Annotated in this window: 38 protein-coding genes (1 of these 38 cut by a window edge); 10 read left to right on the top strand and 28 right to left on the bottom strand. The window is 55.4% G+C overall.

Annotated features, from left to right (window positions below):
• The 13 genes from ACI5FR_RS10855 to ACI5FR_RS10795 form a co-directional block, all read right to left on the bottom strand.
• Positions 1-1,445, bottom strand: partial view of an alpha-N-arabinofuranosidase gene (locus tag ACI5FR_RS10855; RefSeq protein WP_405454271.1) — the 5' portion only. Its footprint begins 40 nt before the window's first position; only the first 1,445 of its 1,485 coding nucleotides appear in the window; it begins with the start codon at positions 1,443-1,445; its stop codon lies off the left edge, out of view.
• Complete coding sequence (locus tag ACI5FR_RS10850; RefSeq protein WP_405454269.1) at positions 1,442-2,743, bottom strand: FG-GAP-like repeat-containing protein; 1,302 nt, start codon at positions 2,741-2,743, stop codon at positions 1,442-1,444. Before ACI5FR_RS10850 ends, ACI5FR_RS10855 begins: the two co-directional genes overlap by 4 nt.
• Positions 2,744-2,789: 46 nt before the next feature.
• Positions 2,790-3,491, bottom strand: a complete 702-nt coding sequence (locus ACI5FR_RS10845; RefSeq protein ID WP_405454267.1) for a DUF1961 family protein — start codon at positions 3,489-3,491, stop codon at positions 2,790-2,792.
• Entirely contained in the window at positions 3,488-6,079 is a 2,592-nt protein-coding gene (locus tag ACI5FR_RS10840; protein WP_405454265.1) for an exo-rhamnogalacturonan lyase family protein, read from the bottom strand. The genes ACI5FR_RS10845 and ACI5FR_RS10840 overlap by 4 nt, the downstream gene beginning before the upstream one ends.
• 155 nt (positions 6,080-6,234) lie before the next feature.
• Positions 6,235-8,574 (bottom strand): helix-turn-helix domain-containing protein, encoded by a 2,340-nt coding sequence (locus ACI5FR_RS10835; protein WP_405454263.1) that lies wholly within the window; start codon positions 8,572-8,574, stop codon positions 6,235-6,237.
• 169 nt (positions 8,575-8,743) lie between these two features.
• The gene (locus tag ACI5FR_RS10830) at positions 8,744-10,330 is read right to left on the bottom strand and encodes an extracellular solute-binding protein (RefSeq protein ID WP_405454261.1); all 1,587 of its coding nucleotides are present in this window, start codon (positions 10,328-10,330) and stop codon (positions 8,744-8,746) included.
• 43 nt (positions 10,331-10,373) lie between these two features.
• A complete protein-coding gene (locus ACI5FR_RS10825) occupies positions 10,374-11,258 on the bottom strand; it encodes a carbohydrate ABC transporter permease (RefSeq protein ID WP_405454259.1) in 885 nt (294 codons plus the stop codon).
• 19 nt (positions 11,259-11,277) lie between these two features.
• Positions 11,278-12,228 carry an ABC transporter permease gene (locus ACI5FR_RS10820; protein WP_405454320.1) on the bottom strand — a complete coding sequence of 317 codons (951 nt, stop codon included), beginning with the start codon at positions 12,226-12,228 and terminating at the stop codon, positions 11,278-11,280.
• A 252-nt stretch (positions 12,229-12,480) separates the two neighbouring features.
• Positions 12,481-13,368 (bottom strand): carbohydrate ABC transporter permease, encoded by an 888-nt coding sequence (locus ACI5FR_RS10815; RefSeq protein WP_405454318.1) that lies wholly within the window; start codon positions 13,366-13,368, stop codon positions 12,481-12,483.
• A 31-nt stretch (positions 13,369-13,399) separates the two neighbouring features.
• On the bottom strand, positions 13,400-14,296 hold the full coding sequence (locus ACI5FR_RS10810) for a carbohydrate ABC transporter permease (protein WP_405454257.1): 897 nt from the start codon (positions 14,294-14,296) through the stop codon (positions 13,400-13,402).
• A 791-nt stretch (positions 14,297-15,087) separates the two neighbouring features.
• Complete coding sequence (locus ACI5FR_RS10805; protein ID WP_405454255.1) at positions 15,088-16,413, bottom strand: ABC transporter substrate-binding protein; 1,326 nt, start codon at positions 16,411-16,413, stop codon at positions 15,088-15,090.
• Between the two features lie 109 nt (positions 16,414-16,522).
• The gene (locus ACI5FR_RS10800; protein WP_405454253.1) at positions 16,523-18,088 is read right to left on the bottom strand and encodes a response regulator transcription factor; all 1,566 of its coding nucleotides are present in this window, start codon (positions 18,086-18,088) and stop codon (positions 16,523-16,525) included.
• A 3-nt stretch (positions 18,089-18,091) separates the two neighbouring features.
• The gene (locus ACI5FR_RS10795) at positions 18,092-19,843 is read right to left on the bottom strand and encodes a sensor histidine kinase (protein WP_405454251.1); all 1,752 of its coding nucleotides are present in this window, start codon (positions 19,841-19,843) and stop codon (positions 18,092-18,094) included.
• A gap of 228 nt (positions 19,844-20,071) precedes the next feature.
• Between ACI5FR_RS10795 and ACI5FR_RS10790 the strand changes: the two genes are divergently transcribed.
• The 5 genes from ACI5FR_RS10790 (at position 20,072) to ACI5FR_RS10770 (ending at position 26,880) form a co-directional block, all read left to right on the top strand.
• On the top strand, positions 20,072-22,429 hold the full coding sequence (locus ACI5FR_RS10790; protein ID WP_405454249.1) for a helix-turn-helix domain-containing protein: 2,358 nt from the start codon (positions 20,072-20,074) through the stop codon (positions 22,427-22,429).
• Between the two features lie 223 nt (positions 22,430-22,652).
• Positions 22,653-23,537: an ABC transporter permease gene (locus ACI5FR_RS10785; RefSeq protein WP_405454316.1), complete on the top strand. Its 885-nt coding sequence runs from the start codon at positions 22,653-22,655 to the stop codon at positions 23,535-23,537.
• Between the two features lie 15 nt (positions 23,538-23,552).
• Positions 23,553-24,440 (top strand): carbohydrate ABC transporter permease, encoded by an 888-nt coding sequence (locus tag ACI5FR_RS10780; RefSeq protein WP_405454247.1) that lies wholly within the window; start codon positions 23,553-23,555, stop codon positions 24,438-24,440.
• 30 nt (positions 24,441-24,470) lie between these two features.
• Positions 24,471-26,093 carry a type 2 periplasmic-binding domain-containing protein gene (locus ACI5FR_RS10775; protein ID WP_405454245.1) on the top strand — a complete coding sequence of 541 codons (1,623 nt, stop codon included), beginning with the start codon at positions 24,471-24,473 and terminating at the stop codon, positions 26,091-26,093.
• Positions 26,094-26,169: 76 nt separating this feature from the next.
• Positions 26,170-26,880 (top strand): glycerophosphodiester phosphodiesterase family protein, encoded by a 711-nt coding sequence (locus ACI5FR_RS10770; RefSeq protein ID WP_405454243.1) that lies wholly within the window; start codon positions 26,170-26,172, stop codon positions 26,878-26,880.
• On the opposite strand, the gene ACI5FR_RS10765 is transcribed toward ACI5FR_RS10770, so the two are convergent.
• The 3 genes from ACI5FR_RS10765 to ACI5FR_RS10755 all read right to left on the bottom strand — a co-directional run bounded on the left by ACI5FR_RS10765 (position 26,852) and on the right by ACI5FR_RS10755 (position 30,216).
• Entirely contained in the window at positions 26,852-27,709 is an 858-nt protein-coding gene (locus ACI5FR_RS10765) for an amidohydrolase family protein (RefSeq protein ID WP_405454241.1), read from the bottom strand. The two genes, ACI5FR_RS10770 and ACI5FR_RS10765, sit on opposite strands and share 29 nt — an antisense overlap.
• A 355-nt stretch (positions 27,710-28,064) precedes the next feature.
• The gene (locus ACI5FR_RS10760; protein WP_405454239.1) at positions 28,065-29,000 is read right to left on the bottom strand and encodes an RpnC/YadD family protein; all 936 of its coding nucleotides are present in this window, start codon (positions 28,998-29,000) and stop codon (positions 28,065-28,067) included.
• Between the two features lie 106 nt (positions 29,001-29,106).
• Complete coding sequence (locus tag ACI5FR_RS10755; protein WP_405454237.1) at positions 29,107-30,216, bottom strand: ATP-binding protein; 1,110 nt, start codon at positions 30,214-30,216, stop codon at positions 29,107-29,109.
• 245 nt (positions 30,217-30,461) lie between these two features.
• Between ACI5FR_RS10755 and ACI5FR_RS10750 the strand changes: the two genes are divergently transcribed.
• On the top strand, positions 30,462-33,716 hold the full coding sequence (locus ACI5FR_RS10750) for a glycoside hydrolase family 44 protein (RefSeq protein WP_405454235.1): 3,255 nt from the start codon (positions 30,462-30,464) through the stop codon (positions 33,714-33,716).
• A gap of 50 nt (positions 33,717-33,766) precedes the next feature.
• On the opposite strand, the gene ACI5FR_RS10745 is transcribed toward ACI5FR_RS10750, so the two are convergent.
• From ACI5FR_RS10745 to ACI5FR_RS10730, 4 genes are all read right to left on the bottom strand, one after another.
• Positions 33,767-34,645, bottom strand: a complete 879-nt coding sequence (locus ACI5FR_RS10745) for a phosphotransferase family protein (RefSeq protein ID WP_405454233.1) — start codon at positions 34,643-34,645, stop codon at positions 33,767-33,769.
• A gap of 199 nt (positions 34,646-34,844) precedes the next feature.
• Positions 34,845-36,638, bottom strand: coding sequence for a carbon starvation protein CstA (gene cstA, locus ACI5FR_RS10740; RefSeq protein WP_405454231.1), 1,794 nt, complete (start codon positions 36,636-36,638; stop codon positions 34,845-34,847).
• A 149-nt stretch (positions 36,639-36,787) separates the two neighbouring features.
• Complete coding sequence (locus tag ACI5FR_RS10735) at positions 36,788-37,534, bottom strand: LytR/AlgR family response regulator transcription factor (RefSeq protein ID WP_405454229.1); 747 nt, start codon at positions 37,532-37,534, stop codon at positions 36,788-36,790.
• Entirely contained in the window at positions 37,509-39,296 is a 1,788-nt protein-coding gene (locus ACI5FR_RS10730; protein ID WP_405454227.1) for a LytS/YhcK type 5TM receptor domain-containing protein, read from the bottom strand. Before ACI5FR_RS10730 ends, ACI5FR_RS10735 begins: the two co-directional genes overlap by 26 nt.
• A 137-nt stretch (positions 39,297-39,433) precedes the next feature.
• Between ACI5FR_RS10730 and ACI5FR_RS10725 the strand changes: the two genes are divergently transcribed.
• Both ACI5FR_RS10725 and ACI5FR_RS10720 read left to right on the top strand, forming a co-directional pair.
• Positions 39,434-40,807, top strand: a complete 1,374-nt coding sequence (locus ACI5FR_RS10725) for an extracellular solute-binding protein (protein WP_405454225.1) — start codon at positions 39,434-39,436, stop codon at positions 40,805-40,807.
• Positions 40,808-41,099: 292 nt separating this feature from the next.
• A complete protein-coding gene (locus ACI5FR_RS10720) occupies positions 41,100-45,209 on the top strand; it encodes an Ig-like domain-containing protein (RefSeq protein ID WP_405454223.1) in 4,110 nt (1,369 codons plus the stop codon).
• 68 nt (positions 45,210-45,277) lie between these two features.
• Here ACI5FR_RS10720 and ACI5FR_RS10715 read toward each other — a convergent pair whose 3' ends face one another.
• From ACI5FR_RS10715 to ACI5FR_RS10705, 3 genes are all read right to left on the bottom strand, one after another.
• On the bottom strand, positions 45,278-46,039 hold the full coding sequence (locus tag ACI5FR_RS10715; RefSeq protein WP_405454221.1) for a GTP cyclohydrolase II: 762 nt from the start codon (positions 46,037-46,039) through the stop codon (positions 45,278-45,280).
• Between the two features lie 21 nt (positions 46,040-46,060).
• A complete protein-coding gene (locus tag ACI5FR_RS10710) occupies positions 46,061-46,501 on the bottom strand; it encodes a hypothetical protein (protein ID WP_405454219.1) in 441 nt (146 codons plus the stop codon).
• A 137-nt stretch (positions 46,502-46,638) separates the two neighbouring features.
• The gene (locus ACI5FR_RS10705; protein ID WP_405454217.1) at positions 46,639-47,493 is read right to left on the bottom strand and encodes an alpha/beta fold hydrolase; all 855 of its coding nucleotides are present in this window, start codon (positions 47,491-47,493) and stop codon (positions 46,639-46,641) included.
• A gap of 156 nt (positions 47,494-47,649) precedes the next feature.
• Here ACI5FR_RS10705 and ligD point away from each other — a divergent pair, with 156 nt between their 5' ends.
• Positions 47,650-48,561 (top strand): non-homologous end-joining DNA ligase, encoded by a 912-nt coding sequence (ligD, locus tag ACI5FR_RS10700; protein ID WP_405454215.1) that lies wholly within the window; start codon positions 47,650-47,652, stop codon positions 48,559-48,561.
• 71 nt (positions 48,562-48,632) lie between these two features.
• Here ligD and ACI5FR_RS10695 read toward each other — a convergent pair whose 3' ends face one another.
• The 5 genes from ACI5FR_RS10695 to ACI5FR_RS10675 all read right to left on the bottom strand — a co-directional run bounded on the left by ACI5FR_RS10695 (position 48,633) and on the right by ACI5FR_RS10675 (position 55,116).
• Positions 48,633-50,465: a right-handed parallel beta-helix repeat-containing protein gene (locus tag ACI5FR_RS10695; RefSeq protein ID WP_405454213.1), complete on the bottom strand. Its 1,833-nt coding sequence runs from the start codon at positions 50,463-50,465 to the stop codon at positions 48,633-48,635.
• Complete coding sequence (locus ACI5FR_RS10690; RefSeq protein ID WP_405454211.1) at positions 50,465-51,466, bottom strand: ComEC/Rec2 family competence protein; 1,002 nt, start codon at positions 51,464-51,466, stop codon at positions 50,465-50,467. Before ACI5FR_RS10690 ends, ACI5FR_RS10695 begins: the two co-directional genes overlap by 1 nt.
• 72 nt (positions 51,467-51,538) lie before the next feature.
• Positions 51,539-53,167, bottom strand: coding sequence for an extracellular solute-binding protein (locus tag ACI5FR_RS10685; RefSeq protein ID WP_405454208.1), 1,629 nt, complete (start codon positions 53,165-53,167; stop codon positions 51,539-51,541).
• Between the two features lie 107 nt (positions 53,168-53,274).
• Entirely contained in the window at positions 53,275-54,120 is an 846-nt protein-coding gene (locus tag ACI5FR_RS10680; protein ID WP_405454314.1) for a carbohydrate ABC transporter permease, read from the bottom strand.
• A 51-nt stretch (positions 54,121-54,171) separates the two neighbouring features.
• Positions 54,172-55,116 carry an ABC transporter permease gene (locus tag ACI5FR_RS10675; protein WP_405454313.1) on the bottom strand — a complete coding sequence of 315 codons (945 nt, stop codon included), beginning with the start codon at positions 55,114-55,116 and terminating at the stop codon, positions 54,172-54,174.
• 229 nt (positions 55,117-55,345) lie between these two features.
• On the opposite strand from ACI5FR_RS10675, the gene ACI5FR_RS10670 reads away from it, so the two are divergent.
• On the top strand, positions 55,346-57,598 hold the full coding sequence (locus ACI5FR_RS10670; RefSeq protein WP_405454205.1) for a helix-turn-helix domain-containing protein: 2,253 nt from the start codon (positions 55,346-55,348) through the stop codon (positions 57,596-57,598).
• Positions 57,599-57,671 lie beyond the last annotated feature (73 nt).

Here is a 57,671-nt window from a genome sequence, read left to right as displayed (position 1 = left end):
TGGACGGAGAGCGATCCGTCCTGCAGGTTGTAGGATTCGAACGGCTCCGGCTTCACCGTCTCCGGCTCCTTGAACGTATTATGCGCGTTCAACTCGCGGTTGGTCAGAATGCGTCCGCTTATGCCGGCCGAAGCAAGACCGGGCACAGTCGCTTCGATTGTCGCGCCTTCGGCGTGATGCAGATTGCAGAGAGACAAGTTCAGGATCCCGTCCGCCCCTCTCGAGCACGATACCGACAGCTGAGGGATCGTGCGGCCCTCGTACGTATAGTCCGGGCTGACGTAGTCGACAGGGATCGATTCCGCATCCTGGTGGACTTGGAACATGTCGAACACATGATAAGTCGGCGTCAGCAGCATCCGTTCGCCTTCCGTCAATACCATCGCCTGCAGCACGTTGACGGTCTGGGCGATATTCGCCATACGCACGCGCCGACAGTGCTTGTGGAACAAATGCAGGTTGACGCCGGCTACGAGCGCATCCCGCAATGTGTTCTGCTGGTACAGAAAACCGGGATTCGTACCGGGCTCAACGTCATACCAGGTACCCCACTCGTCCACGATCAGTCCGACTCGTCGGTCCGGATCGTACCGGTCCATGATGGCGCTGTGCTTCTCTAGCAATTCCTCCATGAACAACGTTCGCTCGAGCGTGTTGAACCAGCCGGAAACGTCGAATTCGGTGGAAGAGCCTTTCTCATGCCACTCCCCGGTTGGAAGCGTGTAGTAGTGCAGACTGAGGCCGTCCATAAACCGCGCGGCTTCACGCATGAGCACCTCGGTCCAATTATTGTCTGCGGCATTCGCACCGCAGGCGATCTTGTAGATGCGGTTGCCGCCGTAATTGCGGACATACGTGGCGTACCGGCGGTACTCGTCGGCATAATAGTCCGGACGCATGTTCCCACCGCAGCCCCAGTTCTCGTTGCCGACGCCGAAATAACGGAGCTTCCACGGCTCCGGCCGGCCGTTCTCCCGGCGCAGGTCCGCCATCGGCGATTCGCCGTCGAACGTCATATATTCCACCCATTGCTGCATCTCATAGACGGTGCCGCTGCCGACGTTGCCGTTGACATACGGCTCCGCCCCGATGAGCTCGCACAACCGGAAAAACTCGTGCGTGCCGAAGTGATTGTTCTCCACGGTGCCGCCCCAATGCGTGTTGATCATGCGGGGCCTAAGCTCGGCGGGACCGATGCCGTCCTGCCAATGGTACTCGTCGGCGAAGCAGCCGCCGGGCCAGCGGAGCACCGGGATGCGCAGCCTTCGAAGCGCTTCGGCAACATCGTCGCGGATCCCGTCGGTATTCGGAATCGGAGAGTCCGTCCCGACCCAGATGCCTTCATAGATGCAGCGCCCCAGATGTTCTGCAAAATGTCCGTAGATCGCCCGATCGATCTTGCCAGCCGGCGTTTCCGGCCGTATGTTCATCCTTACTACTGTCATCTAGCGCTCATCTCCTTCGTATTCTGTCCGATGGGAACTTCTCCGCCCGGGTACAACGTAGAGCTGGATAGCCGCTTGGGCTGCGGAATCTGTCGACCTGACTTTTCTGACAGCTCGAGCGGACGGCTGGAGTAGATCGAGGCCGTCTCGTCATTGTAGATAATGACTTGCACCATCCCGCAGCCAAGCAGATCGCCATATACGGCATAGCCCTCCGCATTGAACTGCACAACCGGGTTCATATGGCCGTCGTACAAGGTCGGCGGCACTCCGCCGCCGCGCCGGTAAGCCAGGATGTGATCGAGCCCGCCCTCGTCCCAGCCTCGCAGCGGCTCGATAATCGTCAGCCACCCGGCCGTCGAGCGGTCTTCTTTCCACAGCTCGTTCCCCTCACGGTCCAGCAGGAACAGGGCGTCCTTGCCCTTACGCCCCTTCCCGTCGTCCTCCCTCACTAGGCGATCGAGGCCCGCAATTTGCAGCCCCGGCAGATCGTCGCGGAACCGGCCCAGCGCTACGTGCTGGGATTCGACGGACCCGGTGTAGCGCCACAGCTCGTTGCCGTGGCGGTCGTACATGACCGTAACGCTTCCGCCGATGACGAGTTCCGGCTCGCCGTCTCCGTTCACGTCACCGACCCAGATGCAGTCGGCGTGGTCCTCCAGCTCCCGGCAGCTCCAGAGCGGCCGCCCGTCGTGATCCAGCAAGTCGTACCCGGCCATTACCTCGTCGCGCCCGTCGCCGTCGAGATCGTACACCCAAGGGAAATGCCCCGGGTTGCCCTCGTGCTTCCACAGCAAGTTGAAGTCGCGGTCCATAGCCCAGAGCGTATGATACCGGTCCTTCAAAATTACGTCCCCTGCATACGTCCCACCAGTCAGATTGGCGACGATGATACAATCATGGGCGTGCGGGCCGGGCAGCTCGCGGGCCGACTTCACATGCCCCGTCTGTCCGTCCAGAATGACGAACCGGCCATCCATGACACACAGCACCTCCAGCCGGCCGTCACCATCGATGTCGGCGATCTGGGCCGGATAATCCGAGCCTTGGCTGCCGGCGTTCGTAGTCGGCTCCCCCGTCTGCCACAAGAGGTTGCCATCCAGGTCGAATGCGGTCACGCATTGGACCTGGTGGGGGATATAGCGCACATCCTTGCGGGCATCCGGCTGCACGAGCACCAGCTCCATGCGCCCGTCCCCGTTCACGTCGCCCAGCAGCATCCGGCAGCGGGGCCCTGCCGCCCCGATATTCAGTCTTCCGGCCAAGTAAGGCTCTTGCCCCAACACAGACTTGTTCATAGCTATACTTCCTCCTCGCTCTAGGCCTATTGGACTCGCAGCCGCATTATTCTTGCGGCGCATACACGTGCAGCTCCGCATATTCGGCGATCAGCGGCGCCATCTGGCGAAAGCCGATTCTTCCGCCGCCGAGGGACGGTCCATAGGTTATGCCGTCATCTTGCCAGTCAATCAGCACCAAATCGTTGACAGAGAACTGCAGCCGACCGTCCCGTTTGACCAACAGCATCCGATAGGGACCTCTTGCATCCGCCACGCCCGGGATCGGGTCGGCCCCTTGCGCCACAAGGTGGAACCCGTAGCTTTTTCGCAAATTGCTCGTATGGAGCTGACGTTCCTCCGGGTACATGCGCCGATAGTACGAGATGTGGTACGCATCGATGTCACCGTGATGGTACTGATCATAGATGCCGCATCGGGGCACAAGCGCCGAATCTAACAAGTCTTCGCCGCGGCGGCCTTGAGCGGACAGGAACAGGATCGCGAGCCCCGGCTCCCGGATCGGCCAGAAATTCCACGCTACCGCACAGTCGGCAGGGAACCGCTCCGGGCACCAGAACACCAAATTGGCCAGCTGGCCTTCCGCCGGATCCCGTACACTCTCCAGCCTCATGCGTCTCATCGGGAAGGTGACAGTGCCGTCCCCCTCCATGAAGAAACCATCGACATCGTCGGCGGATTCAAGCGGGTTGCGGTAAATCGGCTTCCAATCCGCGGGAATCAAGGGGGAACGGTTCGACTCGGTCATGTTGCGTCTTCCCCCGCGAGCGCCTCCGGAATCAGCTCCAGGGCGATAACCGTATTGAGCGACCATTGAGCCGCTTCGTTCGTGTTGATCCAATCGATCTCGCGCAGCGAATTCATGTAGGTGACGCGCTCCGCCTCTTCCCCCAGCCGGACGCGCGCGTACGGATTGCCGAGCAGAATCGTCCAGACGCGACGAGCGGTCTCCGCATCCTGCCGGTGGAACGCGCCGAACGCAGCGATCGCGGCACTGAGAACGGGATGCTCGAAGCTCTTGCCGCCGATCGCTCCGTTCGTGAGCTCGTCCTTCCGCTCCTGAGGCAGGTTGTAATATACGCCGAACTCGGCCAGCATGTCTTCCCATTCCGGATCGTTCAGCATCCGGGCCAGCTCGAACCAGACTTGCGGCGCTCCCATGCAGATCGCCATATGACGGGCGTAGTTGTCGTCGCCCATCGGGGCCAGCCGGCCGGTCGCCGGGTAGTAGCCGTAGGTAGGGCCGGAGAGGAGACGGTAATTGGCCTGCTTGATGCATTCGATGCCGACCTTGATTTTGTCCCGGTAGAATGTATCCTCATACCGCTCCCAGCGGGTCATCCAGTTGGAGCTGAACGCGGCCCAATCGGGACCGACCCGCGCATGGGTCGGATGCTCGTCCTTCGGAAAATAGGCGCGCATCGGGTCCAGATGCACCGTCGTATAATCCGCGTCCTTTACTTCGTCGAGAATATCTCCAATCCGTTCATCGGCCGTCAAGTAATAATAATAGCGGTGCAAGCCGGCCATCGCGATACGGGCCTCCTTGCAGCCGCAGCCCCAGTGCACGACGTTGTGCCGGGACCCGAGTCCGGCGTATTCCCCCATGTGGTAGACGTCGACCTCGCTCGTATGCCGTGTCATCGCCTCCGCCAGCCGATAGATGTCGCCGCGTCCGGTGCGCAGGAACATGACCCACAGCCACATGTTGGCTGCGAGCTCCGTATTTTGCCAGGCGCATCCGCCCAAGTCGTAATTCCAGACGTGACGAACCGGATCGTAGCTGTGCATGAAATCCCCGTAATCCCAAAAGCCGTACCAGCGCCGCTGCTCGACCTCTTCCTTGTAGAACGCCACGATACCGTCCAGCCGATCTTCGAGCTCGGCTCGGGCCGGCGTGCTCCGGTCGGGCAAGCTCCAATACCCGAACGCCCCGGTTCGATGATAGTGCTCCGGTTCGCAGACGAGCTGTGCCGGTCGACGGGCTAGCTCCAGCATGGCGTCGAGAGCGTCACGCTTAGGCGTATGGGCCGTTCCCCATAGCGTCCATTCGCTCGTATTGGCAATCCCGAATGGCGTGGCGCGAAGCTCCTCGGCCCCTTCGTAGGACGATTCCACATGCGTCTTCGTGTCATAGTGACGCATATCCATCGGGTCTGCATCCGGGGACCAAAGCCACACCGTGAGCTCTGCCTCTCCTTGCGACATGCCTTGCGTCTCGAAGCCGGACGGAGCCTTCTCCCAGAAATCGCGAAGGCCGACCGCCAAACCGCCGCCTTCGCCGCCGATGTAAGCGAGTCCGCCGGCCCTGCGTCCTTTGGCCGCCTTCAGCCAGCTGCATGCCGCCTCAGTCCGCTTCGCGACCCGGTAATAGTCGGAACTGGACTGAACGAGCTTGAAGCTGTCCCATGTCGCCGAGTCGTCGAGCAGATGCAGGAAATATTCGTCCCGATCGGGTTCGAAGCCGACCGGCTCCCCTGCGGTCTGACGCTCGAACAGCTCCCGGTACGCGCCCTTCGTGCGGCGGGTGTGCAGCGTCTTCGGCGATTCGGCGAAGTAGCCGCGATCGCCCGCGAACCGGACATGGCGGTTGTACAACGGCCCCCGCATCGGTACTCTGAACCGGACCCCGAGCCCGCGGATGAAGTCCTCGTCCGGGTTCCCGTCGTAGAAAAACGTATGGACGACCCGGATCGAGTCTGCACCGGCATAAGCATAAAATCTTAGCGTGAAAGGCAGCCATTCCCGCGTCCCGGCAACGGCCCGATGCTTTCCGTCCACTCGGACGACGGCCCGCACAGGTCCGCCCTGCTCCACGACCGCGCTCTCGACCCGGCTCTCAAACCGCTGCTCCCGGATCGTACGCTCGCCGGCCGAGCCGCTGCGGCTCTCCGCGACGCAAATCAAGTCGCCGCCCTCGCAGAGGCGAACCCCTTGGCGCACGATACCGCGCAGCAGACGACCTCCGCGCTTGCCAAGCGTTACGGCGATCGTGCCTGTATCAAGCGTCACGGTCTCCTCGGACTCCGTGACCGTAACTCGCTGCCACGGTGCGGGACCTTCCCCCCGGCTCACCGCGTAACGACAACCCGCTCCGGTCCCGTCGGGGAGCACCGCCGCATGCGCGGACCATTTGACGCTTCCGTCCGGCCAGTAGGCGGTCGGCCAGCTCTGCATCGGCAGCGGCACAACGGTGTCCACGTCCACGAGACGAAGCGGCTCGTCGCGCCGGAGCTCTCCTTCCATCCAAGGAATTCCCCACGTCGTGCCGGCCGCCGTCGACGGCGTACCGTTGCCGTTCAACCAACGCAAGGCAACTGCCCGTTCCGCGTTCATATCCCTCATCTCCTCGCTTCGTTTTTCGCTTATGCCTTATTGTAGAGATGCGCGGATTTGCGGACAATCGGACTTTTTTGCAGCTGACTGCGGCCCCGTTTGCACTTTTTTGCCGCCTTTGCACACGGGACGGCGGGCGCCGCCCATTTACGCAGCTATTGCGAAGACCGGCTAAGCTCGCGGTACCGCGTCGGGGTCACGCCTTCCGCTTTTTTGAAGATGCGGTTGAAATAACTGTGCTGATAGCCGACCTGCTCGGCGACATCGTTGATTCTCAGCTCACTCTCCCGAAGCAGCTCCTTCGCTTTCTCCATCCGCAGCTCGGTGAGATAGTCGATGAAGTTGGTGCCGGTCACCTGCTTGAACGTCTTGCTCAGATAGAACGGATTCGTACCGACGTGGTCGGCGCAATTGTCGAGGGAGATGTCTTGGTGATAATGAACTTGGATAAACGCCATTGCCTGCTCGATGATTCGCTTCGCCTGCGCGTCGGAGCGGCAAGCCAGCTCTCTCAGGAGCGGCAGCGCCACCTTGTCCCGCAGCCAGGCCAGGATTAGCTTCGGTTCTCGGATGGCCGAGAGCTGCTCATATGGGTTCGCTCCCCGGAACAGGCGGTTCGGGTGAATGCCGGACGCCATCATCGCATGCTGGATGCTTCCGAGCAGCTGCAGGGCGCCTTGCTGGACGTCGATTTCTTTGGCCCCGCCGCCGCTCAGCGCCTGCAGGAACGATTCCAGCAGCTCGAGGGCATCGTCCTCCCGGCCGGTGCGCAGCGCCTGAATGAGCTCCCGCTCCACGGCGAACGGATAATGACGCTCGGACTCGGCCTCCCCGTCCGGATCGTGCAGCTCCACATCGATGAGCTGATTGCCGGATTCGAAGCTGCGGTAGCCGGCCGCCTGTCTCGCCCGCTCGAACACGTGCGGCAGGTCCGACAAATGTGGCTTCGGATGGCCGTACGCGATCGTGACCCGCATATTCAGGATCCGGTTGATGTCCTCGGTTATGCGATGTCCCAAGGCGAGCAGCTCGTCCTCATAGGACCGGTCGTTCGGCACGATCAGCAGCAGCCCAGCCGACAAGTCGTGGAAGTTGACCGCGCTCGACTGTTCGAAATGCTCGGAAGCGAGCTCCCCGATCATATTGACGGCGGCGAACGTCACGAGCCCTTCGTCGCCGTACCGGAACTTCCCTTCCTCGTTCGCCATCCCGTTCAGCCGCACATAGACGATGATGAATTGCCGGTCGGCCGTCTCCCACTTGTACCGCTCCATCCGGTTCAGCAGATCGGCTTCCGAGTAGGCGTACATGTAGCCTTGCAGGAGCTGGTGAAGGAAGCTCTCCCGGACATGGGGCAACTGCTCCGACAGCAGCGTGTTCATTTGGCGGCTCTCCCGGTGCATGGTGTGCCACTGCCGCTCGATCAGCGTGAACTCGTCCTCGGCTCCGGCCGCCGCTTTCCCCTCCAGGAGAACGTGTACGAGCCGCTTAACCGGGGAGTAGATCGTGCGCGAAGCGAGCCACGCGAGCAAGCAGGCGAGCAGCAAGGAAGCGCAGCTGAGCGCGATGATCAGCTTCGAGATCAGGATGACGGGCGCCGTAATGCCGGTAATCGGCGAAGCCGATACGTACGTCCAGTCGGCGGCGATCCGGGACATCGACCCGTACGAGACCGTATAGGTCGTATCTTTCCAATCGAAGAAAAAGAACCCTTTCGCCGAACCGGCCGTCGCAATATGATCGCGAAGCGCCGCCAGCAAACCGGAGGACTCCGGACCGCTACCGGCGTAAGCGTATACATTTCCCGAGTCGTGAAGGAGGAACGTCAAGCCGTCGTTGTACGGAGTCATCGTACGAAGCATCCGGGACAGCTTGTCGCGATCGAACCGGACGACCAGCGCGCCGAACGGTTCGAGACTGCCTCCGGGAATTTGATGGACGAGGACGAGCTCCTTCGCGTTCGGACTGTTCGCGTCGAACGACCATTGCGTCCAGTATGCGGGCTTTTTCTCGCGAACGAGCGGTTCGTACACCTTCGCCGTCTGCTCGTTCATCACGGAATATTCCGCGTTGAACAAGATGGGCCGCGCCCCGAACAAGACGAGCTCCGCTTTGCGCACCATCGCGTTCGAGCCTTGCATGACGAGCAGCGTCTTCGTGATGTCCACCGTCTTGTCGTATTCCCGCACGAAGTTGCTGTCCTTCAGATTGTAGTCGAACTTCGGATCGAACGCCCAATGCGCAAGCATCAGCTCTAGGTTCGACAGCTGGTCGTCGATATTGTGCGACCGTTCCTCGATCTGCCGGTAATGCAGCTGGAGCAGTTCTTCCTCCACCCGGCCGCCCGCCATCCAGTAGACGAGCACCCCCATGATGAGACCGGGGATCCCCGCTACGACGAACATCATGATCAAGCTCTTTTTGTAAAACCGGCCTTTGCCGCCCAGCACGGAGCGTCGTCTCCAAGCCGAACGCGCCTGCCACTTGCCGCGCATCCCTTCACCACCCTATCGGACCGCTTTGACTCCACCATATACCGTCCGCGGCCGTTGTGCCATACAAATTTCCGTTCACTTTCTCCACTTTTCCGGTTTCTTCTCCGTCCGGCCGTGTACGGCCGAAAAGCCGCGTCTATTGACACGACTTTCGGGTCCTTTCCCGTATTTATTTTTTGGATGCGGCATAGAGCTCGTTCATTTCCTGGGTCCATTCATCCCCGCCGCTCTTCTTCCACGTGTCGAACGCCGCCTTCAATCCGGCTTCGTCGAGCTGACCGACGATATATTTAATCCGGGCGTCGTTGATGATATTGTCCAGCTGCTGCCCCTTCTGGGAGTATACCGTGGAGATGAACGGCTCGGCCGGGTTCGCCACAACGTATTTCTCCGCTTCCTTCTGGATCTTCGTCGTTTGGAGCCGCAGCGGCGTCTGCTTCACCTTCAGCCCCTGGTCCTCGGGAATAAACGGCAGCATTTGGTTCAACCCTTCCACTTCGGACTCGAGCAGCGCCGAATCCTTGCTCGGTTCGAGGTACTCGCCCACCTTCGTATAGTGCGTCCCTTCCAGCCCGAAGCCCGCGAGCGTCTGAAGGGCCGGCTCATTCATCTGATCGAGGAACGTCAGCACCCGCTTCAGCTCATCCTCCGTCTTCACCGTGGACTTCGGAATGGCGAGCACTCCCGCGAAGCCCGATGTCGGGAGAGCGCGCAGCCCATGCTTGCCTTCCACGCCGATCATGTTGTCGACATAGTGGATATTCGGGTTGTCCTTGCCCGCTTGCGCGAGGATCGAATGAATCTTATCGTCGAGCCGCGCCGCGTTATCGGTCACGTCCACGATGACGCCGGCCTGACCGTTCACGACCGGGTCGTTCCACTTCGCAGAATCGAACACGGCGAAGTCCTCGTTGATCAGCTTTTCGTCGTACAGCTTTTTCATGAACTTCAGCGCTTCGAGGTATTCGGGCGTCTGGCTCTCGTGCACGAGCTTTCCGTCCGCGAGTCCCCACTTGTTCGGCGCGCCGAACCACAGCTTGATGATGTCAAAGCCGCTTGCCCATTGGCCGGTCCACTTGACGAGCACCATGCCGTACGTGTCGTTTTTGCCGTTCTTGTCCGGGTCCTTCTCCTTGAACGCCTTCAGCATGTTGTAGAAATCGTCGATCGTCTTCGGCGGCTGCATGCCAACCGCTTCCAGCCAGTCCTTGCGGTAATTGATCCCATTGCGCCCGAGCGCCCGCCCCCGGTAGATGCCGTAGTTTTTCCCGTCGATGGAGGAGTTGTTCATGATGACCGGATTCGATTGGCTGAGATATTTGTAGTCCTTCAGGTACTTCCCGATCTCCCAGAAAGCTCCCGCCTTGGCGGCGTTCACGAAGCTTGGCGCCTTCACGTCCCCGATGTACATGATGCTGGGGAGCTTGCCGGAGGCGAGCGTGATGTTCAGCTTGTCGGCATACGAGGCGTTCGGCACCCACTCCAAGTGAATGTTCGTGTTCGTTCTTTTCTCAATTTCCGTCGTAACCGGGCCGTCGTCCTTGGGGAAGTTCGTTTTGAAAATCGGCAGCATGATGCTGAGGTCAAGCGGGGGAAGCTGCTTGGCTGCCGTAGCCCCCGGTGTTGCTGAAGATTGTCCGGGCGTTGCTGCCGGCGCCTTCTCCTCCTTGCTGCTGCAGCCGACGATCGCCGTCATCGCCGCGAGCGTGGTGAGTGCTACCCAGCGCGATTTTTTCTGTCTCCCAGTACTGAACATTGTTAACCCTCCCATAATTGAGTTGGATCTATCGCAAATCCGTTCAACCCTTGACCGAGCCGATCAAGATCCCTTTGGCAAAATGCTTCTGCAGGAACGGATAGACGAGCAAAATCGGTATGGTGCCTACCACGATGACGGCCATCTTGATCGACTGCTCAGGCGGCTTGACGAAACTCGGATCCATCGCGCGGATGTCCCCGGCGGCGGCTTGCGAGAGCAATACGATCTGTCTCAGCATGACCTGCAGCGGCCATTTGGACGGATCGTTGATGTAGAGCAGCGCGGCGAAAAAATTGTTCCAATGGCCGACGGCGTAGAACAGAGCGAAGGTCGCGATGACCGGTTTGGATAAGGGCAGCACGATTCTCCACAGCAGGCCTAGATCCGTGCAGCCGTCGATTCGGGCGGCTTCCTCCAATTCAGCGGGCAGCTCTTGGAAAAAATTTTTAACGATGATCATATTAAACGCGCTGATGGCGCCGGGAAGCATTAAGGCCCAATACGTATCCAGCAGATGAAGCTCGCGGACGACCAGATAGGTCGGGATCATTCCGCCCGAGAAAACGATGGTGAACACGACCAGATTCAGAATCGTGGTTCGCCCCATGAGCCCCCGCCTCGCTAGCGCATAAGCCATCGTCAGAGTGAAAAATAGATTGACGACCGTGCCTACTACCGTCACGTAGATCGAGACCCAGATGCTCCGCAAGATCGTATCGGTCGAGAAAATAAACTTGTACGCCGACAATGTAAACGCTTCCGGGATCAAAAACACGGCCCGCTGCGTCAGCTCCGCGTCCGAGGCGAACGAACCGCCTACGACATAGAGGAACGGAAGGACGCAAATCAGGCCGACGAGGCCCAAAAGCAAATAGTTGAATGCGTCGAATATAGTGCCGGGAACGGTCCGGTATTGTTTGGACAAGCTGATGCCCCCCTTTCCACTAGTAAAGCCCGGATTGGCCGAAACGTTTGGCCAGCCAGTTCGCGCCGAAGATGAGGATGACGCCGACGACGCCTTTGAACAGGCCGACCGCCGTGCTGTAGCTGAACGCTCCTTGCGTAATCCCCATCATGTACACGTAGGTGTCGAACACTTCCGCCACCTGACGATTGAGCGGATTGAGCATCAGGTAAATTTGCTCGAAGCCGTTATCCAGTATGTCGCCCATCCGCAAGATGAGCAGGATGATGATCGTGCTGCGGATCGACGGCAGTGTGATGTGCCACATTTGTCTCCACCTGTTGGCTCCGTCGATGAAGGCTGCTTCGTATTGCTCCACGTCGACGGAAGCGAGTGCAGCCAAGAAAATGATCGTCCCCCACCCGCTCTCCTTCCAGATCGTCTGCATCACGATCATAGGGCGGAACCAGTCGGGGCTCGCGAGGAAGTCGATTTTGCTCCCCGTATACTCCTGCAAATATGCGTTCACGACCCCGCCCTGCGTCGTCAGGAAGACGTACGTCAAGCTCGCGACGATGACCATCGAGATGAAGTGCGGGACGTAGATCAGCGTCTGGATTGCGCGTTTGTACAAGGAGATGCGGATCTCGTTCAGCAGAAGCGCCAGGATGATGGGCACCGGGAAAAAGAACAGCAAATTGTAAAGCGACAGCAAGAGCGTATTGCGCAGCAGCATGAAAAACTCGGGATTGTCGAAGAACAGCCGGAAATGCTCGAAGCCGACCCATTCGCTTCGCCAGAAGCCGGCGAACGGCTGGTAATTTTTGAAGGCGAGCAGGACGCCCCACATGGGCACGTATTTGAAAATGAGATAGTACAACACGCCCGGCAGCAAAAGGAGGTACATCCACTTGTCTCGGCGCAGCCGGTTCAGCACGGTCGGCCGGCGGACAGCTTGGACCGGGACGGTCTCGTCGACCTGGGTGGGCATGGATTTCGATGTGACGGACACCTGGTTCTTCCCTCCGTTTCTATGGCTCGTTCAATCGGTTTCGATCGATGCACCTTGATTATGGAACGGCTCCGGTTTTCCAACAATCGGACATTTTTGAAAGCGCTGTTTTTTATGTGCATGGTGGTAGAATCAAGAAAGTGCAAACCCGGCAAAAGGGTGAAAACCGTGAAAGACTGAGATAAAAAGGCGCCCCTCGTGCAGCGGGACGCCTTCGGTTGTCGTATACGGTTACCCTTTCAATCCGCTCGTGCTGATGCCCTCCACGATATACCGCTGGAAGAATAGGAACACGAGGAGAATCGGGACGAGCGAGAGTGTGGCCATTGCGAACATGCCGCCCCAGTTGTTCAGCGACTCTCCGTCGAGGAACAGCTTGAGCGCGAGCGATACCGGGTACAGCTCCGGTTTGTTCAGGTAGAGCAGCGGATTGATGAAATCGTCCCATCTCCAGTAGAAGGAGAAGATCGTCGCTGTTATGAGCGCCGGTGCGATGAGCGGCATGATGATGCGGAAGAAGATGCCGTATTTGCTGCAGCCGTCGATTTTCGCCGCTTCATCCAGCTCTCCCGGGATCGTACGGATGAACTGCATGATGAGGAATACGAAAAACGGGACCGAGAAGAACTGCGGCACGATGACCGGCTTGAACGATGACAGCCAGCCGAGCTTGGAAAACAAGACGTACTGGGGAATAATCGTCACATCATGCGGCAGCAGCATCGTCATCATCAGGCACGTGAACCAGAAGTTCTTCCCCGCGAATGGAATCCGGGCGAACGCATACGCTACGAGCGCGGAGCTCGCTACCGCCCCGACCGTCGATACGGTTACGATGAACAGCGAATTCCGGAAGAACGTCGCGAACGTGTTGCCGGCGAACCCCGCCCAACCGCTCCTGTAGTTCTCCCAGGCGAACCGGCTGGGGATCAAGCTGTAGGCGTTGGCGAAGATTTCGTCATTCGGCTTAAGCGAGCTGGCGACCAGCCATAGAATCGGATACAGCATGATGAGGGCGAGTCCTCCGACGAGCAAATGGTAGGCGGCGGGCCGCCACTGGATGCGGCGGGTTGTTGGCCGATGGCCGGCTCGCACCGCGGATGGGACGGAATTCGCCATTTTGTTGGCGTTTAGTGTGTCGTTCATGGTGTCATTCCCCCTTTGCTTCGTAATGCACCCAGTATTTGGACGTCTGGAACAGGACGAGTGCGATCAGCCCGACGATGAGCAGCATGACCCAAGCCATGGCGGAGGCGTAGCCCATCTCGTAAAACTGGAACGCTCTCCGGTACAGGTAGAGCGAGTAGAGCAGCGTGTTGTCGAGCGGCCCGCCCTCGCCCCGGGAGATGATGTAGGCCGGCGTGAACGTCATAAATGCCGAGATCGTCTGCATGATCAGATTGAACAAAATAATCGGGCTGAGCAGCGGCAGCGTAATGCGGATGAAGCGGCGGAAGGCCCCTGCCCCGTCCACATTGGCCGCCTCGTAATACGAGATCGGGATGTTCTTCAGGCCGGCGAGGAAGATGAGCATGGATGAGCCGAATTGCCACACTGAGAGCGCGATGAGCGTCCAGAGCGCCGTGGACGGATTGCCGATCCACGAAGTGTCGCTGTGGATGCCGACCAAGGCGAGCGCCGAGTTGAGCAAGCCTTGGTCGCCGAACACCTGCGTCCACATGATGGCGACCGCGACGCTGCCTCCGATCAGGGACGGCATGTAATAGGCGGAGCGGTAGAGCCCGATGCCGGCGATGGCTTTGTTCAGCAGCAAGGCGACGGCGAGCGCGAAAGCGAGCCGGAACGGGACGCTGGCGAACACGTACGTGAGCGTCACTCGGACGGACTTCCAGAACTTGTCGTCGCCGAGGAACATTTTGTCGTAGTTGTCGAGCCCGATCCATCTCGGCGATTCGAACAGGTTGTAATCGGTGAACGAATAGTAAAACGAAGATAGAATCGGGTACAGCGTGAAGATTAGAAAGCCCAGCACGAACGGCGCCGCGAACACGTACCCGACCACATGGTTGTTGTCCCGCAGTCTCATGAATGATCATCCCCTGTGTTTGGATGCTTTCATTATAAGAAACCGCCGGTGTAGCCAGAAGGCAAAAAACCGTCCTTTTTGTTTAATTAGCCGACCTTTGGCGGGCGGGGGTGACAGCTTAGTTCAACCTATTGTGAACGGTGGTGGTAGAAGCAAATCGGCGTTCACTGGCCAGCGCGAAGCTGAACTGACGCTGGATCATGGACTTCTCGGCCCCTCCGACCTATTGGAAGCCTCCATGCATGAGGGACTTTAACGTGCCGCTTGCGCCCAGGCTTGAGGCCGGTTTCGTCACTATGGGGGGTGCCAGTGCTCCATATGCTGGGACGGACTCAGACTCACTCACCTGTGTAAACTACAGCTTACAAATAAGTGATTTACCCTTACTATTTTTGCGCCATTTTAGCTATTTCGGCCGGATTGTAAGGGTATGTTTGGCTAATTGTAAATCACACTTTGCTATTAACCAAAGATAGGTTTACTATCCAACTCGCATAGGCGATACCGATCCGAAAATTGTTAGGCGACTATGCTTATTTGTAAACTTCTCTTAACAACAGGGGCGCGCGGGACGAGAGGGACCGGAGTGGCGCAGAAGGCGCGGGCACGGGCGTGCGTGGGCGCGGTGGGCACGGTAGGCGGTGGGCGCGGTCAGCGCCGTGAGCGCGGTGAGCGGTCACCCGCTCCCAATCGCACCGTCTCCATTACGCTCGCAACAACAAAGCACCGTCGTACACGAAACGGCTCATGATGAGCCATTCCGTACGACGGTGCTTTACCGGACCGTTCAATTACTTCTTGTTCTTCGCCAAGATCGCGTTCGCTTCTTTGCGGAATTTGGCGGCGCCATCCTGAACGGACAGCTTTTTGTACAGCACCTGCTCGACGGTATCCTTCAGCAGCTTGTCGACTTCGACAGCGCCGACCGGGTTCGGCGGGTCCATCTGGCTGCTGTTCTGCTCCGCCCAGGAGACATAGTCGAACACTTTGGCCTGCTCCGGCGTAAGCGACGGCTTGAGCGCTTCCTTCACCTTGGATGACACCGGCACTCCGCGCTCACCCATGATAATTTTGTTCGCTTCGATATCGTTGAGGAAGAAGTCGATGAATTTGGCCGCCTCTTCCTTCACTTTGGACGACTTGGAGATCGAGAAATACATGCTCGGCTTCAAGAACAACGCCTTATTCTGAGTCCAGTTCGGTACCGGCATGATGTCGAGCGGACGCTTCGCCGCATTGGCGGCCAAGATATATTGATTCGACCAGCCGTTGGACGAGGCCGCATTGCCCAGCACCATCTCGTCGTCCTCCGGCGTGCCCTTCTTCTGCGCCAGTTTGTCGAGCGGCAGCAGATAACCGGCATCGTACCATTTCTGGTACATCGTGTAGAAATCGATGAACGGTTTATCGTCGGAATAGCCGAGGGAGGTCCCGTCAGCCGCATACATATGCTGGCCTTGGCTGCGCAGATAGTACGGGAAGTACACATCGTGCCGCAGGTCCGCCGCGATCAGCTTGCCCTTCGCCTTCAGCTTGGAGGCGGCGTCCTCGAAGTCGGCGAACGTCCACTCTTTCTTGAGCGTGACGCCGGCGTCCTTCAGCATCTGTGGATCGATCGTCGAACCGAGCACGTTGGAGCCGAGATTCATCGCAACTAGCTTCCCGTCCACCTTGCCGCCGGAGATGTTGTTCTCGCTGATATCCTTCACGTTGATCGTACCGTTCTTCGTATACGGCTCCAGATCTTCCAGCTGCCCTCGGCCGCCGTACTGCGTCAAGTAGGAGATGTCCATCTGGAACACGTCCGGCAGCCCGTTCGCCGCCGCCTGCGGCGCGAGCTTCTTCCAGTAGTCGTCGAAGGAGGCGTACTCGGTTTCGATTTTGACATGCGGATTCTGCTTCATATACAGCTCGATGACCTTCAGCGTGTAATCGTGTCTAGACTGGCCTCCCCACCAGGCAACGCGCAGTGTAACCGGGTCCTTCTTGGCACTAGCCGCAGGCGTCGAGCTCGTGCCCGGCGAGCTTGTTCCGGTACTTGCCGTCGTGCCCCCGCCGCTGCCGCAAGCGCTGAGCAGCAACGCCGCCATGAGAAACGAGGTCATAGCTTTTTTCATCCCATTTTCCTCCCCATTATCTTTGCTTCTGTAGCGATTAATAGTGCTTACAATTCCTATTATCCAGATGAAGGGGAGTCGCGTTAATCCAAAAACCCGATCTGTTTGTTCAAAATGCAGAGGTGTCGGGCGACTTCATATACTCCGACGGCGTGCAGCCGGCATACTTTTTGAACACTTGGCTGAAATATTGGGGGTTGTCGCCGAAGCCGAGCCTCTCCGCCAGCTCGAATATTTTCACGTCGCCCAGCGCGATCAGCTCCATCGCTTTCTGAATCCGGGCTTTCATCACATAGTTCGAGAACTTCTCGCCGGTTTCTTTCTTGAACAATTTGCCCAAATAATCTGCGTTCATATAGAGCATCTCGTGCGCCACCCAATTGAGGGACAACTCCGGATTGCCGAGCTGCTCCTCGATCACCGCGATCACCTTGCGCACGATGGCGCCGTGCTTGACCGTGTTGTGCCGATAAAACCGTTCCGCCAGCTCCCCCACCACGCCCTCCAGAAACGATTGAATCGCCTGCAAGGTGGTCATATCCACGATCAGCGGGATTTTGCGGTAGTAGCTCTCCATCAGTTCGGGCTCGCACAGCCGGATGAGGGACACATATTGCTGGATAACGTAGGATTTGGTCACGTCGATGTCCAACTGTGCTTCCTTCAGGCCGGCAAAAAATTCGGTAAGGGCCGCCGCCGCTTCCTCGCGATGCCCCGAGCGGATCGGCATGCTGAGCCGTTCCTCGTCGAAGGCGAATTCGTTGCGTCGGGCCGATTGGGACGCCGCCGTATCTTTGCGCGTGATCAGGCTGCCTTCGCCCAGGTAGAATCGGTAGTTCAGGCATTGCAGCGTTTCTTTGTACATGCTTCTGGCGGTCACGATATGGTCGGGCTCGCTTAGCGCGATCGTCGCGTCCATTTTGTAATAAGTCTGGAACGTCTCACGGATCCGATAAATCCGCTCGAACAGCAGCTCCGCCGAATCGCCGCCAGGATCCTCCATCACGATAAGCACGTGATCGCCGATCGTCGTGCTGAGCAGCGGTTTGTCCAGCAGCTCCTCGGCAATGTTCTTGATGGCGAATAGATGCTCGAACTCGAATTCGCCTTCCAGTTGGAACAGCAGCAGCCGGACCCTGTAGTCGGAATCGAGCCGGAACAAGCTGCGGTAATAGTTCCAATCGCGGGTGCCGTACGTTTTGTTGGTGACAAACTCTTTGAGGAACTGCTCCTTAACGTGCGGCATGACCCGGTCCAGCTCCTGCCTCATCGTCTGGACGAACGTCTCGCGGTTTCCTTCTTCACGGAGCTCGTCCACAAGTTCCCGGAGCGCTTGGCTGATCTTCTCTTCATTGGTCGGCTTCAACAAATAATGCCTTACTCCGTATTGCATCGCCCGGCTGGCGTAATCGAACTCCCCGAACCCGGAAAGCAGGACGAATCGGATGCGTGGATCAACCTCGTGGACGGCCTCCACCAGCGCCAGCCCATCCATGCCCGGCATCCGGATATCGCTGACGACGATGTCCGGCCTCGTTTCCCGTATAAACTCGAACGCCTCCACGCCGTTGCGCACGGCGCCGATGAGCGTCGTGTCGAGCGCCGTCCAGTCGACCATTCGCGAAATGCCATCCAGGATAATGCGTTCGTCGTCGACGAGCAGCACTTTGTACATGATCTATCCCTCCGTTCCGCGCGGAAGCGCGATCGTGATGCGGGTTCCTTGTCCCGGCTCGCTCTCGATCCGAATGCCGTATTGCTCTCCGAAGGCGAGCTTGATCCGCTCGTCGATGTTGAGCAGCCCGATCCCTTTGCCCTTCGTCTGCAATTGACCGCTCCGCAGCCGTTCGAGCGTATCAGGCGCCATCCCTGCTCCCGTGTCCTCAACAGTGAGCAGCAGGAAGTCGCTCTCCTCTCGTCCCCGAATCGTAATGTGACACGGGTCGATCGTCGGCTCCAACGCGTAATGAATGGCATTCTCGAGCAGCGGCTGAAGGGTCAGCTTCGGCAGCGGGCGCCCTAGCAGCGCCTGCGGTACGTCCAACTCGAATTCGAGCCGGTCCTCGAAGCGGTATTGCTGAATCGTGACATAGCTCCGGACGATGTCGAGCTCTTCCCCTATAGTGATCATCGGCTCCTTCATGTCGACCGAGTTGCGCAGCAGGAAGCCTAACGCCTCCGTCATCTCGGAAATGACAGGCTGCCGGTTCACCTTCGCCATCCAATTAATCGATTCGAGCGTATTGTATAAGAAGTGGGGGTTGATCTGGGCTTGCAGCGCCTTGAACTCCGTTTCCTTGAGGAGCAGCCGGTTCGAATAATTTTCCTTGATCAGCCAATTGATCCGATCGATCATGAACCGGAACGTGCGATGCAACAGCCCGATCTCGTCCATCCCGAGCCGCACGTCCGGTGCAGCCATGACGTTCGCTTCCTCGAAATTCCCTTTCTCTGCCAGCTTCATCCGCACTATGAGATCGTCGATCGGCCTTGTCAGGCTGCGCGAGAAGCGGATGCCCAGCAGGATGACGAGTACGAATATGCCGATGAAGACGAACACGACCAGCTGCTTGATAAACAGGATGGAATTGAAAATTTGATGAAACGGCGTCACGTTCAAGTAAGTCCAGCCGGTGTTACGGGATCGGATATGCGCGATAAAATATTCCTCGCCGCCGATTTCTTCAATGGCGTACCCCCGGTCCGAATCGATCGGACTCGAGATCCGGCTCACGTCCATGTCCGGCTGCCTGGGATAGATCACTTCGCCGCCGGACGTCAGTACAAGATCGCCTTCTTCGGACGCCAGGTCCTTGACGATCTGATCGATGTTGATCCGAATGACCAGCGTTCCCAGATGGGCGAGGTCGAAGTTCGTATTGGAATAAGAGCGGATTTCCCGGGCGGCGATGAGCGCCGGATCTCCGGCGTCCGGGTAAATCCAGCGGTTGTCCCCCATCGCGGATGTGGTCGCGTCCAGGATGCGGTTCATTTTGTCCGACTCGATCCGTATGACGTTCCCGCCGGCATGCTCCGTGCCCCGGGCATCGAGCAGCTGGATCGAGAACAAATATTTCTCCGACCCGGTGTAGCTGAACAACCGGTCGACCAGGTGCTGGCGGCTGATGAGCCGGTCGTAATCGGAAGCGCTTTCTTTGAGTGTCGTCAGCCACCCCTGGATCGTCACGTCCGTGGCGATATTGTACGACAGCTGCTGAAGCCGCTTCAGCTCGGTTTCGATCGCGGACGATGACAGATTGAGCACCCTGGACGACTTTTCGTAGATTTGGCCGTCGTAGATCGAGAACGCATATTGCTGCACCAGAATCGTGAACGCCAGCGACAGCGCGATAATAAAGGCGATCAGCACGGACAGCTTGTTGCGGATCCGCATGTGCCGGTAGAGGTCAAGTACGTTGCTTGTTCGCATGGCTAACCGGCTCCCCTCAGATGTAAACTCTATTGTACCTTATGTTCGTTGGGTCGAACCACAGGAAGTTCTAGGTTGTTCGGTGGGAGTTCCCACAGTAACATTAAGATACCATAAAATCCGCATATCCAGGTCAGAAATGACCCATGGCAATTGACAAATCCCCATAATAGACTAAAATTTAGAAATCGCTTACAACAGACCAAGCGACAGAAAGGGGCGCGTCCTGTGCGAAAGCTCAAAAAACTGTCACTTTACTATAAATTTCTCGGCTCGTATTTGCTCATTCTGATCATCCCTTCTTTATTCCTCGGCATCTCCGGGTACAAAGACATCGTGTCGATCATGGAACACGAGGTGACGCGGAACAACGAGGACATCCTGGCACAAATCCAGCAATCGATCGATACGCGGCTTATCGAGCTGAACCGGATCGCCGCGGAAGTGTCGGCCAACCCCGACTTGACGCCCTATGCGCTGAAGCAAGGGTTTTACCATACGATGCAGATCAAGCCGCTGCTCCGGTACCGGGTGGCGAACGAATTCCTGAAGGAAGTGCTGCTGCATATTCGCGGCGGGGACTATTTCATCTCCTCCGAGAGCACGTACCACATCCCGCTGTTCATCCGGGACGTGTATCAGTTCGAGCATTGGAGCCCCGAGCAGTTCCAGGCGGATATCAACTCCGGCAACAAGCCGGTGCTGAGGCCGGCCGAGAATGTCCGGATGGCGAACGCGAACCAGGAGCGCATCATCACGTACATGGTACCGATCCCGGTCAACAGCCGGGACCCTTACGGAACGGTGCTCTTCCTTGTCAAAGAAAGCTCGCTGCTCGGCTATCTCAAGTACGACCAAACGCTCAAGAACGGCAATACGCTTGTCTTCGACGAGCAGCAGCGCGTGATCGCTTCTGCGAACGACAAGTATCTCGATCGGGCGGACGTGCTGCAGTCCTTTCTGACGGCCAAGGACTCCGGCACCGACACGGTCGAGCTCGACCGGACCCCATTGCTCGTCTCGCGCAGCGTCTCGGAGCTCACCGGCTGGACGTACATGACGCTACTGCCTGCGGAAGATGTGCATCAGCCGATCAACGCCGTCGGAAGACGCTGGCTCGCTTATTCCATCATCATCCTGATTGTCGGCGGACTCGCCGTGTTCTTAGGTATGGTGCTCAACTACAATCCGATCCGCCGCCTGGTGAGGTTAGCTGAATCCCGCTGGGGACAGCCGGACGAGCGACGGATGAACGAGCTGGACGTCATCTCCTCCGTCCTCGACCATATGTCGCGGCACAACTCGGAGCTGGACCAGAAGGTGCGCCAGAACCGGTTCGCCGTACGCGACCATTTGTTGTCCAATCTATTGAAGGGACAATTCGACACAGCAGAGGACTTCAACGGGGCTGGCGGCGAGGTCGGGCTTACGTTCCGGTACCCGTACTTCGGGGTCCTGGTGGTCGATGCTTCCGGATTCGGGGACGAGCCCGCTAGGAACGCCTGGAATCAAGAACTGCAAGAGCTGCTGCGCGAGCTGGAACAAGCCGACCTCTCCAACCTGCAAGCCTACGGCAAAGAAAGCGTCGAAAAAAGGCAATGGATCGTCGTCTTCGCCTATGACGGCGATCCGGCCACTCTAGCCGAATGGCTCGACGCCATCCGGCATCGGCTCCACGACCGCGGCCAAACTACGGTCACGATTGGCGTTGGCAATCCGTATACGGAGCTGGCGCAAATCGGCAAATCGTATATCGAAGCATCCACGGCCGTCGATTTCAAGCTGATCCGGGGGAACAATCAGACGATCTACTTCGGAGAAGTAATGGGCGCAGGCGCCTCGGCGGCTACAGCCGCCACAATGCCTCAGCTCGCCGATGAGCTGGAACGGCTCAAGCATTTCGTGCAGTACGGGAATATCGAGAAGGTGAACCAGGCCATCCGGCACATCGCCGACATCATCAAGCGCAGCGGCACGACGCTCGTCGTTGCCCGCTGCCTCTGCTACGACGTCATCAACACGCTCCTGCGGACGCTGCAGGAGATGGACCCGGACGGATGGAGAAGCGAGTCGCTGTTCCCGAACGTCGTCTCCCTGCTGCAGTTCGAAACCGTGGAGCAGCTGTCCGAGACGCTTGCCGACGCCTCCTCCCAATGGTTCGAGCTGATGCAGCGGCAGGATCAGCGGAAACAAGCCGACAGCCTGCTCGATACGATGCTCGTCTATATAGGCCATCATTATCAGGAGCCCACATTCTCGGTTCAAAATCTCGCCGATTATTTGTCGATGTCGCCCTCTTACGTAAGCCGTTATTTCAAGGAACGCACGGGACGCACCTTGACGGACCATCTGCATGAAATCCGGATCGGGCAGGCGAAGCGGATGCTGGAATCGAACGACATTTCCGTGAAGGACATCGTCCAATCGATTGGCTACTACGATGCCTCCAGCTTCATCCGGAAGTTCAAGAAGGAAGTCGGCCTGACACCCGGCGAATACCGGAAGCTCCTGGAGCAACAGCAGCAACAACAACAGCAGCAACCGCAACTTTCGCAACAGACCCTGCATATGCCAGGACAAAAATAACCGATTGCACCGCCCGAGCCGTCGGCACGTCATCTTTTGCACACGCGAGGCATCATCCGCTTATATCGCATGCCGCCAGGTTCCTGTTATGTTCGGAATAGCCGAGAACCAGCGGCGCACATAGACTCAGGGGGTGAACCACATCATCGTCCATGCGAAGCAAACGACGGATACGGCCCGCAAGCCGGCTTCCAAGCTTCGATCGAACGCCGTATGGAAGCGGATGGCGCGCAATTACGAGCTGTATTTGTTCCTGCTGCCGACGCTCGCCTACTTCATCGTCTTCCACTACATTCCGATCTACGGCGTACAGATTGCGTTCAAAAACTTCATAGCCGTGAAAGGCATACTCGGCAGTCCATGGACCGGATTCGACCATTTCGAACGTTTCTTCGCTTCGAATCAATTCTGGACCGTGCTCCGGAACACGGTGGGGCTGAGCGTTTACGAGCTGCTCGTCTCGTTTCCCGCACCGATCCTGCTCGCGCTAATGCTCAATCAGGTCGGGAACGGCAAATTCCGCAAGCTTGTGCAAACGGTTACTTACGCGCCCCACTTCATCTCGACCGTCGTCATCGTCGGCATGCTGTACTTGTTCCTGTCGCCCAGAAGCGGCCTAGTCAACCACGTGATCGAGGCGTTCGGCGGAACCCCAATCTTCTTCATGGCGGAAGCGGAATGGTTCAAGACGATCTTCGTGTTCTCCGGCATTTGGCAGAACGTGGGCTGGGCTACAATCATCTACCTCGCCGCCCTCTCGTCGATCAGCCCCGACCTGCACGAAGCGGCCGTCATGGACGGCGCGAACAAGCTGCAGCGGATCCGGCACGTGGACTTGCCCGGGATTATGCCGACGATCGTCATCCTGCTCATCCTGAACATCGGCCATCTGATGACCGTCGGGTTCGAGAAGGTGTACTTGATGCAAAACGTGCTGAACATCGATTCGGCGGAGATCATTCAGACGTATGTGTACAAGGCGGGGCTCCTAAACGGCCAATTCAGCTATTCGGCCGCGATCGGGCTGTTCAACTCAGTCATCAATTTCATCCTGCTCGTCTCGGTCAATCAAGCCGCCAAGCAAATGAAGCAATCCAGCCTATGGTAAAGGGAGGTTAAACCTATGATTACCGCACGAAGCTCGTCCGACCGATGGTTTGACCTCGTCAATTACACGTTGCTGGCCGTGCTGATGCTGCTGGTGCTCTATCCGCTCTACTTCATCATTATCGCTTCGTTCAGCAATCCCGACTTGGTCAACGCGGGCAAGCTGTGGCTCATTCCGCGCGACACGACGGTGGAGGGTTACCGCCGTATCTTCTCGGACGACTCGATCTGGCTCGGCTACCGGAACACGCTGCTCTACACGGGACTCGGCACCGCGATCAACGTCGTCCTGACCTTGACGGCCGGATACGCCCTGTCCCGGAGCGACTTGCCCGGCCGGGGCTTGATCATGTTCCTGATCACCTTCACGATGTTCTTCGGCGGCGGACTTATTCCTACCTACTTGCTCGTGAAGCAGCTCGGCATGCTCAACACGATCTGGGCGATGGTCATCCCGAACGCCGTCTCGGCCTTCAACATCATTATCACCCGCACGTTTTTTCAGAGTACGATCCCGTCCGAGCTGCTGGAAGCGGCGGTTATCGACGGCTGCTCCAATACACGGTTTTTCATGCGGATCGTCCTGCCGCTGTCCATGCCGATCGTGGCGGTTATGGTGCTCTTCAGCGCCGTCGGCCACTGGAACGCCTACTTCCAAGCGTTGATTTATTTGAAAGACGATGAGCTCTACCCCTTGCAGATCGTCCTGCGCAACATCCTGATCTCGAACGACGTGTCCGGCAACATGATCGACGATTTGGCCAACTTGTCCGAGCAGCAGCGCATCGGCGAATTGATGAAGTACGGCATTATCATGGTCGCCAGTTTGCCCGTGCTCATCCTGTACCCGTTCGTGCAGAAGTATTTTGTCAAAGGCGTTATGATCGGATCGATCAAAGGGTAACGGAACCCATATTAAAGAGGAGATGGATCGATGAGATATAAAAAGTCGAGCTTAACCGCCGCAACTATAGCGCTAACTGTAACAATGACCGCCTGCAGCGGGGGAAGCGATAATGGCGCAAGCCCGAGCGCCAGTCCGTCCAAGGAGCAGACGAAAGCACCGGCCAACATGAACGCCACAGGCCTGCCGATCGTCAAGGACAAAGTCACGCTCAACATCGCCGGCTTCAAAGGCGCGGTTTCGAAGGACTTTGACACGCTCCCCTTCTTCAAGGAAGTCGAAGCCAAGACGAACGTCCAGATTAAGTGGGATATGCACCCCGGCAACAGCTGGAAGGAAAAGAAAAACCTGATCTTCGCGAGCGGCGAGCTCCCGGACGCCTTCTATGGCCACTACATTTTGGACACGGAAGAAGTCGCCAAGTACGGCTCCCAAGGCTTGCTGATCCCGCTCGAGGGCTTGATCGAGCAATACGCCCCCAACTTCAAGAAGATTCTGAACAGCAACCCGGACTATAAGAAAGAACTGACCGCCCCCGACGGCCATATTTACTCGCTGCCTACGATCGACGAAGGGTATCCGGATTCCCGGGACGCGCTGTTCATCAACAAAAAATGGCTCGATAAGCTGAATCTGCCGGTTCCAAAAACGACGGACGAATTTTATGCGGCGCTGAAGGCGTTCAAGGACAATGATATGAACGGCAACGGCAAGAAGGACGAGATCCCGTTCACCTTCCGCAATCATCCGAATACCGGGCTGTATTCGATGTTCGGGGCGTTCGGCCTGACGGACCGGCAGGACCATATCGTCATGAAGGGCGACAAGGTGGTCTACTCCGCCGTCCAGCCGGAATACAAGGAAGCGATTAGCTACTTCAACAAAATGTTCGCCGCCGGCCTGATCGATCAGGAGAGCTTCACCCACGACGAGAAAGTGTATTACGCCAAGGTCCGCAGCGAGGACAAAAATGTAGGCGCCTTCAGCGCTTGGTCGATCAGCACGATTTTCGGCGAGCCGGATAAAACCGACTTCGTCCCGGTGCCTCCGCTCAAAGGACCGAAGGGCGACCAATCGTGGAACCGTCTGCCGGTCGGCATTCTCAGTAAAGGCTCCTTCGCGATCACGTCCAAAAACAAGCAGCCGGAGATCACGATGCGCTGGATCGACTACAGCTACGATCCGATGATCAGCCTGCAAGCGGTCGACGGCGTGTTCGGTACTAACCTGAAAGAGACCGCCGACGGCAAGATCGAATATCTGCCGGCTCCGCAAGGCTCAAACTCGAACGAGTTCCGCCACTCGACGGCTCCGGCTTCGACTTCCGTCTTCGCCAAGACGAAGGATATTTGGGCTAAAATTATTCAATCGCCGTCCAGCATCGAGAAGACGAACGTGGACAAAATCTATAAGCCGTTCCTTGTAAAAGACATCTACCCGAACGTCTACTTCAGCGGCGAAGAGACGGAGAAGCGGCTGCGTTACTTTACGGACATCGATGCCTTCGCCAACAAGAATTACGCCAAGTGGATGATGCAGGGTGGGATCGACGCCGAATGGAACGATTATGTGAAGAAGCTCCAAGACATGGGCTTGAACGAAATGTTGAAAATTTATCAGGATGCCGCGGACCGGTATAATAAGCTAAAATAGGATTGTGGTTGAAAAGATCAGCCGGGGCCAACGCACAGGCCCCGGCTGACTAATTGGGAAGGAGTCGAACTAACAAATGAACGCTGTGAAATATGTCGCCCACCGGGGACTCAGCTTGCATGCGCCGGAGAACACGCTCCCCGCCTTCGAGCTCGCCGGACGAGAGGGCTTCTGGGGTATCGAATGCGATACATACTGCACGACCGATGGTCGTTGGATCGTGCATCACGACCGGACGGTCGACCGCATGACGGACGGAACAGGCCGGACAAAATCGTTTACGTTCGAGGCGATCCGCAGCTTGAATATCGTTTCGGGGCATGGGATCGCATCGCATCCCGGCACGCGTATTCCGACGCTGGAAGAAGTGTTGGCCGTCTGCCATTCCTATGGCATGCATGCCTTCGTCGAGATCGAGGAATACCACTGCGACGCCGATCTGGAAGAGCTCGTAGCGTTAGTCGAACGATGCGGCATGACCGGCCAGACGAGCTTCATCTGTTTCAACGCCGACGATCTGAAGAAGGTGCGCTCCCTCCATCGCGACATCCCGCTCGGCTACCTGTCGGCCAAGCCGCCTGCGCCCTCCGATCTTGAGCTGGTCGAGCAGCTCCGGCCGGCCTTCCTCGACTATGACCACAGGTCGACGACGCTTGAGGACATCCGGACTTGTGCGGCCGCCGGGGTGGACGTCTCGATCTGGACGGTCAACGACAAGGAGATCGCACGTCCGTTCCTTGAAGCGGGGGTCGCCTATATTACGACGGATACGATTCTACGCGAGTAGGCTTGTAGAAGCGTATTGCATTGCCGCCGAACAAAGCGTCATGCGCCTCCGGCGGCAGCTCGGGCGGCAGCGCCTTCACCAAGGCGTCATGTACATCCCCATAGCTGCAGGTGGTCAAGCAGACCGGCCAATCGCTCCCGTACATAATCCGGTCCGGGCCGAAGACGCTGACGACGTGGCGGACATAAGGGGCGAGCTCCTGCCAGCGCCACGCCGCTTGGTCCGCCTCCGTCACGAGGCCGGACAGCTTGCACATGACGTTTGGATACTCGGCCATCGCGGCCAAATGCTCTCGCCATGGATCGAGGACACCTTCCGCGATGAAGGGCTTGGCCGCATGGTCGATGACCGCCGTCAGCGTCGGGTACGTCTCCATCACCTCCAGCATGTATGGAAGGTGTCGGGGCCTCAGCTGCAGATCGAGCGGGAACCCGTCCCGGACGATCCGCTCGAGATTGCGCATCACCTGGGGCCGGAGGATCCACGGATCCGGGAGATCCTGCAGCATCGGCCGGAAGCCGACGAAGCCTTCGTGCCGGCGCAGACGGGCGTAGGTCTCAGCGAACTGCTCGGCCGGCGCATCCAGCTCGAGCCACCCGACGACACCGATGATCGATTCATGCTGATCGTACAGGTCGAGCATGAACTCGGTCTCCTCGACGGTAGGGGCAGCCTGGACGACGATCGTGTGCCGGAAGCCATAAACGGCGAGCGTATCCTTCAGCTGCTCCGGCATATAGTCCGCATACAGCAAGCCGGTCCATGGCGTCAGCCACCCGTAATCCCCCCGCTCCACCTTCCAGTAGTGCTGATGTGCATCCACTCTCATCTTTTCGCAACCCCTCGCTCTCCCATTTTGCTTCTACTCTTGCATGCCTTCATTATAGGCAACCGAAACCGGCTAATCCATGGATAGAGTTTGGTTTTTCGGCGGCAAAATCTAAAATCAAAAAACCTCTGAAGCCGATCCCTCCAGAGGTCGTTGGTTGATATGGAACGAGGTTCCACTATTTCCCTCGATAATAAAGGAATAGCTACCTTAAGGGAACGTGATTCCGCTATTACCGGGGGAATCGGTCAATAAGTGCGGGTTTTCAGAGTTTAAGGGAATGACGTTCTTCTTACCTTCCCCTATCAAGGTTTTACCTAAAATAATGGAACCAGGTTCCCTCCCTATTGCTTAATCAGCCTTTCCTGCAAGCCTCATTCACCAGTTGCTGCGCTTCCTCCAGCCGCGACACGCGGAACAACCGATCAGCGAGTTGCTCCAACTGCTCGAGATCATTTAAGTTTGCTATCTTGTTGTCCATATCAGCGCGTTTTTCCCCGAACTGAGCCTGCAGATACTTGTTAATAAACTTGCGCGCTTCTTCGAGTTTTCCTTCGAGCTTGCCTTCGATCTTGGCATCGATTTCCCACTGGGTTTGCAGCTTGGCCAACAAGCTTTCTTCCTGACGGTCCAGCATTCGGATTTCCTCCTTTAGCATCAGCTTCTCTCTATCGTTCAATTTCAGATACGTATCGAAAAATCCCGTGATCAAATGCATGCGGGCCGGATCCAGTTCCATCCGCACAAGCATGCGCAAAAACTCCAGCTTCACCTGAACCTTCTCATCCTCAGTATATCCCATCATGCTTAGAAGTGCAGCAGCTACTGGGTTATCCCGCCTTACATATTGTCTCCAATTGCACTTTTGAAGTTCAAGTGTGAAAAACCGATACTTCAGCACTTCCAAGAAAGCAAAGCCCCAACCAAACGAATCCGGCTCGATCCGGGCTTCTTTATGGCTGAATACGGCAATCGGCAAAATGCGGCGTCGGTATTTTTCAAATAGGCGACTGGAGTAAATAAACATGCGCTCCGCAAAATCCTTCTGAAAGTACGATTGCGGCTCCACGTGAACGATAATGAGCACTTCCTCGCCGCGCAGCTTCGTCTCCGCCAGCAAATCGACCCTGCGCCGCTCTCCAGCGACCAGATCCGTGAACAGCTCCTCCGACAAAAACGTAAGCGGATTGAAATCGATACTTTCATGAACCTCGGCAAAAAACACTTCCATAAATTCGTGAAAAAACGTTTGGATGAGTTCTTTGAACAACCGATCGTGATCAATAGCCATGCATGACCTCCCTTAAAAAGTTTAATGCGAAACAAAAAGCACCGGCCAAACGCAGCAGCTTAGGATTCCTAAGCTTGCGTATGGCGGTGCTTCCGCTACTGTGATTTTAGCCGTCAATGAGCTGAAAAGCAAGACCCGGATAAGCGGCGTCCAATTGGGCCAAAGCGGCTTCGATCTGACCGCGGTCGAATCCGACGCCGAACAGATCGGGCTCCGGCTTGAACGTTACACTGGTCCCAGTCTCGCCAGTGAGGCCCACCGTCATCAGGCGGGATTGCGGGATGCCGTGGAGATAGTCCTGGCGATGCACTTTGCCGTCCCGGCGTATCTCGACCGACAGCTTCTGCGAGAGGGCGTTCACGACGGCGATGCTGATCCCTTTCTCCGCGCCAGGCACCTGGAAATGCGTCATGCCGCTGAACCGGTGAATATCGGTTAGAATCGATTGCACCGCCGGAACATTCGAGTTCGGCAACGCTTGAACCGGAATGCTGCGCCCGTTGTCCGCCACGGTCACACTGCCATCCTCATGCAGGAAAATGCCGACCCGGTCCCCGTACCCGGCTTTATGCTCCAGAATCGAATTCTCCAACACGGCCCACAGGAGCTGATGCGCATCGTAAGCTTGGGAAGTACCGCCGAAGTACACTCCGGCGTTGTTGCGTGTCTCGAGCATTTCCATATAGGTGGTCGTATCGAGCAAATCATTCACCGCCGCCAGCAGCAGCAGGAAAGGTAAATTGCGATGCGCCGGCAGCGCATAGCGTCCCCCGGGCTCCTGTACAAGCAGGTCCGCCCCGATCAGTGCCTTGAGATGGTGGTACAGCTGCCCCGTTGTACCCATACTGAGCCGCTCTACCAGCTCGGCGCCGGTCAGCGATTCGCTCATCACCGCCTTCAGAATATCGAGACGCTGCTTATGCCCGAGCGCCGCCAGCACCTTGGCCGCCTTCTCGCTGTTCATGCCGAGCAAAAGCTCCATCCGTCGCTCTTGAGGCTGCCAGCGAATGGCTTGCCCGTTCAATTGAACATGGCCGGAGTAGAACACGGCGCTTGGGTCTTGCTCAGTTGAACTGCCTGCAGGAATCGTAGCGGTCTCCGGGAGGCTATTTGCTCCCGCCTTTTTACGCTCCAATACGAATTGCTGTACGAGCTGCTGAAGGTCTGCCATCTGCTGCTTGAGCGCATCGATCTCGCTCCCCAAATCACGGGTCATGGTCACCACCAACCTTTACGCATTATGATATTACGTTATTACCTAATTATTATAGTACGTAATTACGTAAATGTAAAGGAAGATATGTAATAACATTCCCCAATATGCATCCAAAAAAATAAAATTTCTTATAAAAATGTAATATACGTAACATTATTTATTTGAAAAAAGTGGTAAGATGGCTTTCGTGGGATCGGGCCCTCCCAGAAATCAGAGAGAAATCGATAGGAGTGGAATGATTGTTTATGAATCTTTTACGCAACACATCCCTGAAACGCCTGTTGGTGATCGTGACCGCCTGGCTGCTGCTGTTAAGCGGAATTCAGCTCGTCCCTGAGCTTCCAACCGCTGAAGCGAAAACCGCCATCTCCGTGACCGCCACATCGGGAGGGACGGTCGCTCCCGGATCGAGCACCACGGTCCAGGTGACCGTCAACGCTTCTGAAACGAAGTCCATCATGGTGGACATGGAAATTTTCGATGCTTCCTTTGCGCGTGTCGCTCAAGTTGTAAAAGACAACATCAAAGTGACGGCGAACGTACCTACAACCGTTCCAATCGTATGGGAAGTCCCAGCGTCGTTACCGGCCGGCACGTATATCGTCAGCCTCGGCGTATTCGGTGCCGGATGGAACCCGGAGATCAATGAATGGTTCGCCGGTGCGACTCGCCTTCAGGTGTCCGGAGGCTCCACGACGCCGATTCCGGCTCCGACCGGATTAACCGCCGTGCCGGCCATGCGCTCCGTAGCCCTCACATGGAACCCGGTCACGAATGCTTCCGGGTATGAGGTCGAAGCCGACGGTACCGTTACCGCGGTAACATACGCGTCGTACGAACATACGGGGCTTCAGCCGGACACGCCGCACAGCTATCGAGTTCGGGCGAAGCAAGACTCAGCCTTGGGTGCGTGGAGCCCCATCGTAACGACGAGGACGCTTCCAGACCCTACGATTCCCGCCTCGATCGTGAGCCTCAAAGTTCAGACCGGCTCGAGCAGCACGACCCAGATGCTGGGACCTAACTTCATGATCACGAACAAGAGCGGTCAGCCGCTTAACCTTAACAAGCTGAAGCTGCGGTATTATTTCACGCTGGACGGAGAAGATGTTCCCCTGTCGGTCGGATTCTGGAGCTCCGCGGCCGAGACGAGCGTGCGGATCGTGAAAATGCCGATTCCCGCCTCCACAGCCGACTACTATGCGGAATTCGGATTCGGAGACCACTCCGGTACACTCGCGGCGGGCGCCTTCGTCCAGATTTATACTTGGATGAACAAAACGGATTGGTCCAGCTTCAATCAGACGAACGATTATTCCTACAACGGCTCGGCCGAGCTGGCGGAATCACAGAGCATCACCGGATACTGGGCCGACACGCTCGTCTGGGGCATCGAACCGGAATTGCTCGATCAACCTGCATTCCCGTCCAACATAACCGCGGCGCCAACCGATACCGCAGTGGCCCTCACTTGGGAGCCGGTGAACGGCGCGACCGGCTATACCGTTCTTGCCGACGGCAAGGCTTACGAAGTCAGCTCAGGAACGGCTCTCGTTCACGAGTGGTTGAAATCCGGAACCCGGCACACTTACAAGGTAAAAACGAAATCCGGCACCCAAGAGAGTGTATGGAGCCCTCCGATTTCAGTGAAAACGACAGGCCTTCAATACATTCCAGCTCCTACAAGCATCAAGTCGCGCAAAACGGACACCTCCATCACGCTCACATGGGAAGCGCCGGATGCGGTCATCACAGGGTACGATATCGAGGCGGACGGCCAATTACTGGACAACGGAACGAGTAAGTCTTTCGTGCATAACGGATTAACGCCCGGCTCGCTGCATACGTATCGGGTGCGGGCCAAGGAAGGGACCACGCTCGGTGAATGGAGCGCGCTGCTGACTCAAAACACGACGAAGACGCCGAACGGTCCGTTCGACGTGCAGATCAGCGTCGACCCTACAGCGGAGCGCGCGCCTATCAGCCCTTACATTTATGGGACGAACGACGACTTGACCGGAACCGAAGGCTGGACCGCACGCCGGATGGGCGGCAATCGGCTGACGACTTACAACTGGGAGAACAACGCGTCCAATTCCGGCGACGACGAAGGCTTCCACAGCGATTCCTACGTCGCCCATTACTACGGCGGAGTCCCGTGGGGCGAGGAAACCTCGTCGAAACCTGGGATCGGGGTAACCGGATTTCATCAGAAGTCGCTCGCAGGCGATGCCTATTCGCTCGTTACCCTGCAGACTGCAGGGTACGTGGCGGCCAAGGATACGGACGGGTATGTAACCAAGAGCGAGACCGCCCCTTCGGCCAAGTGGGTGCAGGTCAACCCGGAGAAGGGAGCTCCCTTCGAGACGATCCCTAATGTGAACGACGGTGCCGTCTATATGGATGAGCTCGTCCATGCGATGGTGGGTAAGTTCGGCAACGCCTCTACCTCTACAGGAATTCGCGCCTACGAACTGGATAACGAGCCGGAGATTTGGCACAAAACGCATGAATACATGCATCCCCAGCTCACTGGTGCGGAAGAAGTGTTGACGAAAGGCATCGCGCTGGCGAAAGCGGTCAAGCAAGTCGACCCGTTCGCAAAAATTTACGGCCCGGTGACATTCGGCTTCGACGGATTGTACAACATGCGGGGAGCCCCGGACTGGAATGCGCTGAAGGGCAACTATGCATGGTACCTCGACTACTACTTGGACGGATTCCGGGCGGAGGCAGAGAAAAACGGCGGACAGCGGCTGCTCGATACGCTGGATATCCACTGGTATCCGGAGACAACGGCCGGCGGCTACCGGATTCAGGACTATCGCTCCAATGACAACCTGGAGACAAACCTTGCACGCGTGCAGGCCCCCCGACAGCTGTGGGATCCGAGCTATTCCGAGGAGAATAACTGGCTGTTCGATTTTTACGGCGAGTTCTTCCCCTTGATTCCTAGGCTGCAGCAGTCGATCGAAACGTATTATCCCGGGACGAAGCTCGCTATTACGGAGTACAATTTCGGTGGGGAGAACAATGTCTATGGAGGCATCGCTCAAGCGGACGCGCTCGGCATCTTCGGCAAGTACGGCTTGAACGACGCTTACTTCTGGCGAATGACCGGCGGCGTAACGGCCTCCACCTATATTTCGTCCGCCTTCAAGCTCTATACGAACTACGATGGCGCCGGCTCGAAATACGGGGATACGAAAGTGAAAGCCGAAACGAATGACATCGAGAACAGCTCCGTCTACGGGTCCGTCTATGAAGCCGACGACGGCAAGCTTCACTTGATCGTGATGAACAAGAATCATCAATTCGACATGAACGCCGTGCTGAACGTCGCCGGACCGAAAGCTTACAAGTCCGCGCGCGTCTGGGCGTTCGATGCGAACTCGGATCAGATTACGGAACGCGAGCCGGTTACGGGAATCAGCGGCAACTCGTTTACGTATACGATTCCTGAGTTGACCGTGTGCCATATCGTGCTCAGCGCCGAATAACAACACAAACGCCCTTGGATCTCCGTTAAGAGACGCCAAGGGCGTTGGTCTTATTCACTCAGCTCTAGCAAAATAGTCCGCAATTGCCGGTAGGCATCTGTCCATCCCATCTTCGCATAAAACCGGAGGGCATCCAAGCCCTTGAAATACTGCGCGCCAAGCAACCGCTCCTCGAAATTCGGGATTTCAATCCCAGCCTGCTCTTGATAATTCCGATAAGCCTGCACCACATCGAGCTCACCCAAGGTACCTCTCAAGGTTACTAAGTCGACCAGAAAATCGCCGTAGGCGAAGTTCCCGTCGATGATCCCCGTGATACGCCGACCGTCCGATATAATGTTCCACGGGTGGAAGTCTCCATGGATGAAGTGCCGGTGCGGTTCATTGTAGGGACAGTAAGCGATCAGGCGAGCATAGCATTCGTCGAACACGTCCCGTTCCAGACAGGTGGTCTCGAACAAGTCATACCAGCCCTCCCAAAAGGTCCCCTTCTGGTGCTCCGAGAAAAAGTCGAGGATATAGTCTCTCCAGGTTGGATAGGTGCCCTCTCCATCGGACCGGATCCATCCATATCCGCTGGAATCGCCTATCTCCACATGGTTCATTCGCGTCAAGAGCCGCATCAGCTCCGGAAGCTGACGTCGTTTCTCCTCGGCGGAGCATTGGATCAAATTGCCTCCGGCCACTCGTTCCGAGATCGAATAATACAGGGACCCCGCTTTCCCTTGGCCGATACACCGGGGAAACGGGATGCCTTGGCCGGACAACAGATCCGCTATGAACCGTTCCGTCGCATAGGCCCCGTCCAGGTCGCTGAACTTAATGACGAACCCTTTCCCCGCCTGCCGGAACGAAAAAACACGGCTCAAATTGCCGCCTTCCATCGGGATAATGTCCGTCACATCAAGCCCCGTATTTTCTCTAACCACCCGTTCAACATCCTTTAGGGCTATTATTGGTTTTGCGTAAGCCGTCCTCATACCCTCACCCCCATACCCCTTATTTTCTAAGGGGCATGAACGCGCGGCAAGGGTCGAGTTTGGTTTTAGTTATTTTGACTCGCCGTTTCTTATTAAAGTAAAACAGGTACAGCCTCTCAAAATTGTTGAGAAACTGTACCTTTTTGTTTTATGCCGATATGGGCTTTAATTTCCCTTGCGGAGAGTTCAGAACGCTGATCCATTTCTTGATCGCGGTAACGAGAATGATCACGCCGAGCACCAGCATGATAATGGACAAGACGCCATTCAGCACATTGTAGCCGGTCGCGCTCGAATTCAGGTACACATTCTTCACCATCCAGTATCCAGCATAGTTCACCGTGACGAACAGGTAGGCTAACGGAATGAGACAGGTCAACATGTACCAGCGTTTATCGGCAATATGCAAGATCACCGTCGCTCCGACGATCAGTCCGATCGATGCCATGAGCTGGTTGGACACCCCGAACAGCGCCCACACCGAGCTAATATCGCCGGAATAGAGCAGGTAGCCCCACATGACGCACGCAAGCGCGCTGGCGAAGATCGTACCGGGTACCCAATCCACTTGCTTGAGCGGTTTGTACACTTCCCCGAAGAAATCCTGGATGAGGTAGCGGGCCGTCCGGGTTCCGGCATCGATGGCGGTTAAGATGAACACCGCTTCGAACATAATGACGAACTGGAAGAAATACGGCGCCAGATGGCTGAACCAAGGAATTTTGGTGAAAATATATGTCATGCCTACCGCGAGCGTAACCGCACCGCCTGTACGGCCTTCGAGACTCAGCCCGATTTCTTGGCTCAGCTGCGGCAATTGGGAGACGCTCATCCCCAACTTTTCGAACACGGCCGGATTGGAGTTGATGGCGAAATAATCGCCCGGCTGCAGCGCGGTAGCCGCGATCAAGGCCATAATCCCGACGACGCATTCGACGAGCATCGCCCCAAAGCCTACCACCTTAATGTCGCTCCAGCGATTGATCATTTTGGGCGTCGTACCGGACCCTACGAACGCATGGAAGCCGGAGATGGCCCCGCAAGCGATCGTAATGGAGATGAACGGCCAGACGGGACCGGCAATAACCGGACCGCCGCCGCCCACGAACTGCGTGAAGGCCGGGAATTGAATGCCGGGATTAATAATAAACACGCCGATGATAAGAGCGATGAACACCCCAATCTTCATGAAGCTGCTCAAGTAGTCGCGCGGGGCGAGCAGCAGCCAGACGGGCAGCGCGGAAGCGAAGAAGGCGTAACCGGGCAAAATAAGAGCCAATGTCTTCGCATCGAACGTCAACCAGTCTCCAAGTGCGGTATCCTGAATGGAAGGACCGATGAACACCCCGATCATCAGCAGCACGAAGCCGATCGTTGAAGCTAATTTGAGATTGCCGGTTTTCTTATAGAAAAGGCCGACTCCCATCGCAATCGGGATCGTAATGCCTACGGCGAACGTCCCCCAAGGGTTGTTCTCGAGCGCATGGATCACGACCATCGACAGTCCCGCCATCGTGATCGTAATGATGAACAGCATGGCGAGCCCGGTACAGAACCCGGCGACCGGACCCAGCTCGTCTTTGGCTACTTCCGACAACGACTTGCCGTTTTTGCGCATGGAGGCGAACAGGACCACGGCGTCGTGGACCGCACCCCCGATAACGGCTCCGATCAGCAGCCACAAGAGACCGGGCAAGTACCCGAATTGCGCGGCCAGAATCGGACCGACGAGCGGACCTGCGGCGGCAATGGCCGCGAAGTGATGGCCGAACGTGACCCACTTATTCGTGGGAACGTAATCTTTTCCATCGTTCAATGCATGAGCCGGCGTCGGTGTGGATTCGTTCAGTTTTAACACCCTGGCCGTAATAAATGTGCCGTACAACCGGTAGGCGATCATCAGAATACAGATCGATCCTATCACTATTGTAATCGCATTCATCTTGTAGCCCTCCCTAATCTCTATATGTCCTCATCTTACTTCATGAAACATTCATCCTTTCGTTTTCAGGACAGAATGCAGAGGTTAGGGAGTGAATAACAAGATCCGGGGACTGAAATGCATGGCATGCGGATCCTCGATAAGCTTCTTCAAAATCCGATGAATTGCTTCAGCTCTTTCATATAGGTTCGGCTCACCGGCACCTTGGACCCGTCCTTCATAATAAGCGTATAAGTCGAGTGAAACCAAGGCTGGATCTCCACAATCGCTTCCAGGTTGACGAGAAACGCCCGATGCACGCGAACGATCGACGTGTTCTGCAGCTTTTGTTCAAAGGCAACAAGCGGATCGCTCACCTTATACTGCTGATCGTCCATGGCTACTACCGTTTTCCCTTCCACCGACCCGATATAGATTATTTTGCTTAGACTCACCAATAAAATACGGTCTTCTACGACAATGGCCAGTTTTTCGGTCCGATCCGGTGTAGACGGCTTTTTGTAAGGCGATGCGGTTGGACCGGAGTCCCGAACCGAGGCAAGCTTGATGAGCTTTTCTACCGTTTTCCGGATGCGGCCTTCGTCGAACGGTTTAAGAATATAGTCGATCGCGTTTAACTCGAACGCCTTCAGCGCATATTCGTCGTACGCGGTCGCGAATACGATTTCGGGCCGATGGTCGAGCTCGGACAACCGCCGGGCCAAGTCCAGCCCGTTATCTTCCGCCAGTTGAATGTCCAGAAACACGACATCCGGCTGTTCCCGATCGATCCCTTCCAGCGCCGTTTCCAGGCATTCGGCTTCCCCGACTACTTCGACATGTTTATTGCGCCGAAGAATATAGGTCAATTCCTCTCTGGCAAGCGGTTCATCATCTACTATAAACGCCTTCAACATGCTGATCTCCCCACCTATTCTCGCTGTAAGGAACCCGAATGACGACCCGGGTGCCGCTGTTCCGCTCGCTATCGATCGTGAAGACGGCTTCTCCCCCATAGATTTCCTCGATTCGCTTGCGGATATTATACAGCGCCGTCCCGGTCCCTTCCGATGAATGTACGGTATGCTTTCCGAGGATGTCAAGCAAATCGGTCGGGATCCCTTTCCCATTATCTTCAATGCTTAATATGACATCGTCCTTTTCCTTATACCCGTGGATCGTGACATGTCCTTTGCGTTTGGCCTGCATTTTCGCGAAGGCGTGACGTACGGCATTCTCCACTAAAGGCTGCAGGGTGAACGGCGGAATCAACACCTTCTCGACCGTCGGCTCGATCGCCAAGCGGACCGTATATTTATCGGGAAACCGGGCCTGCTCGAGCGATAAATACGCTTCTACATGCTCCAGCTCCTTCTCCAGTGGAATGAGCGTCTGACGCGCCCCTTGCAGGTTGCTGCGGAAAAACACGCTCAGTTGCAGCAGCAGTTCTCTCGCCTTTTCCGAATCGGTCCGGCACAGGACGGAGATCGTGTTGATCGCGTTGAACAAGAAATGTGGGTGAACTTGCGCCTGCAGCGCTTTGATCTCGGCGTCCTTCAACAGCTTGCTTTGGAGCTCGGCTTCGGCCAATTCCAGCTGCGTAGAGAAGAGGTTGCCTAGTCCTTCCGCGAGCTCCTGTTCCACCTGATCCATTTGATTCGGATTCGTAAAATACAGCTTCAACGTCCCTACCGTTTTGCTATGCACTTGGAGCGGCAGCACGATGGCGGCCTGCAGCGGACAGTTTGGGTGAAAACATTGAATCTGTTCCTTCGCCTTGGCGGTCAATATCCGTCCCTGCTCCAGGACTTGCTTCGTCAATTCGGTAGACAAGCTCTGCATCGGAATATGATGATCGGCGCCGGCCCCGACGTGAGCCAATACTTGATGCCGGTCGGTAATGGAGATCGCGTCGGCATTCGTCAATCTCAAGATGATTCCCGCAACTTCCCGGCAGGAATGGACATTCAGGCCTTGGCGGAAAAAAGGAAGCGTTTGATCGGCGATATAGAGCGCCTTGTGCGTTTGCAAAGCCCGCGCGCGCTCCTTGTCCTGCACGATCGACTGAATGATCAGCATGAACAAGAGCGTCCCGAACCCGTTGATCACGATCATGGGGATCGCGATAATCTGGACGAGCGCCAGGGCGGATTCGAACGGTTTGGCGGCCAGTAGGATGATCCCCATCTGAATGCACTCCATCACGATCCCGATCGCTACCGCCTGCCACGGGGCTTTTTTCTCGTTTTTGCGGAACCGCTTGCCGATCCAGCCGGTTACAATCCCGGCGAATATCGTGGAGATCCCGCAAGCCACCGCAGTAAAGCCGCCCAGCGTAATCCGATGCAAGCCGGCGATCAAGCCGACCCCGGCACCGACCAGCGGGCCCCCGAGCAATCCGCCAAGCGCTACGCCCAGCACTCGCGTATTGGCGAGGGCGCTGTCATAGTTCACATCGAGCTGCCACACATGGGAGGAAATAGAACCGTTGCCGATTTCGATGCCCGTATAGTTGCTGATCACCCCGAAGGCCCCGAATATGGCAATTAACATTAGCTTCTCTCGCAAACCGTGCTCATTATGAATGATCTGACGGAAGGAACTCAGTCTGGACAGCAAAAACACGACGATCAGGAGCAATCCGACTCGCTCCAGCATCAAGATCAACAGATTGACCAATCGGACCACACCTCCCCCCTCCGTTTTTATGTTCTCATTATACCGAAATCGGCCTCGCGAAGGCCTAGCATATGATGGCAGGATGGCATATAATTCGATTGATTAGCCGAGTTTGAATGTGGCAGGGAGATAGTTAGATGAAAAGAGACGATTTTCGCTACGTTGAGATGGCCGGGCTGCTGAGGACCGAGATTGTGTCGGGGTATCTGAAGCCGGGGCAATACTTGCTCCCCGAGGTGGAGCTGTGCCGGAAGTACTCGATCAGCCGCAATTCCCTGAGGCAAGCGCTGGAGCTGCTGACGGAGGAAGGGCTCATTGTCCGCATGAGAGGCCGCGGCAACAAAGTGGCGGACCAGCTCCCTGCCCTGCCGTACGACACGAATACGCTGGTCGTGCTGAGCCCGTACCGGTCATCGTTCGCCGAGAGCGCGCTGCCCATCCTCATCTCCATGTTCCGACAGCAGTTTCCGAACGTCGAAGTGAAGCTGCTGTATACCGGGTATTTGGTCGAAAATATTATGCACGACTTGACCGGACTCGGACTGAAGCCGGATATCGTACTCGCGTGGGACCGGCATTTCGCCGAGTTTAACGTCAAGGAATTCGTACCCGTAGAGGACCTGATCGCGGATCTAAGCGACATCCCTGAGAAAGTAGCCGGGATCTTCCGCAAACAAGATCAGCTCTATGCGGTTCCCGCAACGTACTCCCCCATCTTCTTGGCCTGCAACCCGCAGCTCTTCGACGCCGCCGGTATCCACAAGCCGATCGAAGGCTGGAGCCTGGACGAGTTCGTCCACGCGGCCAAACGGCTGACCCGCGACGAGGATCGGGACGGGATGAACGAGACGTACGGGTTCGGGTTGTCGAGCTCCATCATCCGCTGGCCGGTGCTCGCGATGAAATACAGCTACAACCGGCAGCCGCAAGCGTACCGCTCCGCTTATTTGCCGGCGGAAGGCATCCGGGATGCGCTTCGGTTTATGCGCAACATGATTTATAAGGAACAGCTTTGTCCCGCGACAGAAGTGGGAGACTGGGCGTTCTTGAACGAGCTGTTCGATGAGGGCCGAATAGCGATGATTCTCACGACGACGCTCGCCACCAATATGAGGCGGCAGCCGTTCCCGGTGCAGGTGCTCCCGCTGCCCAAGCGGCCCGGAGGCTCGAAGGGCAGCTTATTAATCGCCAACGGATTGATGATCTCCCGATTAAGCCCCAACATCGAGTTGGCGAAGCGATTCCTTCAGCTCGCGCTCGATGTCGAATTCCAAAGCCGGATGGCCCGGGAAACCGGCTTTCTCTCGATCTATAACAGCGTGAACCGCGCGGTCTGGTCTCCCTATGAGCGGAGCGCGCTAGGCATTCATCCGGAGCAGCTCGAGGAGTCCCATTTTATTTTCGACTTGTTCCCGGATCTGGGCAAACCACAGGAGATGGAGCGAAGCATGAAGAAGTTCTGGGCCGGTCTGGAAAGCCCGGAGCAGCTCGTCGACCGCCTGTTTCCATAAACATGTGAAAGGAGCCGACCGGCCTTTTGCCGGCGGCTTCTTTTTTTTCGTTGACAGATGACGAAGGGGAACTCTAAACTACAGATATAGGTACCATAGTTGTTCCTATTTTTCATCAAAATGTAATCGGTTTCAAATCGATGAAAGGAGGCTTTCAAGTCTGTAATAGGGATAACCACTATTCGAATGGAGGGAAACCGGGACCATGCATGCTTTCAGACAACGTTATTCGAGAATAAGCGTTCTACTGGCAATCTCACTTATCCTTCAAGTGTTATGGAGCGGGATCGGAATGGCTGCGACGGACAGCGAATCCGGACCGTCCGCCAATCCGGGAGGTACCATTCCTGTCGGGAATGTAAAGCTGGATCAAGATAAGCTAACCGTAGTCGTAGGCGAATCCGGCCAATTGACAGCCACGGTGAAGCCAGCCCAAGCCACCAATTCGGAGCTCATTTGGTCGAGCAGCGCCCCTTCTATCGCAACCGTCAATGAGTCCGGGCTCGTCACCGGGGTTGGGGTCGGAACGGCGACGATCACGGCGACATCGGCCGATCGAAGCAAAAAATCGGACCAGGCACAAGTAACCGTGGTTGCTCCTGCCAACACGCAATTGCGCGTCGACTTCCCGGCCACGCTGGGCGCCGGTACATACATGACGGTTCCCATGATCGCGATCGGCTCCGCCGCATCGGCCGCCGGTCCTCTTCACTATGTGGTGGAGAGGAAGTCGGGACCCGGCGACGTCTTCTTGTCGGCCCCCGACGCGAGCGGCGTGCCCTACAGCATCCTGAATAGCGGGAGCTACTTGGCGGAAGGCTTCCCGCTCGCCGCAGGGGCAATCCACCGGACGGATTGGACTGTCAAATTTTCCAAAGTAGGCGATTATGTCATGTCGTTCCTTCTCGTCGATGCCCAAGGCCAAACGATGGCGAGCTCGGAGAAGCAGCTGTCCGTCACGGCGTCCATCATGGATCTCGGCCATCAGGTGTTCCAGGACGGGATCTACCGCGGAGCGTTCGGTGTGGAGAACGGCCGCGCGGTCGGGTATACGGTTGTCACCGGCAAGCCGGACGCCAGGTTCGTCGTGCTGGACGTGACGACGGAGCGCGTCCTGAAGGAGTTCGATCTTCCCAACGCGGAAGGCGCCTGGGGCATCTATACCGCGAAGGATGGCAAAGTGTATCTCGGCACGTACACGAGGGCGACCTTATTCCAGTACGATCCGGTCGCAAACCGCGTCGAGGATATGGGCAGCCCGCAATCCACGGTGCCCGGTGCTGTGCTGTACGACATGGCGGAGGATAAGGACGGGAATATCTACTACGGTTCTTACCCGGACAGCAAAGTGTTCAAGTTCAATCCCGCTACCAAGCAGACGACGGAGCTGGGCACAATGGTTGCCGATCAGCCCTACGCGCGGACCATCGCATACGACGAGGAGCAGAACGCTTTGTTCGTCGGGGTCGGCGGCAGCAAAGCTTCCCTCATCAAATATGATCTCGCCACCGGCAGCAAGCAAGAGATGCTCCCCGACTCCATCCGCAATTCGTATAAGTTGACGTATGATATGAATCTGGTCGGGAATAAGCTGTTCCTGAAGATGGACGCGAACTTCGGTCTCATCGTGCTCGACAAGAACACCGGCGCGGTCGTCAAGGATTTCGGCACGCTGGCCATCCATTCCCGGGGAATTTCCGAGAAGTCGCCTTACGGAGATATCGTCTATTTGACCTTCGGCGGCATTCTAAAAGCTTACGACCTGCAGACGAACACGATCACCGACTTGACGACGGCGGCGGGCAAGATCGACTTCAAGGCGAATACGATCGGCTGGGGCATTCTGCAATTGGACGATCCGAACTACCCCGGCTACACGCTCGTCGGCTTCAACGGCAATACGGGCGGGGGCTTCTTCAAATACAACCTGGAGAACAAAACGCTGCGGATTACGAACGTCGCTTTGCCCAAAGTAGCGATCAAGCTGCATACACTCGGCCGCTCTACGGACGGCAAAATTTACTCGGCGGGCTTCCTCCCGGGCGGCATGGGCATTTTCAACCCGGACGACGGCACGTCGACCAACAATTCGATCGGACAAACGGAGGGCATGACCGCGCTCGGCAACAAAATGTATTTCGGCGTCTACCCAGGAGCGAAAATCTACGAATACAACACGACCCAGGCGTGGAGACTGAACACCAGCGTCGTGAGCAAATTCGAGCTCAAAACGAATTACCAGCAGGACCGCCCTTACGCGATGTTGGGGGTTCCCGAGCTGGGCAAAGTGTTGATCGGGACCGTCCCGGACTACGCGACGAGCGGGGGAGCGCTAACGATCTACGATCCGGCTACCGGGGCCTATGAGGTATTCCGGAACCTTGTGCCGAACCAAAGTGTAGTCTCGCTCGCCTATAAGAACGGCAAAGTATACGGCGGGACTTCATACAGCGGAGGGCTCGGCACGGAATGGCCCTATGCGGACGGCAAGCTGTTCGTGTTCGATATCGCTACGAAGACGGCGGAATTCGTCACCGTGCCGGTGCCGGGCAAAGGGGCGGTGAACCAGCTCATCGTCGGGCCGGACGGCAACATTTGGGGATTCGCCCAGGGGACGTTCTTCGTCTTCGATCCGATAAACCGGAAGGTGCTGAACGAGTATACGCTCGATGCATTCCCGGAAGCGGTGGGCACTTGGCGGGATGCGGAGTTGGAGACTAGCGTCGCGGATGGTCACGTATACGGCACGATCGCGGGAGACAACTTCTTCCGGATCGATATCGTAGACGGGAAACCGAAGATCACCACATTGGCCAAAGGCGCCTCCCTGCTCACTCAGGACAACTATGGCAACTTCTATTTCAAGAAAAAAGAAGACGAGGCAAGCTTGTGGCGGTATACGATCGAAGACAACACGATAGCCGCCAACTACGTGACGCTGGATCGGCAGGAAGCCGACTTGTTCTTGGGCGACACTCTGGCTCTAACGGCTACCGTCTATCCTTCCTTCGCGACGAGACGTACATTCACATGGTCCACGAGCAACAGCTCGGTCGCCACGGTGAACGCCTCGGGTGTGATCACCCCTATCGCACTAGGAACGGCAACGATCACGGTGACGACGGCGGACGGCAAATACTCCTCCTCCGTGCTCGTACGGGTGAAGGACCGGACTCAGTCCGCCTATGAGCTGAGTGTCGATACCCCGATGACGGCCGTTACCGAGACCGTTCCAACCGCGATGCCCGTCCTGATCAAGACGCAGAAACCGGGCAAGGAACCGCTGCAGAATGCTTATTACACGCTGGAGAAGACCGCCGGACCGGGCAATGTTGCGTTCGAATATACGGACAGTGCGGGGGCCAAGACCGCCTTCGTCAATCAGGGCGATTACGGCAAACCTGGCTTAACGATCCCGGTGCAAGTGATCGAAGAGAACAACTGGCAGCTGACGTTCTCGACAGCCGGTACTTATACGGTCGCGGTGAAGCTGAAGGATTCGCTCGGCGGCACACTGGCACAGACGAGCCAGAGCTTCACCGTCCAGGCGAAGCCGGCCCGTTCGGCTTACCGGTTCGCGTCCGCCGCCACTAGCGTGACGTACGGCGTCTACGCCAATCTGCCGGTCACGCTCGATTCCTCGATCGTCAGCGCGGAAGGCTATGCGGGCGTGAAGATCGTGGTGGAGAACTTGTCCCCGGCGACCGGTAATCTGAAGTTCCAGATCCAGGATGGCAATCAAAGCTACTCTTTTACGAACACCGGACAGTTCCGTTCGACCGGATTCAACGTATCGCCTCAATATAGCGAGACGATGCCTTGGACGATCATAGCCGACCAGCCGGGCGCTTATAAAATTCGATGGAAGCTGTTGACGGCGGACGATCAGCTGATCGCCCAAAATGATCTTCCACTCGTCGCCACTTATGCGAATGTCGTACCGATCGTCAATCCCGGGTTCGAACAACCGCAAGGGAATGACGGCGCCGTCCCGGGATGGACGGCCTGGAACACATCTCCGCGAAACGTCCTGACCGCGCACGCCGTCACTTATGCCGGTGAGCGAAGCCTGAAATTCATCGACGACAACGCTTCGGCGACCAATGCGATACAGACGGTGAACACCCCGGGCATTCCCGGGAAGACGTATCAGGCTTCATTCCTGATGTACAATAAGGGACCTTCTACCGGATTGCAAATCTACCTGCAGTTCTACAACAATGCCGGAACGCGCGTAGGTGTGGCTTTCGCCGGCGCGAACCCATTGAACGAATGGACTCCCGTCGTCATCTCCGGCTTAGCCCCTGCCGGAACGACGCTGGTGAACCTGATGGTGTATTCCACCGGCGGAGCGAGGATGACCGCCTATATCGACGAGGCGACATTGACTTATAAAGATTAAAACAAATGGAAACGGAGCCCGCCAACGCGCGAGGGCTCCGTTTCCCATTGAAATCGCCTTCCACAACACTAATCATTATCGCAGCAGCCTTGACCTTCATTCAAATGTCCGGATCGCTCAATTTTGGTCTTCAAATAATTCTCATTGTATTCGGACACATCTCCCCAAAGCTGCACCCGATCCTCTACATCCATACCCGCCTTTTTCAAAGCGTCTAGTTTTCTGGGGTTATTCGTGATGAGCGTGACGGGCTTTGTCCGAAGGGCTTTCAGTACTTGGATCGCATCGCTGTAATCGCGTGCATCGTCCGCAAAACCAAGCTGAAGATTGGCCTCCACCGTGTCATATCCGTTCTCCTGAAGGATATAGGCAAGCGCTTTGCTGAATAGCCCGATTCCCCGCCCTTCATGGTTCGCCAAATAAAATAAAGCCCCATTCCCATGCTCGGCAATATGCTTCATCGACTGTTTCAACTGATACCCGCAGTCACATCGTTTGCTTCCGAAAATATCTCCGGTATGACAAATGGAATGAAACCGGATTAAGGCATGGTCGGCATTTTGGAAATCCCCATGGACAAGAACGCTGGATTGCTGATATTCAGCTAAATTAGTGGAAGATAAATTCGCGATAATGCGCTCCAAATCGTCCGTCACCTCGCTGCAATTCAGCCAGCAATACCATTGGAACTGCGCCGTCTCACCGAACAAGTTAACCGGCAGTTTAATCGGTCCGACCAGGTAGATGGCTCCTCGATCGGTTCGGATCCGTTGGATCCTTTCTTGCAGCAGGGAAATGACCTTGGAATCAAATGGTTTTACAGCAGGCATGGATACGTCTCCTGTCTTTGATTAATATCCTTTATTCCGAGCCCGGCGTATGAATCGCACCACGACGACAATGAGGACGACCCAGATGGCGATGCTTAGCAGCGAAAGAATGGGCGTACCTAGCGTAAATCCGGCCATAGGGTTGAACAGCGAACCTAAAATCGTCCCGAACGCCAATCCTCCGAACATCCCGCCCCAAAATCCGCCGAACCCGGTGCGAGGGGTCGTAGTGACCGGAGTGCGTGCCGTATCCGGCCTTGTCGGAGTCGTACGCGTCGGGGTCCCTACTCCAGGATTGTAGCTGCGGGAGGGAGAACGATATCCGCCGCGTTTGTACGGTTGAATGGTGTTGGTTTGCTCGTCGTCTCCGTAAGTTTCATAAGGCTCCGCGTAAACTGGTGCATTGGCATGTCCCAGCATCAGCGGGAACACAAGTAACAGAAGCAAGATCATCCTTTTCATCGAGTAGCAACCCCTTCCTCAAACGATATGTGGCTAGTCGTAGGGTGTCCTTTGGGATGAAGCCGTAATCAACAGCTATTAGTAATTTCACCCCAGATTAGGTACGATTGGGGACAAGAAAAAACCCCCGGACCAAACTATTCCAGAGGTACTTGTTCTTGCCCTTCGGGTAGTCGTGTGAGGAGCTCAGGCATAACCGTTCCGACCGAATCGGGCGATTCAAAATGGCGGTTCATCCAATCCCGCAGCAGCCGGTTCATCTCCGCCGCGTTCTTCGTCGGGATTTGATGGTTCGCGCCCTCCAGGAAGGCCAGTTCGGCATTCGGGAGACACTTCTTAAGCTCGTGGGCATACTTGTGAAACGCTTTGTCTTTCTTGCCATATAACAGCAGGATCGGCTTGCGGACCCTAGGCATCTCGCTCGTGCAGCTATATTGCCTGGCGGCCCGATAATATTGCACCACATTCGCCCGGCTTCCCTCAACCGAATGCCGCAACAGCTCCCGAAACGTCATCCAACTGTCCGCATTGCCGATGGAAACGACTAAGGCCAGCAGCCGTTTGGACCAATCCCAGCTCGAGAAACCGATCGCCGTGAACAACCAGAACTTGAGCCGCACGTCTGCCACCTCGGGCATCGTGCTGACCAACGCGGCACCTAGGAAGCGGTCGGGATATGTGACCATCATCTCGAGAGCAATCCCTCCTCCCGATGAGTACCCGCACAAGACTACCTGCTTCAGCTCCAAATAATCGAGCAGCTGCCGCAAATCCTCCGCCATAACCGAGTAGGTCACCGGAACCGAGGAGGCGGCGCTCTTGCCGTGCCCACGCAGATCGACGGTCACTACTTGAAAGGAATCCGCCAGCTGCTGTTGCTGGTGCCGGAAATTAGCCGATGTGAGCAGGGGAGGATGCAGGAACAAGATCGGAACGCCCGTGCCGTGCACTTCATAGTACAGTTGCGTGTCATTAACGGTGACTGTCGGCATAAGACCTCCTCTATGTGCCTATCCGATCCGAGGCGAAAGGAACAAAATCGTTGATAATTGTCCCTACAATGGGGAACCATTCCTTTAGCATTTCCGAATGAAGTTCGCTTGATGCGTATAAGAAGGGCAGACGAAATCACAGTTTCGGAGTCGAACATGAGCGAGATCACAGTCACGATTGAGGGGAAGACCGTAACCATCACGAATCCGGATCGCGTCCTATGGCCGGAATTAGGGATAACGAAGCGGGATTATATCACGTATTTAACCTCTGTCGCACCTTACTTGCTCCCATACACCAGGGATCGGATGCTGATGATATGGAGGTATCCGGAGGGCGTAGGCAAGCGGAAATTCGAGGAGCGCTCCCTTCGTCCCCACGCCCCCGACTGGATTGCCCGGGTAGAATACAAGCAAAAGTTCCGCATTCTGCTGAACGACCTGGCCACTTTGGTCTGGCTTGCGAACCAGGATGCATTGGAGCTTCACGTCCCGTTTGATCCTGTCGCGCATTTGGATCATCCCTCTGAGCTGGTGCTGGATCTGGATCCGCCGGATGAACATAGCTTCGGCTTGGTAACGGAAGTGGCGCTGGAGGTGAAAGCGGTACTCGACTCATTATCCCTCCCTAGCGTGCCGAAAACGTCGGGGGCAACCGGACTGCAAGTCTTCGTTCCGATCATGCCGGAATATCCATATGAGGCAGTAAGACGCATTAATGCGTTCCTGGCCGGATATTTGGCGAAGCGGCTGCCGGACCGGATCACGCTCGATCGGGTTGTGGATCGGCGCGGCCGCAAACTGTACTTGGACTATCTCCAGCTCTGGCGAGGCCGGACGATCGCCGCGCCCTACTCCTGCCGGGCTCGAAAAGAAGCCACGGTATCCGCGCCGTTGCGATGGTCCGAATTGGAGCGCGGAGTGTCCCCATTGGAATTTACGATGGCCACAATGCCCGCCCGATTGAAGGAAACGGGTGACTTGTTCAGCGCGATCACGACCGAGAAGCCTTTGAATCAAGTGTCTTTAACGTCGATTTTGGCATTTATCAAAGCACATGGGACCTAAGGCGTACAAATATGAAAAACCTCTGGAGTTAATCACCCCAGAGGTCCTCGGCGTTGGCGTTCACGTGTTAATTAAGCGGGGCTATGGAGGATAGCGCCGTCGTTGCCAATGGTCATCTTATACCTGGTCCCGTTCGGACTGTGCAAGTAAATTCCGTCAAAGTTCGTTGAACCTTGGACGGATACGGCAGCCGTCACGCCTTCGGCTATGTTGTCGGCAACCTGCACGTCGCTGCATGTGCCGGTGACGCTTACACCATATTGGTTTTGATTGCCGGTCAGAGCTTTTGTAATCCGATTACTTGCCACCTTCCCTTTTTTCGCGGAATTCGCGACGAGGATACCGCTTCGCGTATTATGGGTTTCCGTTGCCGGAGAATGAATGATATTGCCTATGACCTGAAAACTCTCCATACTCTGGATATAAATGCCGGTTCTGCCGCAGCGATCGATCTGATTATGGAGCACTTGAATGTCAGCCGTGAGTCCGCGGTTTTTGTAATCGGCATCAGGCTCTTCAGAGTAAATCGCCTCCACGATCATATCCTGGAAGACATTCTGGCTGATCGTGGCTTTGGTTACATACGATAACCAGATTCCCCGATACTGATTGCGAAACGTATTGCCGGTTATGGTCACATGGTGCACCCATCGCAGAGTGATGCAATTTTTGCTCGACAATCCATGATCGAATACATTGTCAGCGATGATGACCGATTCCACTTTGGCATGAATGATTGCCGTTTTGGGCCAACCTACGCAATATATCGTTTCGGACTTCGTCCCCTTGAATATGTTACCGGTTATTACAATATTTTTACTGGATTGCGGCAGACCGGTCTGGTTACCCGCCGCGTCCTTGGATGAATTGGTATCTCCCGCCGGATTGGACAGCATAACGCCCCTGTTGCAGTTCAGGAACAAGTTGTTCGAGATGAACAGTTCGGCGAATTTGAAGCTTCGCACCCCGGCGAATGTCATCCCTTCGAAGGTATTGTCAACGATTTTAATATTCGAGTTATAAAGGTCGTAGACAGCGTAATGATTGCCGACCCCCGAAGGCCATGCTTGGGTGCCTGGCGTTCCACTGGCCCCGAAGTAGCAGTTGCGGACCGTAACGTTCCGGCATGGCGTTCCATCGAACGCTCCCATTTGGCTAAACCCTTCCTGCGTATGATTGGCCAACTGAATCGCTTCCGCATAATCCCTGGATTGATCCGGCGTACTGTCCCGATAGCCGAGGAACCGGCAATTCTCGATGACGACGTTCTCGCAGGCGTTCATATCGACACCGTGAGCGGAAACGACGTCTCGCATCTCGATGTTCCGGATCACGATATTCCTGCCTCTCGCCAAGCCGAATCCATTATACGTATCCGGATACAGGAGGATGTTCCCCTCCCAAACCCCTCCCTCAATCCACAAGTCTCCATGCCCTTCGTAGCCTGGGAAGCCAGGGCCGTTATCCCCATTGACTAGAAACGAATAATCGTGGCAGCGTAAAATCTTCGCGTCCGGATCCAAGGTCAGACGTGTATGGCGGTAAATCCTCAGCGTATCGGTAACTTTATAGGTGCCTGGAGGGATATGTACGTGCGTACCCGACGCCTGAAGCGCTTGATTCAATGCGCTTTGAATGGCTGCCGTATCATCCGTTGTTCCGTCTCCGACGGCTCCGTAATCACGAACGTTGTTCACGCTGGAGGTTTTGGTCGAGAAGACGGGATGGTCATTCGGACCGTATACCCCCTCCGTTACCGATTTTGCAACGGCGTCGAAAGGGGCTCGAAACAGACTGGCACCGGCTGCGAGGGCCACACTGGTCGCCCCCAGCGAGGCGAGCAATTTTCTTCTGCTAATGGGATTTGTCGATTGTTCCTGGTGTTCTTGGTCATGTTTCGGCATTATGGTTTCCTCCCTACCCAATCTTTTTCCGTCGTTACGCTCATGGTCTTTCCGTCGGAGCGAAGCATAATGTTGCCGTGCATGCCTGTTGAGTAGACCTTCGCGCCTTTTTTCTCCAGACGTTCCAGCAGGTTTGGGCTCTGAAACAGGTTCTGGCTCATGATGACGATTTGCGGGGAAACGGCCTGCAAGAACTGTTCCGAAGAAGAAGTCGACTCGCTGCCATGATGAGGAATATCCATCATGTCTGACTTCAGCTTTTCTTTCCAAGGAGAATTGGCAAGCTCAATTTCCCGGTGTTTGTAAATGTCCGCGGTAAATAAGTACGAGCGCTCGCCATAAGTCATCCTGAGCACCATCGAGTAATCGTTTATTTCCTGGGCTGAAAACGTCTTCACAACTCCGGGCAAAGCATCCTTGGGCGGACTGAGCACCTCGAATCTCACATACTCTCCCAGGTTGAATACCTCTCCCTCCTCCAGCGTCTTGATAGGGACTTTCTTCGCTTCCAGAGGGCCCATCGCGTTGTTGTATGCCGACGATTGCGTATACGGCAAATTCACCATATAAAACGACTGGATTTGCTTTTCCTTCGCTACTGTGGCGAAGCCCCCGATATGATCGATATGCGGGTGCGTATTCAGCGCAATGTCCAGAGAATCGATTCCAAGCTTATTTAAATAGTCCACCACTTGCGGTCCGGCTTGCGGAAGTCCGGCGTCTACTAGCATCGTTTTGCCATCCGGAGAAACAATCAGAAAGCTGTCACCCATCAATTGATCTCCAGCCAAATAAAAATAACGGATGGTCAGCTGATCTTGATCCGCTGCCTTGTCAAATATTTGCTCCGTCCGTACGGCAGGCACTATGTTGGGACTCGGATCGGACAATGCGACCGGCGTGGCCTGCGGCTGGGTATCCGAGCAGGCCGGCAGCAGCATGGAAAGAGCCAGCGCGATGCATATTAGCTTGGCATTGGCGATCCAGCGATTGAAGACCATGATGGATCCCCCTCTCAGAAGATAAGCAGGAGGGCGACTATGCCGCCCTCCCTGGAATCGGCAAGCAGCGCATTATTTCTTATAGCGATCGTAAGCTTGTTTGTAGATTTTCATATATTCGGCTACACCCATCTTATCGACGGTTGCGACATATTTATCCCAATCCGACATCGGGGCAGAACCGGAAATAAACTTCGCTTCCATCTCGCCGATATAATTCTGGATATCGTTTCCTACTGTCGATCTGAACTCCGTTTCTTGATCTGTAAAGTTGAAAGCGTTCCATAACTCTTTGATTTTATGCTGTTCCGCTTTCTTCCCCACAGCAACCGATTCCGGCAAGGTCTCGGAGCCTTTGAAATACTTCTCCTGCACATAGCCCGGATAGCTGCCGCCGAGCCAGGTGATATATTTCGCGAGCGCCTGGTCCATCGTGAGTCCGTTCGGATTCTTCGTAATTTCTTCGACAAATTCCAGCTTGCCGTCCGCAGCTTTTCTATAGGTTTGTCCTTCAACCCCCATGAAATAGAACGTCGCTCCTTCGTCGCCGTATAAGTGGTCGATCCAGCGAATCGTTGCTTCCGGGTATTTATTTTTGTCCGTGATCACGAAGGCTCCAGGCCATACGACCGGCACCTTGATATGCGTATAGAGCTGATCGCCGTACGGCCCTTTCAAGGCTCCGAGCCCATAATAGCCTGGCTGGCTCATCTGGGTCACCGGATTCGGATTGATCGTCGCCCCGAAGACTCCCTTCTGTCCCTTGGCGTACAGGGCAGCTGTCTTAATTGTGAAAATCTCTTTATCGATTAAGCCTTCCGTATATAGTTTACGCACGTACTCGATGACCTCTTTGTATTTCGGATCCGTCCGGAAGAAGCGCAGTTCATTCGTTTTGGGATCGACATCGACGAATTTGTGGCCCAACCCGCGGTTCCCGAAGCCCCATGCCCCTCTTATTTGCTCAATAAAGGGATTAATGCCCTCTCCGGCGTAAGGAATTTCGTCCGCCTGGCCATTTCCGTTCAAATCGGTAGTTTTGACAGCCTTCAAATATTGATACAATTCCTCGGTTGTCGTCGGCTCCTTCATGCCGAGCTTCTCCACCCACTCCTGCTTGACCCACAGCGGAGTTCCGATGAGCATAGGAAGAAAGTCCGGACTGTAAAAGGACGGGAATGAATAGATGCCGCCGTCAGGCATAGTCAGCCCTTTTTTCAAGTCCGGGTACTTCTCCATCAGTTTCTTAAAATTCGGCGCATACTTGTCGATCAGGTCGTTCAGCTTGACGAAGGTTCCCTGAGCGCCATATTTCGCTAAATCCGCTGAAGAGATTCTCGAGGAGTAAAAGGCGTCCGGGTAATCTCCGCCCGCGAGCGCCAAATTACGTTTCTCGGTTAAATTCTCAAAAGGAACGAGCTGGAATTTGACGTTAATATTCGTCATTTTCGCGTATTCTTTCCATACTAACGTTTCTTCGAAGTTGTTGCCATTGGTCGCCGCTTTCCCTGTGAAAAAGGTGAGCGAGATGGGCTCTTTCACGATCGGCATGCCCGTTTTGTTAAAGTTAGTTACTTCCTTGGCATCGGTTGGACTGGTCGGATTCTCCGACGTATCTCCCGATCCGCCACTGCACGCTGACAATAGACTTCCGCTCATAGCCACGACCACTGTAAGAGATAGCCATTTCTTTCTTTTCATAGAATGAATTCCCTCCCATATTTCCTTTTAATCTATTGGCTAAAAGGCGTACCTTCTTAGCTTAACGTATACCATCCAGCTTCCAGGCCCATGGTGCGCGAAAGGATTCACCCTTTGACCGCACCGATCATAACGCCCTTGACAAAATACTTCTGAAGGAACGGATAGAGCAGAAATACCGGCAAATTGGCTACGATGACGACTGCGTACTTAATGGCTTCGCCTTCCATGATGACCCTGGCATTCGTGTCGTCGCCAACACCCAGCATCTCCTGCATTTGTCCCTGAATCAGGATTTCGCGCAGGAACAGCTGCAAGGGGTAGAGGTCGCGGTCCGTCAAATAAATGAGAGCGCTGAAATAGGCGTTCCAATGCCCAACACTGTAGAACAGGATCATGACCGCTATTATAGGCATCGATAACGGCAGCACAATTCTCACAAGTGTACCCAAATTGGAACAACCGTCGATTGAAGCGGCTTCTTGCATCTCGTGAGGAATGCCGTTCTGAAAAAAAGTTCGCATAATCAGGATATTATAAACGGAGACAGCTCCCGGGATAATAAGCGCCCACATCGAGTTAAGCATCCCTAAATCCTTGACCAATAGATAAGTAGGAACCATACCTCCGCTGAAAAACATGGTAAACACCATTAAAGCGGCAAACAGATTGCGGCCGTAAAAGTCTCTTCGAGCAAGAGGATACGCAGCCGCGATCGACATAGCCAGATTGATGGCGGTACCCACTAGGGTATAGACAATCGTGTTCATATAACCCGTTAAGATTTCACTATTTTGAAAAACTTTATAGTACCCGATGAGCGTAATTTGTTTGGGCCACAGCCAAACCTCGCCTAGCATGACCTTTTCGGGACTGCTGATAGATGCGGCCAAAACAAACACTAACGGATATAATACGATGACGCATATGACCGCCAACACAGCATGGACCATCCAGTCAAAAGCTTTTTCACTGTTGCTTTGCCGATTCAATCCCAGCACCTCCTACCACAAACTGGTGTCGTTTACTTTTCGGGCAATCCGATTGACGATTACAAGTAAAGTGAAATTGATAACGGAATTGAACAACCCTACGGCTGCGGAGTAACTGTATTGGCCATCGATAATTCCTTTGCGGTATACGTGGGTCGAGATAATGTCGGATGCAGACATATTAAGCGAATTCTGCATCAAGAACACCTTCTCGAAGCCGACACTGAGCAAGGAACCCATATTCAAGATAAGCAAGATGATGATCGTGGGCATAATGCCCGGTAAATTGATATGCCAGATGCGCTGCAGGCGGCTCGCTCCGTCTACCCTTGCCGCTTCATGAAGCTGTTGATCGATACCGGTCAAAGCGGCAAGATAGATGATGGAGCTCCATCCCATTTGCTGCCATACACCCGACCCGACATAAATGCTTTTGAACCAACCCGGCTCCGTAAGAAAAGGAATGGGGGCCCCCCACAACCAGGTGATCAGCCTGTTCAATATGCCGGTTTGAGGCGAGAGGAAGATGAAGATCATCCCTACCATCACTACTGTGGACAAAAAGTGCGGCGCATAAGTAACGGTTTGCACGAACCGGCTATACCGCTTAGAACGCACCTCGTTGATCAGGAGGGCAAGCGCAATGGGCACCGGGAAGCCAACCAGCAATTGGTAGACTCCAATGCCGAGCGTATTTCGGATCAATCTCCAAAAATAGTAGCTTTCAAAAAAACGCTCAAAGTGTTTGAACCCGACCCATGGACTTCCTGAAATCCCCTTGGTTGCGATAAAATCTTTGAATGCGATCTGCACGCCGTACATCGGGAAATATTCGAATATTACAAAGAAGGCCATGACCGGTAAGATGAGCAAGTACAAATCCCAGTTCTTTTTAATTCGCCTCAGGGTTGCCGAACGTTTGGTTCCGGCTCTGATATTCGGTTCTGTTGTGGACATAGAAGATAAGTTCGACATTTGTCACCCGCTTTCATTTTCTGTTCAGATCGTAGCACGGTGGTGGAGCATTGAAAATGTACCGTTCTTGTGTTCATTGGCGAATCATTGTCCCACCCAAAATAATGATAACTACATAAAAAAAAGCAACTATGTAAGTCGAGGCGTGTTAATGTAGAATAAGTAAAATCAGGTTAAGGCACAGCGTTACAAGAAGGAGGGGCGCCCTTCTATGAAATGGACCGTAAAACGGCAAATGTTATTTTTTAAAATTTTCATGAGTTTTTTAATTGTCATTTTGCTGTTATCCACGTTTAATTTGCTGTCCATCCATTTATTCGGCAGGGGCATACAAAAGGAAATCATTCAGTATAACCGTTTGATGTTGACCAATACGGCGGAACGGTACCAAATGCACTTCGAGCGGATGAAGACCTTGCTGTTCGATCTTTTTTCGGATGAGTACGTTACGGCGTTCAACAGCCAAATTCTAAGAAAAAACGAAGCCGATCTAGCGTACCCGACCGCGACGAATCTGCTGAAGCATCTCCGTTCCGAGGCATACAACCCGATGTTTTACCTCCACAATGTATTGATTTATTTCGACTCGGCCTCCATCGTGTTTGAAAAAGAAGGAAGCGTCGATGCGGACATGATGTTTTCCCGATTCTATGTAAGCGAGGACTACCCTCTTTCGTTTTGGAAGGAAAATCTCCGTCAATCTGACAATTACATCCTGCACCCTGAACGAACATTTCACGTGTCGACTTTGAATTCTTCATTGGATGTCCGGCTCATCCCCTTCTCGTTCCGGATGCCGGCATCCAACTATCAGGTGATTGCTTTGCTTGATGCCGATCGGATGCGGGAAGCTTATTATGGCAAGGAAGACGACCGGCAGTTCATGATTCTGAAGCAAGACGGTACGTTGTTGTATCGTTCGTCTGACCTGATGTCTGCAGCAGATATTCCAGTCTTTCCCAAAGGGACCAGTCACATCTTGTCCGGCGATTATTACTTTTTTAAGGAATCGGTTTCCAATGCAAGTCTTACTTACATAACCGCCGTCCCATATTCCGATATCGAATCGAGGGTTAGGAACACCACCCTAACCTTGCTTCTAATCTCTGCTTTATCGATTATCATTGGCATCCTTGCTTCACTATTCTTTAGCCGCCACATCAATCGGCCTGTCAAAGATTTGGTAACCGTGCTTTTGCGCAGAGATTCGGGCAAGCTGAAAAGCACCATTCACGAGTTCGACTTGATCCATCAGAACGTCCGAGATTTGATGCTGGAGAAGGAGGCCATCCACAAGGATCTGATCGACAAACGGTCGCTTCTGACGAACTTTGGTTATATCAATAAATTGAAAGCGATTATCTCCAACATGAACGATTGGACAGATATCGCCGAGATTAACGAACCGTTCTTCATCGTGCTGTATCAGCTTCACTTTAAGACGCTGTCGATCGAGAACCAACAGATGAACAAGGATCGAATGGCTTATTATATTCGGGAGTATATCAGTGCCGTAATGACGGAATGTATTCCTAGCACCCATACGTTTCAAATCGAAAACAATCAAATTTTATCTCTGATCCGAGGTAAAAAAATCGGCGTAGACCTGGAACAGGCGCTCGAGATGCTTAAAAAAGTGTTGGATCGCGATAATCCGTATTTCCTGGTAACGATCGCCATCAGCCCGGATCACGAGCATTCGGCTGAATTTCACGATGCCTATCGTGAAGTTCTGGAGATGGCGCAGCGAGCAAGGCCGATCAATGAAATACAAGTGATTCGGGAACGCCGCCACATTCCTCCTCAGCTGGTGTTCACCGTGGTACAGGAGCAGGAGCTCTACGCGAATTTGCAAGCGGGAAACCATGCTTTCTGTACCCTATTCTTGAATCGGATGCTCGATCAGTTCGACAGAAAGGAAGCGAGCATCCAACAGCTTCGGCAGTTGGCCGCCGGAATCATTGCAAGGGTAGTCAAAATATTGGTGCCCTATGGAGTCGACGCGGAATCCTCGATGCAGCAGCGCTATATGGAGCTTATGGAAGAATGCTATATGCTCGACCAGTTCAAACAATTCTATGCCCATCTGTTCTCCACAGCTGCCGCTATTATCTTGACCATCAAGGAAGAACAGGATCCAACCATCTCGCTCATCATGCACTATTTAGAGAACCATTTTGCAGACGATCTGTCCCTTGATCTGCTGGCCACTAAGTTGAATTTATCCGTTGCCTACTTGTCTGTTTATATTAAAGAGAAAACCGGCACCAACTTCAGCGAGCACCTAAATGCCATCCGAATTCGCAAAGCGAAGGAGTTGCTTATGAACCACAATCTCAATGTGCAAGAAATCAGTCTCCAGATCGGCTACCAGAACGTGACTTCTTTTATACGGATGTTTAAGAAAATCACCGGTGTCCCGCCTGGTGAATATCGGAAACAAAACGTTTATAAACAAGCGTAGCGACCGAGAAAACCACCGGTTCAGGACAAAGTGAGGCTAGGGGATTATTTCCCCTAGCCTCACTTTGTCAACA

The organism is Paenibacillus sp. HJGM_3 (assembly GCF_045062745.1).
Classification (GTDB): Bacteria; Bacillota; Bacilli; order Paenibacillales; family NBRC-103111; genus Paenibacillus_AA.
This window is presented reverse-complemented; position numbering and strand designations above follow the sequence as displayed.

What these genes read in the sequence shown, in the direction of transcription:
- ACI5FR_RS10850 (WP_405454269.1), bottom strand. Translation starts at nt 2,743, where the DNA reads ATGAACAAGTCTGTGTTGGGGCAAGAGCCTTACTTGGCCGGAAGACTG.
- ACI5FR_RS10845 (WP_405454267.1), bottom strand. Translation starts at nt 3,491, where the DNA reads ATGACCGAGTCGAACCGTTCCCCCTTGATTCCCGCGGATTGGAAGCCG.
- ACI5FR_RS10840 (WP_405454265.1), bottom strand. Translation starts at nt 6,079, where the DNA reads ATGAACGCGGAACGGGCAGTTGCCTTGCGTTGGTTGAACGGCAACGGT.
- ACI5FR_RS10835 (WP_405454263.1), bottom strand. Translation starts at nt 8,574, where the DNA reads ATGCGCGGCAAGTGGCAGGCGCGTTCGGCTTGGAGACGACGCTCCGTG.
- ACI5FR_RS10830 (WP_405454261.1), bottom strand. Translation starts at nt 10,330, where the DNA reads ATGTTCAGTACTGGGAGACAGAAAAAATCGCGCTGGGTAGCACTCACC.
- ACI5FR_RS10820 (WP_405454320.1), bottom strand. Translation starts at nt 12,228, where the DNA reads ATGCCCACCCAGGTCGACGAGACCGTCCCGGTCCAAGCTGTCCGCCGG.
- ACI5FR_RS10815 (WP_405454318.1), bottom strand. Translation starts at nt 13,368, where the DNA reads ATGGCGAATTCCGTCCCATCCGCGGTGCGAGCCGGCCATCGGCCAACA.
- ACI5FR_RS10810 (WP_405454257.1), bottom strand. Translation starts at nt 14,296, where the DNA reads ATGAGACTGCGGGACAACAACCATGTGGTCGGGTACGTGTTCGCGGCG.
- ACI5FR_RS10805 (WP_405454255.1), bottom strand. Translation starts at nt 16,413, where the DNA reads ATGAAAAAAGCTATGACCTCGTTTCTCATGGCGGCGTTGCTGCTCAGC.
- ACI5FR_RS10800 (WP_405454253.1), bottom strand. Translation starts at nt 18,088, where the DNA reads ATGTACAAAGTGCTGCTCGTCGACGACGAACGCATTATCCTGGATGGC.
- ACI5FR_RS10795 (WP_405454251.1), bottom strand. Translation starts at nt 19,843, where the DNA reads ATGCGAACAAGCAACGTACTTGACCTCTACCGGCACATGCGGATCCGC.
- ACI5FR_RS10785 (WP_405454316.1), top strand. Translation starts at nt 22,653, where the DNA reads ATGGCGCGCAATTACGAGCTGTATTTGTTCCTGCTGCCGACGCTCGCC.
- ACI5FR_RS10780 (WP_405454247.1), top strand. Translation starts at nt 23,553, where the DNA reads ATGATTACCGCACGAAGCTCGTCCGACCGATGGTTTGACCTCGTCAAT.
- ACI5FR_RS10775 (WP_405454245.1), top strand. Translation starts at nt 24,471, where the DNA reads ATGAGATATAAAAAGTCGAGCTTAACCGCCGCAACTATAGCGCTAACT.
- ACI5FR_RS10770 (WP_405454243.1), top strand. Translation starts at nt 26,170, where the DNA reads ATGAACGCTGTGAAATATGTCGCCCACCGGGGACTCAGCTTGCATGCG.
- ACI5FR_RS10765 (WP_405454241.1), bottom strand. Translation starts at nt 27,709, where the DNA reads ATGAGAGTGGATGCACATCAGCACTACTGGAAGGTGGAGCGGGGGGAT.
- ACI5FR_RS10760 (WP_405454239.1), bottom strand. Translation starts at nt 29,000, where the DNA reads ATGGCTATTGATCACGATCGGTTGTTCAAAGAACTCATCCAAACGTTT.
- ACI5FR_RS10755 (WP_405454237.1), bottom strand. Translation starts at nt 30,216, where the DNA reads ATGACCCGTGATTTGGGGAGCGAGATCGATGCGCTCAAGCAGCAGATG.
- ACI5FR_RS10750 (WP_405454235.1), top strand. Translation starts at nt 30,462, where the DNA reads ATGAATCTTTTACGCAACACATCCCTGAAACGCCTGTTGGTGATCGTG.
- cstA (WP_405454231.1), bottom strand. Translation starts at nt 36,638, where the DNA reads ATGAATGCGATTACAATAGTGATAGGATCGATCTGTATTCTGATGATC.
- ACI5FR_RS10735 (WP_405454229.1), bottom strand. Translation starts at nt 37,534, where the DNA reads ATGTTGAAGGCGTTTATAGTAGATGATGAACCGCTTGCCAGAGAGGAA.
- ACI5FR_RS10725 (WP_405454225.1), top strand. Translation starts at nt 39,434, where the DNA reads ATGAAAAGAGACGATTTTCGCTACGTTGAGATGGCCGGGCTGCTGAGG.
- ACI5FR_RS10720 (WP_405454223.1), top strand. Translation starts at nt 41,100, where the DNA reads ATGGCTGCGACGGACAGCGAATCCGGACCGTCCGCCAATCCGGGAGGT.
- ACI5FR_RS10715 (WP_405454221.1), bottom strand. Translation starts at nt 46,039, where the DNA reads ATGCCTGCTGTAAAACCATTTGATTCCAAGGTCATTTCCCTGCTGCAA.
- ACI5FR_RS10710 (WP_405454219.1), bottom strand. Translation starts at nt 46,501, where the DNA reads ATGAAAAGGATGATCTTGCTTCTGTTACTTGTGTTCCCGCTGATGCTG.
- ACI5FR_RS10705 (WP_405454217.1), bottom strand. Translation starts at nt 47,493, where the DNA reads ATGCCGACAGTCACCGTTAATGACACGCAACTGTACTATGAAGTGCAC.
- ligD (WP_405454215.1), top strand. Translation starts at nt 47,650, where the DNA reads ATGAGCGAGATCACAGTCACGATTGAGGGGAAGACCGTAACCATCACG.
- ACI5FR_RS10695 (WP_405454213.1), bottom strand. Translation starts at nt 50,465, where the DNA reads ATGCCGAAACATGACCAAGAACACCAGGAACAATCGACAAATCCCATT.
- ACI5FR_RS10690 (WP_405454211.1), bottom strand. Translation starts at nt 51,466, where the DNA reads ATGGTCTTCAATCGCTGGATCGCCAATGCCAAGCTAATATGCATCGCG.
- ACI5FR_RS10685 (WP_405454208.1), bottom strand. Translation starts at nt 53,167, where the DNA reads ATGAAAAGAAAGAAATGGCTATCTCTTACAGTGGTCGTGGCTATGAGC.
- ACI5FR_RS10680 (WP_405454314.1), bottom strand. Translation starts at nt 54,120, where the DNA reads ATGGTCCATGCTGTGTTGGCGGTCATATGCGTCATCGTATTATATCCG.
- ACI5FR_RS10675 (WP_405454313.1), bottom strand. Translation starts at nt 55,116, where the DNA reads ATGTCCACAACAGAACCGAATATCAGAGCCGGAACCAAACGTTCGGCA.
- ACI5FR_RS10670 (WP_405454205.1), top strand. Translation starts at nt 55,346, where the DNA reads ATGAAATGGACCGTAAAACGGCAAATGTTATTTTTTAAAATTTTCATG.